This window comes from Candidatus Marivariicella sp. (genome assembly GCF_983056325.1).
Genome location: NZ_CEZOWA010000010.1, coordinates 1 through 57,671 on the forward strand (window position 1 = coordinate 1; position 57,671 = coordinate 57,671).

Genomic DNA, 57,671 nt, shown 5'->3' on the forward strand with positions numbered 1-57,671 from the left:
TCTTCAGTACGAGAGGACCGAGATGGACTGACCTCTAGTGTACCGGTTGTTCCGCCAGGAGCATTGCCGGGTAGCTACGTCGGGAAAGGATAAGCACTGAAAGCATATAAGTGCGAAACCAACCACAAGATGAGATTTCTTTTAAGGGTCGTAGGAGACGACTACGTTGATAGGTCACAGGTGTAAAGGCAGTAATGTCATAGCCGAGTGATACTAATTACCCGTAAGCCTATCGTCAAGCTTTTTCTTTAAAATTTAATTTAATTGCTTGTAATACTTGTTATTTTTTATTTCAATATGTTAACTTATTATAGGAGTCAATGACTTCTGAAAATTAAGGTGGTTATAGCAATGGGGCTCACCTCTTCCCTTTCCGAACAGAGAAGTTAAGTCCATTAGCGCAGATGGTACTGCCATTTGGTGGGAGAGTATGTCGCCGCCTTCTTTAAAACCCTTCACTTTTAGTGGAGGGTTTTTTTTAATTAGTCACTAAATCTCCCTCCATATTTTTTTTAGGTAAATCCGATGATCCAGATAGATATTTATCAATGTTATATGCAGCTTCTCTTCCTTCTGAAATAGCCCATACAATTAGAGATTGTCCTCTACGACTATCTCCTGCTACATAAATATTCTTTTTATTTGTTTGATAGTCTCCACCCCCTTTAATATTCCCTTTGTCATCAAAATTTAGATTAAATTGTTGAGGAAGTGTTTTTTCAGGACCATTAAACCCTAATGCTAATAGGGCTAATTCGCATGGCCAAATTTTTTCTGATCCTTTTTTTTCTTTTAATTTTGGTTTTTGATCAGGTTCTTTTTCCCATCTAACCTCAACTGTTTTTAATGATATTAAATTTCCATTTTTGTCTCCTATAAATTCTTTGGTTAAAATACTCCATTCTCTGTGACTTCCTTCTTTATGTGATGAACTTGTTTTTAATTTAAATGGCCAATATGGCCATGGATTTTCTTCTGTTCTGTATTCTGAAGGTTTTGCCATTAGTTCAAAGTTTGTGACACTTTTAGCACCCTGTCGATTAGACGTGCCGATGCAGTCAGACCCAGTATCCCCACCCCCAATAACTATAACATTTTTATTTTTTGCTAGGTATTTTTTTTCACGCTTTAATTGTCCATCAACAGCCTTATTATTATGAGGTAAAAAGTCCATTGCTTGTATTATTCCATTTAGATTTGATCCTGGAATTGGTAAATCTCTTTTAATTGAAGCTCCGGTTGAAATTAAAATAACATCAAAGTTGTTTTCTAACTCATTTGTAGTTAAATCTTTTCCAATTTCTACATTACATTTGAATTTTATTCCTTCATCAATTAATACCTTTATTCTTCTATCAATTATTTTTTTCTCCATTTTAAAATCAGGAATTCCATAACGAAGGAGTCCTCCAATTTTATTTTCACGCTCGTAAACTGTTATGTTGTGTCCAGCCCTATTTAATTGTTGTGATGCAGCTAAACCAGCTGGTCCTGATCCAATTATTGCTATTTTTTTATTTGTTCTTTTCTTTGGAGGATTTGCGATTATCCATCCCTCCATGAAGCCTCTTTCAACAATATATTTTTCTATTAATTCAATTGAGACAGGGGGATTAACAATTCCTAACACACAAGATTCTTCGCAGGGAGCTGGACAAAGTCTTCCGGTAAATTCCGGGAAATTATTGGTACTGTGGAGTATGTCTAAAGCTCGTCTCCATTCATTTTGATAAACAGCATCATTAAAGTCAGGAATCATATTTCCTAAAGGACATCCACTATGGCAAAAGGGAACTCCACAGTCCATGCAACGAGCCCCTTCTTCCTGTAGTTTCTTTTCATCAGGAGCTAACGTGAATTCTTTATAATTTTTAATTCTTTTTTTTGGAGCCGTAACGTTTTCTTTTAGTCTATCAAACTCGACAAATCCTCTTATTTTACCCATAACTTATATAGTTTTTTCGGTCAATTCATTTGACATAATTTCCAATGCACGCTTATAGTCGGTGGGCATTACTTTAATAAAGTTAAATTTTGATTTTGACCAGTTTCTTAATATTTCTTCAGCTTTAGGACTCTTTGTATATTCAAAATGATTTTTTAATAAATTGAGTACTTCTTTATTATCATCTTTAGTCATGTTTTCTAATTCGATCATTTCTAAATTGAATTTTTTTTCATCAAAAAAATTATCTTTATTATATAGATATGCTATTCCTCCACTCATACCTGCTGCAAAATTTCTCCCAAAATCCCCTAAAATTACAGCAATACCCCCTGTCATATATTCACACCCATGATCCCCAATTCCTTCTACAACTGCTTTCGCTCCTGAATTTCGGACACAAAAACGTTCTCCAGCTATTCCATTTATGTATGCTTCCCCATTTGTTGCTCCATATAAAGAAACATTCCCTACAATTACATTTTCATGAGGAATAAATGTTGCTTCCTTTGGAACTTTAGCAACTAAGGTGGCTCCAGAAAGCCCCTTTCCAAAATAGTCATTTGCTGTTCCAACTATTTTCATGAAAAGACCTGATACCGAAAATGCTCCAAAACTTTGTCCAGCCGTTCCATTAAAATTAATTTTCAAAGTATCTTTTGGAAGCCCTTTTGCTCCATAAAGTTTTGAAATTTCATTGCTTAGTATAGTTCCTACTGTTCGATTTGTGTTCGTGATTGGGAATTTTAAATTCTGATTTATTTTTTTGGTTATGGCATCTTTAGCCTGACTTAGAATCTTAAAATCTAAAACATTTTCTAGATTATGATCTTGTGGAATAGTATTTCGTTCTCTGTATCCAGAAGGAACACTCGGTTTGTATAGGATACTTGAGAGATCAATTCCTTTGACTTTATAATGATTAATAGCCTTATTCATGTTTAGTTTTTGTGATTGGCCAACCATTTCATTAATCGTTCTAAAACCTAATTCTGACATAATTTCTCTTAATTCTTCCGCAACAAAGTGCATGTAGTTTATCACGTGCTCTGGTTTACCTTTAAAGTTTTTTCTTAATTCAGGATCTTGAGTTGCAATACCGACTGGACAGGTATTTAAATGACATGCTCGCATCATTATACATCCTGAAGCTATTAATGGTGCTGTTGAAAACCCAAATTCTTCTGCGCCTAGTAAACATGCGATAGCTACATCTCTTCCGGTTTTCATTTGACCATCACATTCAAGTACAATCCTACTTCTTAAATCGTTCATTACTAAAGTCTGTTGTGCCTCAGCTATCCCAAGCTCCCAAGGAAGGCCAGCATGTTTTAATGATGTAAGAGGCGAGGCACCTGTCCCTCCGTCAAAACCAGAAATAAGTATTACATCTGCCTTAGCTTTTGCAACACCAGCTGCAATAGTTCCAACTCCGACTTCTGAAACTAACTTTACATTTATCCTAGCAAAACGGTTGGCGTTTTTCAAATCATATATTAACTGAGAAAGATCTTCTATAGAATATATGTCATGATGTGGAGGTGGAGAAATTAATCCAACGTATGGAGTTGAATTTCTTACAGATGCAATGTAAGGGTTGACCTTTTGTCCTGGAAGCTGGCCACCTTCTCCAGGCTTTGCTCCTTGAGCCATTTTTATTTGGATTTCTTGGGCTGAACTTAAGAAATGACTGGATACACCAAACCTGCCAGAAGCAACTTGTTTTATGGCAGAGTTTTTAAGGTTTCCATTTCTATCAGGTTTAAATCGTTTAGAGTCCTCACCGCCTTCACCAGAATTACTCTTCCCTCCAATTTTATTCATTGCAATTGCCAAGTTTTCGTGTGCTTCTTGACTTATTGATCCAAGTGACATTGCTCCAGTTTTGAAACGTTTCACTATTTCGGTCCAAGATTCAACTTGGTCGATAGGTATTGGGTCAAAACTTGAAAACTCAAATAGACCCCTTATGGTCATTAATCTTTCGTTTTGATTATTAATCATTTTTGAGAAAGATTTATAACTTTTCGGATCTTCTTGTCGTACTGCTTTTTGAAGACTTGAAATAGTTAAAGGGTTTACGGAATGTGCCTCCCCATCTCTTCTCCATCTATAATCCCCCCCGATTTCCAAAGGGAGTCCAGTTTTTAATTGATGATTGTATGCTTTATAATGTTTTGATCTTATTTCTTTTTCAATTTCATAGAGCCCTATTCCTTGAATTCTGGTAGCAGTATTACAAAAAAATCGATCTATAAACTTTTCAGATAAACCTAATGCTTCAAAAATCTGAGCTCCCCTATATGAATGAAGAGTAGATATTCCTATTTTGTTCATAATTTTTACAATTCCAGTCGCAATAGCTTTATTAAAATTAATTATAGCTTTTTCAGGTTTAATACTAATAGCCCCTTTAGAAGTTTGGTTAATGATAATTTCATTTACCATAAAAGGATTAATTGCACTAGCACCATACCCAAATAATAAAGCAAAATGATGGGGTTCTCTTGGTTCAGCAGATTCGATAATTATCCCAAATTTAGAACGTTTTTTTAATCTTTTAAAAGCGTTATGAACGTGAGCTGTGGCTAGCAAAACAGGTATTGGAGCTAATTTTTTTGAGACTCCTCTATCAGAGAGAATAATAATATTTACACCCTTATTCAATTCATTTTCTATATTTTTTACAATTAAACCTAAAGCATCTTCTAGACCATTTAATCCTGAAATAATATCATATAATATTGACACTGTAAAACTTTTAAAATGAACATTTTTAATAAACTTTATTTTATCCAAATCTTCATTTGAAATAATGGGATTTTGAATCCTAAGTTTTTTTGAATGATTAGATGTAATATTAAATAAGTTGAATTCATTACCTATTGTTAAACTGGTATCTGTGACTATTTCTTCTCTTATTCCGTCTAATGGTGGGTTAGTTACTTGAGCAAATAATTGTTTAAAGTAGTTGAAAAGTAATTGTGGTTTTTCAGACAGAACAGCAAGTGGAGTGTCAGTCCCCATGGACCCAATAGCTTCTTTTGCCAACTTACTCATAGGTATTATTATAGTCTTAATGTCTTCAAGTGTATAACCAAACATTCTCATTCTGGTTTCAAAACACTCATTTTCTTTTGGAGTTTTATTACCAGTGTATGGAATATTTTTTAAGGTTAGTAGGTTTTCATTAAGCCATTTTTGGTATGGATGCTTTTTTGATATTTCTTTTTTAATTTCTTCATCTTTAATTATGCGTCCTGAATCCATATCTACTAAAAACATTTTTCCAGGCTCTAGTCTTCCATGGTGTTCAACATTTTTTGGAGGAATATCAAGAACTCCAGTTTCAGATGACATAACTACATAGCCATCTTTTGTAACAGAGTATCGAGAGGGTCTTAATCCGTTTCTGTCTAAAACAGCTCCAATAAACTTTCCGTCAGTAAATGGAATAGAAGCTGGACCATCCCATGGCTCCATTATACAAGAATTGTATTTGTAAAAAGCCTTTTTTTCTTTATCCATTGATAGATGTTTTTCCCAAGCTTCAGGAACTAGAATCATCATCACTTCAGGTAATGATCTACCTGTTGCTAACAGGAGTTCAACTACCATATCCATTGATGCAGAATCAGATTTTCCAGGTAGAATAATTGGTATAATTTTCTTTATCTCAGAACCAAAAAGAGGACTATCTAGAAGCTCTTCTCTTGTTTGCATTCGACTATAATTTCCTTTAAATGTATTTATTTCTCCATTATGACACATATATCTAAATGGCTGAGCTAAATCCCAAGTAGGGAATGTGTTTGTTGAGAATCGCTGGTGAACCAAAGCTAGTCTAGTTATAAAGCTTGATTCAGATAAATCTGTGAAATAAGCTTTTATATCCTCAGGAATCAATAATCCTTTATAAATTATTGTATGTAATGATAAACTTGAAACATAAAAATATTTAGCCTGTGAAAGTTTTGAGTTCAAAATTGTATGTTCAGATATTTTTCTAGCAATAAATAGTTTTATATTAAACTCATGTTCAGATATTTCTAATCTATTTTTTCCAATAAATACCTGCATTATATAAGGTTCAGTCTGAGCTGCTATTTTCCCAATAATATTTCTATTAACAGGAACCTTCCTCCATCCTAAAATTTTTAATTTTTGTTTTTTTATTTCTGATTCTAGTACACCAATACAATAGGTTCTTTGGTTTTCTTTTTGAGGTAAAAAAACCATACCAACGGCATATTCTTTTTCATTAGGCAATTCAAAACTGCATTTAGTATTAAAAAAATCATGTGGAATTTCAATTAATATTCCAGCTCCATCTCCAGTTTTTCCATCTGAACTAACTGCTCCACGATGTTCAAGTTTACATAGGATATTAAGAGCTTTGTGGATTATATTATTTGTTTTTTTTCCTTGAAGACTACAAATAAATCCGGCACCACAGTTGTCATGTTCAAATTCAGGATTGTACAGTCCTTGTTTTTTGGGAAACATATATTTATTTACTTGGTTTTTACTAAATTAGTGTTTGGTAGGCCTTAATCTTCGAAAAGCTAACAAACATTGTTACTTAATAATAATAATAATAATTTTATCCTTTATAAATATTAATTTAGCATTATAGTGTACGACTTTTTAAATACTTGATAATTCAATGATTATGAAAAAAGACAGATTTAGAATTATAGGAGTGATGTCAGGAACTTCTCTAGATGGTATTGATCTTGCACTAATCGATTTTAATACTAAATCTTGGGACTATAATATAATAGAATCAACAACCATACCTTATTCAGAAAAGTGGATTAAAACTTTATTAAATATTTATAATTTAGATATTGAAAATATTTATAAAATTGATAAGAACTATACTCGGTATTTGGGTGAAATAATTAATGATTTTATTAAAAAAAATAAGATTACAAATATTGATTTAGTTAGTTCACATGGTCATACTGCAAAGCATGTTCCAGAAGATAAGGTCACCTACCAATTGGGGAACCTCTCATCCATAAACTATCTATTTAACCTTAAAACAATATGTGATTTTCGAACACAGGACGTTAAATTAAACGGTCAAGGTGCTCCACTTGTTCCAATAGGAGATAAAATATTATTTTCAGACTACGATGTGTGTTTAAACCTTGGAGGTTTTGCAAATATATCGAGAGAATTTAAAGGAAAGAGAATAGCTTTTGATGTTTGCTCAGTCAATCTAGTCTTTAATTATTTGGCACAAATGAAGTTTATGCAATATGATAAAAACGGAGAATTAGCAAGGTCAGGTGTCTTAATAAAAAGTATGTATAATAAACTCAATCAAATTGATTTTTATAATTTATCATTTCCTAAATCTTTGGGTGTAGAGTGGAATGTTAACGAGATTTATCCAATAATTGACGAAGAGCTAAAAATAAGTAGTTTAGAAGATGTGACTCATACTTATTTAATGCACGTTGTATTAAAAATAAGTGATTGTTTGAAATTTGATGATAAGGTTTTAGTAACCGGGGGGGGAGCTCTTAATAAATTTCTAATTAAAACTTTAAAATCTAAAACTAAGGCTCAAATAGTAATTCCATCAGTGGATTTAATAAATTACAAGGAAGCTTTGATTTTTGGACTTATTGGTTTACTTAGATTTTTAAAAATAAATAATTGTCTGTCATCAGTTACAGGTGCTTATAGAGACCATTGTTCGGGAAAGATAATTGAGGCTAAATAAAGACACCATTGTTATATTTTATACATTAGTGGACTCTAAGTTTAAAATATTTTGTGTTGTAGTTTAAATTAAAAACAGGTATGGAAAGTATTGTAGTAATTATTTTTATTCTTGGCTACTTATTGATAACACTTGAGCATAATCTAAAAATTGACAAGTTAATCCCAGCTCTAGCAATGATGGCCTTTTTGTGGGCAATTATATCTTTATGGCATCTGCCGGTTTTTGATGTTAACACAAATTTAAGGCAGTTAGAACCAACGCATATTGATGAGGCTTTATTACATCATCTTGGTAAAACAGCTGAGATAATTATTTTTCTTCTTGGAGCTATGACTATTGTTGAGATAATTGATTATTTCAATGGTTTTTTCACAATTAAAACTTTTATCAAAACAAAAAGTAAAAAAAAGCTTTTATGGATTTTTGCATTTTTAGCTTTTGTTTTATCTGCCATAATTGATAATCTAACAGCAACCATAGTTTTAATAACCATACTTCAAAAAATTGTTCATGATCGTAATTCAAGACTTTGGTTTGCGGGATTAATAATTATTGCTGCCAATGCCGGTGGAGCTTGGTCTCCAATTGGAGATGTTACAACAACAATGCTATGGATTGGAAATAAGGTTACAACACTTAAACTTGTGGGGTATTTATTAATTCCTTCTCTAGTTTGTATTTTAGTCCCCGTGATAATAGCTTCGATGCTCCCTGCTTTTAAGGGCAAAAATATAGTTAATGATGATGACAAAGAGGTTATTTCCCATCCAAAAGGAGCTATTATGCTTTATATAGGTCTTGCTGCAATTGTCTTTGTTCCTGTTTTTAAAACTATTACACAACTACCCCCCTATGTCGGTATGATGCTTTCTCTAGCTGTAGTTGCAACATTTGCCGAAATATTTAGTAATGCAAAAATCAATATTACTTCAATTGATGAGGAAAGTGACGCAAATTCAAGTCACAGCCCAGTTCATAGCTCCTTATCAAAAATTGAATTACCAAGTATCCTTTTTTTCTTAGGAATATTGTTGTCTGTTGCTGCACTTGAATCTTTAGGTATTTTATTTGAATTTGCAGGAACACTAAACACTCTAATTCCAAATACAGATATTGTTGTAATTTTATTTGGTTTTGGTTCAGCTGTTATTGATAATGTTCCTTTAGTAGCTGCAAGTATGGGGATGTTTTCAGAGCCAATAGATAATCCGCTGTGGCATTTTATTGCATTTTCAGCTGGAACAGGAGGAAGTATGTTGATAATTGGTTCTGCAGCTGGAGTAGTTGCAATGGGGATGGAAAAAATTGATTTTTTCTGGTATTTAAAAAATATTTCATGGCTGGCTTTATTAGGTTTTTTATCTGGATCATTCACTTTTATTTTATTACGTAATTTTGTAGCTTAAAAAAATTTTAAATCATTTTTTAGTTATTAATAATATTCAAAACACACATGCTTATTTTTCAAGAGTCTCCTGCTTTACAAACTGAAAAAACAATTTCAATAATTGAACTAATTGAAAATGGTGGAATAGGTGGAATGCTAATAATAGGTATTCTTTTTGTACTACTGACAATTGTTATTTATATCTACTTTGAAAGGTTGTTTGCTATTAGAGCTGCAACAATAGTTGAGAAAAAATTTATGCCTGAAATTAGAACTCATGTTTTAGGTGGGGAAATTGAAAAAGCAAAAATTTTATGTCAATCTTATGATAATCCAGTCGCAAGATTATTGGAAAAAGGTGTATCTAGAATAGGTCGTCCACTTGAAGATATTAATTCTGCACTAGAAAATGCTGGAAGAATTGAGGTTTATAAACTTGAAAAAAACGTCAGTATATTGGCGACAATTGCAGGAGTTGCCCCAATGATTGGTTTTTTAGGTACTGTGATTGGAATGATACTTTCTATTTTTGAAATATCAACAGCAGGAGGAAATATTGACATGCAACTTCTTTCAAATGGACTTTATACAGCAATGACGACAACAGTTGCCGGATTGATTGTTGGGATTATAAGTTACATATCGTATAATCACCTTGTTGTAAAAACAAACAAAGTTGTATATCAAATGGAAACCACGTCATTGGATTTCTTTGATTTATTAAATGAGCCAACATAACTAATGAATTTTAAAGGAAGAAATAAGATTAGCCCCGAGTTCAATATGTCTTCAATGACTGATATAGTTTTTTTACTTTTAATCTTCTTCATGATTGCATCAACCTTGTCTAAACAGCTAGATACAATAAGTGTAGAGCTTCCAAAAGCAAAGGGAAAAACCGAAAATAGAAAATCAGTTGCGGTTACTATTTCTTCTTCAAGTATTTTTTATGTTGATGATCAAATTGTGAATAAAAATAATTTAAAAGAAAATATCATAAAACAAATGGATGGAATTAAACCTCCATCTATTGTCTTAAGAACAGCAAAAAATGTTCCTATAGATGAAGTTGTTCATGTTATGAATATTGCCAATCAAAATAGTATAAAAGTTATTTTGGCTGTTGACGCCAATTAAGTAGAATGAATTTTTTAAAGACACGACACGAACAAAAATCTTTTTTAATTACCATTCTCATGGTAGTACTAATATTATTTTTATTTTCTTTTGTTGGTCTTAAATACATTGATCCTCCAATTGAATACGGAATGGAGATTAATTTTGGTTCTAGTGACCTAGGTAAAGGATTGAGTTTGAAGAGTGAAAAAGATAATGATTCCATGACTGATGAGGTTGATATTTCAGAAGAAGTCATCAGTCCAAATGAGCCAACTTTATCAGAAACTCTTCCTACAAAAGTTATAACACAAAAAAATAGTAATTCTGAGGTTGTTGATAAGATAAATGCAGATTCATTAATTACAATTGATAAAAAAACTGAAAATAAAATTTCACAAAATAATATAGAGATTGTAAAACCAAAAGTTAGTGATGTAACAAAGTCAATTATTTCGAACTTAACAAATTCTAAAAGTGATTCAGAAAATCCACAAGGGCAAGGAGAAACTAAGGGTTTGTCTGACCAAGGAAAATCAGAAGGGGATCCATATTCAACTATTTACTATGGACAGGAGGGGCGAGGTGGTCAAGGCGTTGGTTATGGTTTAAGCGGAAGAAGTCTTCAGGTAAATGGAAAGGAAACACAGGATTGTAATGAATCAGGAGTTGTTGTAGTTAGAATAGTAGTAAATAAACTAGGTGAAGTAACTTCTGCGGAACCTGGAGTAAAAGGAACTACAAATAATGATCCTTGCCTTATAATTCCTGCAAAAAATACGGCATTAATGCACAAATGGTATCCTGATGAAAATGCGCCTGAAAAGCAAATTGGTTTTGTTGTTATTGAATTTAAACTGGTTGAGTAATTAATGGATTCATATTCACAAGTATTAAGGTTTTTGTTTAGCCAACTTCCAAATTATCAAAAACAGGGTGGGACTGCATTAAAGCTAAATCTTTTGAATATTGAGTCTTTTATAAAAAGGTTAAAAAATCCTCATGAAAAGATTAAAACAATTCATGTTGCTGGAACTAATGGAAAAGGTAGCGTGTCTCATATAATAGCATCAATATTACAATCTAAAGGATTAAAAGTTGGGATTTATTCCTCTCCACATCTCGTTGATTTTAGGGAAAGAATTAAAATCAATGGAGAGTATATTAACCAAAAATATATTTTAGATTTTGTTAATTTTCATTATGATTTTATGACTTCTAAAGCACTTTCTTTTTTTGAAATGACCGTAGGTCTTGCTTTTGACTATTTCAGCAACCAGAAAGTAGATATAGCTATTATAGAAGTAGGTATGGGTGGAAGACTTGATGCAACTAATATTATAAAACCTGAGATCTCTGTCATAACCAATATAGGAATTGATCATACAGAGTTTTTAGGAAATAGTATTTCTAAAATAGCTAAAGAAAAAGCGGGAATTATAAAAAAAGGTATTCCCGTTTTAATTGGAGAGCATAACGATGAAACCGCCCCAATTTTTTTCAAAAAGGCTGAAAGTCTTGGATCTAAAATAATATTTATTGAAGATTCAATTAATAAATTTAAAAGTGATTTATCTTCTCTATATCAACAAAAAAATATAAATACTGCCATCAATGCCGTCAAGCTACTTCCAGATTTTAAAATATCTAATATTGAAATTGAATCAGCTATTTTAGAAGTTAAAAAATCTACAAGATTTATTGGAAGATGGGATATGATTGCAGTAAGTCCAAAAATATTTGCAGATGTAACTCATAACACCGACGGATTTAAATTTATGATAAAGCAATTGAAAGAGGAAAGTTATAATAAACTTCATTTAGTTTTAGGTTTTGTAAAAGAAAAAGATGTAAAAACAATTTTAAAACTGTTACCGTTTGATGCTAATTATTACTTATGCTCTCCTTCAATTGATCGTGCTATGTCGTTATCGAAATTATCAAATGTAGCCAAGGGTTTGGGGATTAGTTACACATCTCATACTTCAGTTAAAAATGCCTTATTTGCAGCCAAACAAAGTTCAAATCCGGAAGATTTAATTGTAGTATCAGGAAGCACGTTTGTTGTTGCAGAGATAATGTAAAATAAATCTTTGTCAAACCAAAAATCTCTTCTATATTTGCGAATTAGCGGGCGCTTAGCTCAGTTGGTTCAGAGCATTTGGTTTACACCCAAAGGGTCGGGGGTTCGAATCCCTCAGCGCCCACCAAAGCGGAATCCATCTCATTATGAGTTAAGATTCCGCTTTTTTTCTCTTAAATAATTCACTAAATAAAATAACTAAAACCATGAAAAATAAAACTTTATTGCTTGTTGTCATACTAATAACTTCATTTGTTAAGGGTCAGAGTTTTACTCTCAATAACTCTGAAAGTAAATTGAAGTGGACCGGAAAAGAAATAACAACAAAAGAGCACTATGGTTCAATTGATTTTAAATCAGGAACAATTACTCTTAAGGATAACCAACCAGTATATGGTAAGTTTATAGTTGACATGATAACTTTAAAAAATGAAGATTTACCCGAAGACTATCGAGGAAGACTTGAAGGTCATTTGAAATCAGATGATTTTTTCTCAGTAGATAAATTTTCAGAAGCTATTTTAGAATTTACTACTTCATCATTTAAAAACTCAGAAGAATATAATATCAAAGGTAATTTAACAATTAAAGGCACTACTCATCCTGTAGATTTTACTATGAATTTTATTGATAATCACTGGAAGGCTAATCTTGTTTTTGATAGATCAAAGTATGATGTAAAATTTCGTTCCGGTAGCTTCTTTGAAAATTTAGGTGATAAATTGATTTACGATGACATAATTATCGAAACAGAACTAAAATTTAATAGATAATTCTTAGTTTGAGCTTTACCCCCAAAAAATAATGAATTTAAATATTTAAACTTTTTTTAGATTTAGATATCTAAATAATATTCAATATTTTTATTTGACATGAATAAATACACCGATGAAGAACTATTGGTAATGTTTAAAAATCCTGAAAAGATTAATTACGTGTTTAATTACATAATTAATCTTTATCAGAAAAGAATTTATTGGCATATTAGAAAGATACTTATTTCTCACGATGACACTAACGATGTAACTCAAAATACTTTTATAAAAGTATTTAAAAATTTAAAAGGTTTTAAAGGTGAGTCATCAATTTTTACCTGGATATATAGAATTGCAACAAACGAATCCTTAACATTTTTAAAAAAAAATAAAAAACATTATTTTGAATCATTAGACAATGTTTCCTCAAGTTTATCTATAAAACTTACGTCTGACATTTATTTTGATGGTGACAAAGCTCAAATTATGCTTCAAGAAGCAATTTTGAAATTACCAACTAAGCAAAGAATAGTTTTTAATATGAGATATTTTGATAATATGAAATTCGAGCAAATTTCTCAAGTTTTAGGGACATCAGTGGGTGCGTTAAAAGCAAATTATCACCATGCAAAAAATAAAATTGAACTTTATTTAAAAATAAATTAAACCTTTAGATAAATAATTAATCTATAATATATGAAACAAAATACTGATGCTGAGATGTTTAAAAATAAATCTCCTTTTAATGTTCCAGAGAATTACTTTTTTGATTTAAAAAATGACATACAGTTAAAGACTGAAAATTTAAACTCTGGTATTGAATTAAAAAACTTTTTTAATATAAATGCTGGATTTTCAGCACTGGTTTGTGTTTCCATACTACTTATAATATTTAACTACTTTATTAGTTCACAAAAAAAAAGTTTTATTATGTCAAGTAATGAAATTTATACACAATTTGAGAATTCTGAACTGTTAAACATTGACGAAGAATTTTTATTTGAATTTGTTCCTGAAGACGATTATGTTTTTTCTGATGAAATTGAATATCTAATTGATAATAATGCCGATTATAATTTAATAATTGAATAATAAATAAACTTTTGACATGAATAAATTCAAGTATTTTCTGATATTTTTTTTACCACTTTTAATCTTCTCTCAAGACAAGAATAATATCGACATAAAAGAAAAGAGGAGAAATATTCAAGCCTGGAAAATTGCCTTTATTTCTGATAAATTAAAATTCTCCCCAGAACAAGCTCAGATTTTTTGGCCGGTGTATAATAAATATAGTTCTGAAGTTGATGAAGTGCGTGACAGTGCTAAAAGTATAATGAGAAATTATAAAAAGAATAAATCTTTAATGAGTGAGACTGAATTAGGCGGTATGATAGATAATAAACTTAAAACAGATCAGCTATATTTAGAATTAAAAATAAAATATGTTAAGGACTTTAATGAAATTATTTCAAACAGTCAGTTAATTGAATTGTATAATGCTGAAGAGGGTTTTAAGAGAGAGGTACTAAGAGAGATTAGAAAAGGAGGAAAAAGAAAATATTATGACCCACCACCTCCTCCAATCAATAATTGATTAAATTTTATTTTCTTGACTTTTTAAAGATAGAGGACATTTTATCTTTTTCTTCTTCTGCAAGTTTTTCGTCAACTAGAATCCTCCCACTGTGTTCGTCCCTAATTATTTTGTCACGAGAAGCAATTTCCATTTGAGTTTGAGGAGGTATTTTAAAATAAGAACCTCCAGCTGAACCTCTTTCAACAGAAACAATTGCCAATCCATTTCTCACACTTGATCTAATCTTATTGTAAGAGTGCATTAAGTGTTCTTCAATGTTTTCAGAAAATTCTTTTGATTTTTTTAATAGTACTTTTTCTTCTTTTTCAGTTTCACTCATAATTGAGCTAAGTTCTTCATTCTTTGCTACTAAATGAGCGGACCTTTCATCTAGTTTAACCTGAAATTCCTCAACACTTATTGTTTTTTGTTCGGATTTCGCATTAAACTCTCTAATTTTTTTTTCAGCTAATTCAATTTCTAATTTCTGGAACTCTTGTTCTTTTTGGATAGAATTGTATTCTCTATTATTTCTAACATTTTTAAGATTTATCTCATATTTTTTATCTGCTTCTTTTGCGACTTCGATATTATTTTTTTGAAGTGCAACTTCATCTTGGAAATCTTTAAGTTCTAACTTCAAACTATCTAACCTAGTTGTAAGACCTGCTATTTCATTCTCTAAATCCTCAACTTCTAAGGGTAATTCCCCTCTAACACTTCTGATTTCATCTATTCGAGAATCTATTAGTTGAAGATCAAATAGAGATCTAAGTTTTTTTTCTACTGAAATTTCATTTTTCTTGGTCATACTAAAAATATTTAACTGGATTAGTGTTTGTGTTTGCTAAAACGATCGCAAAATTAGGGAATTTTTTCCGAAGATAATCATGTATTAAATTTTTTGTAAACTGTTCGCTTTCATAGTGTCCAATATCAATTAAAACTATCTCGTCGTTGGCTTCAAAAAAATTATGATATTTAAGATCTGCTGTTAAAAACACCTCTGCATGTTGTTCTATTGCGTCTTGTATAGCAAATGATCCGGATCCACCTAGTACGGCAACTTTTCTTATTTTTTTATTAAGTAATTTGCTATGCCTCAGGAAGCCTGATTTCATTCTATTTTTTATAAATTCTAAAAACTTGTTCTCTTCCATTGGTGTTTTTAATTCTCCTATTCTTCCCATTCCTAGGAGTTTATTTTCTTTTTTGGGTATAAGTATTTGAGATTTTTCTAAACCAATTTTTTCTGAAATTTTATAATTAACTCCTTTTTCATGGTTGTCTAATGAAGTATGAATGGAGTAGATTGAAATTTTATTTAGTATTGATTTAATGACTATTTTTTCAACATAACTATTTGCTGTTATCTTTTTTAATCCTTTAAAAATTATAGGATGGAAGCTTATAATTAGATTGCAGTTTTTAGCTATTGCTTCATTTAAAACTTCTTCTGTTGTGTCAAGGGATATAATGACTCCTTTTAAATCCACACTAGAGTCTCCCACTAAAAGCCCAACGTTATCAAAATCCTCAGCTTGGGAGGGTGGTGACCACTTTTCGATAGTATCAATAAAATCTTGGATTTTCATTTACATACTTATTTTACAAATATAGTATTATCTTTCAGGAGATGAAATTGATTCGATTATTACTAGCTCCTTTTGCAATTTTATACGGCTTAATATCGTTAATCCGAAATGAATTGTTTAATGTAAAATTTTTTAAAAGTTATTCTACTTCTATTTCATCAATTGGGGTTGGAAATTTATCTATTGGAGGTACCGGTAAATCGATAGTCGTAGATTATTTAATTTTTTTATTTCAGTCAAATTATTCTATTGCAGTTTTAAGCAGAGGCTATGGTAGAAAATCATCTGGATTTAAAATAGCTAATTCTTCGAGTTTAGCAATTGAAATTGGTGACGAACCCTATCAATATTATAAAAAATATCCAAATATTAAAGTAACTGTTGGAGAAGATAGGGTTAGAGCTGTAAAAGAAATATTAAAGTTTGATCCTAAAATCAATTTACTTCTACTTGACGATATTATGCAACATAGGTGGATATCAACAACTCACCTCATACTTACTACAACTTATTCAAGCCCTTTTTTTAATGACAGGATTATGCCCTTAGGGATGTTAAGAGAGCATCCAGTCGGAAAAAAAAGAGCCCAGACTATACTAGTAACTAAATGTCCCAAAAATCTTTCAGAGGCTAACAAACTAAGTTTTATTAAAAAATGTGATCTTTTGACTAGTCAAGAAATTTTTTTCACTAAAATAGGTTACTCTAATTCAATACAGAATAATCTGAACAAATTAAATTTCGATATTCTTAAAAAAGAGAAAATTGTATTAGTTACAGGAATAGCTGATTCTAAACCGTTGGTAGAATTTCTTAATTCAAAAAATATATTGTTCACACACATGAAATATAAAGATCATTTTAATTATGATTTAAATGCTGTAAGTAAAATAAAAAGAGAGGCAAATCATTCATTAATTCTTACAACCGAAAAAGACTTTGGAAGACTTTCTCCTATATTAAAGTCAAAAAAACTTTTTTATATAAGTGTTAGTTTAGAGTTCTTTTCTTTTAACGATAAAAAAGATTTTAATGAAAGAATAATGACTTCTGTTGGCAAAAAAGAGTCTTAGTTTATATGTTTGTGTGCTTTATAAGAAGATCTAACTAACGGACCACTCTCAACATGTCGAAAACCAAGATTTAATGCATAGTCCTCGTATTTCTTGAACATTTCCGGAGTTACAAATGAAGTGACAGGAAGATGTTTTTTACTTGGCTGCAAGTATTGCCCCATGGTTACCACATCTACATTAGCTTTAATCAAATCATCTAGTGTTTCATAAACTTCATTTTCATTTTCACCCAACCCAAGCATTATTCCTGATTTGGTTCTTTTGACTCCTTTTTTCTTTAAATAAGATAGGACTTCAAGACTTCTATCATATTTAGCCTGAATTCTAACGTGACGGGTTAATCTTCTGACTGTTTCAACATTATGAGAAACAACCTCAGGAGAAACACTAACTATTCTATTTATAATATTATGTTTTCCTTGAAAATCGGGAATTAAGGTTTCTAGGGTGGTTTCTGGATTTAATCTTCTAATTGCATTAACTGTTTCGGCCCAAATAATTGAACCCATATCCTTGAGGTCATCTCGGTCCACTGAGGTTATTACGGCGTGCTTAATTTGCATCTTCTTAATGGATTGAGCTACCTTTTCAGGTTCCTCCCAATCTACTTGGGATGGCCTACCAGTTTTGACACCACAAAAACCACAGGATCTTGTACAGATATTACCCAAAATCATGAAAGTTGCAGTTCCTTCTGCCCAGCATTCTCCCATATTCGGACAACTTCCTGAGGTACAAATAGTATTAAGTTTGTACTTGTCAACTAAAGTTCTTAAATCATTATATTTTTTACCTGTTGGAAGTTTAACTCTTATCCATTTTGGCTTTGATATTCTATTTTGATTTTCAGAAGGAGTTTTATTTGTGTTTTTATTGGGAAGAGAAATTTTATTCCATTTTATTTCTTTTACTTCAGCATTTTTTTTCTCTAAGATATCCAATTTCAATTTTTTTCAAATATACAAAACTTCTCTATATAGTAAGTAAATATCCTACCGTGAAACTTGTCAGAAAAAGAAGACCTAACCAGCTAAATAAAACAAAATGTTTATTTGGTTGAAACTTTTTAGGCATATAATCACTAGTTACTAACCTTAAATTAGCCCAAGCAAAGAAAGGGGTAGTCAAAAAAGATAAAACTGTAGCTATTTGTACTAAAACCCCCATTTCAGATTGAAAAAAAACAAAGATTGCTATAGTTCCAAATGCTAGTAGAAACAGAAAATGCAAATAGAAATCTCTTTTCTGATTAAATAAAATCTGCAAAGTTTTTGAAAACGCTCTTGGTGAAGCGTCTAGAGTTGTAATTGTTGTACTAAACATAGTTGTTAATGCTGCTAGCGAGATAATACTAGCTGAAGAAACACCTAGGTTTTTAGTGTACAACTCAATTAATTGACTTGCAAATGGTAAACCTTGATTTGAAAATGTAATATTTGAATTATACATAACTAAAGCTCCTAAACCCATAAAGCAAATCCCTAAGAATATTGTTGTACCATATCCTACATTGAAATCAAATAAACTTTCTTCGAGATTTATGTTAGTTGAATTTTTTTGTTTTTCAACTGACCAAATTGAATGCCAAATCGAAATATCCATAGGTGCTGGCATCCATCCCATAAAAGCAATTAAAAACAACAAACCTGTTCCTTCTGGTAAAATTTGTTTAAATGGAGGAAATGTATTTGATTTGGTGAATGCAATTGTGAAAGCTAATATTGTGCATATGGAAAGAATGATGATGATAAACTTCATTAGATTATCCAATAACTGGTATTTACCAATAACTAATAAAACAGAACAAATTATTATTATTATCGAAGCCCAAATAATGGGGTTCAAAGCGATACCAAAAAAATGTGAAGCGAGACCTGCAGTTACTATTGTCACCGCTGCTTGAATAGTAAACATGTTTGCAATATTTAATATTGCATAGCCCCATAAATATCCTTTACCAAGCTTAGCGTATCCATCTAGAAGTGTTTCACCAGTTGCAACTGCATATCTTGGGCCAAATTCAAAAAAAGGATATTTGAAAATATTTATAAGGATAAATGCCCAAAGTAAACTCCACCCATAATCAGCTCCGGCTCTAGTGGAGTATACAAGATGAGAAACTCCAATTGCTGCGCCGGCAAAAAGAAGGCCAGGACCTAATTTTTTTAAATTATTCATTTTCATCTAATTTTTCTCCTAAAAGTTTTTTTGCTCTTAGAATTTTAACTTTAATAGTATTAAGTGGTTGATTAAGTTCTTTACTTATTTCTTTATAGCTGTAATCTTCGAAAAATCGAAGCTGTAAAATTTTCCTATATTCCTTTCTCAAACTTTTAATTGTATTTAGAATTTTATTGAGATTTTGATTATTTATCATTCCCTGTTCAGGGCTAGGAGTATCGTCAGCGATTAGATTAGTTTTAGAATCATCCATATTGCCATACTGAATATTCTTTAAAGATTTTTCTTTTCTAATCTGATCTACATGTAAGTTTTTGGATATTGTGATTAGCCATGTTTTGAAACTAAATTTTGGATCAAACGACTCTAGCTTATCAAAGGCTTTTGTAAATGTTTGGATTGATATTTCTTCGGCTATTTGTGTATTACCGCAACGTTTGAGTTGAAAGTTATATATGTATTCCCAATTTAAATCAAACAAAACTTGAAATGCCTTTTGATCATTTTTTTTTGCTTGAAAAATCAGTTCTTTTTCCATATAATTTTTCCGAAACGAACTCTAATTAACTTGAGGATCGATATTTTTACAGTCTTGATCTTTTGGAAGTTTGCCACACATACCGCATGGTTCATCATTTTTATTCAGAAAAGGACTTTGACTAGCACAGGTTCCAGCAAACTCACCATTTTTTTTTGCCCAAATTTTTATTGCTATTCCAGCAAAACAAAGACCTAAAAAAAAGAACGTTAATAAAAATAGTTTCATTTTGTAAAGATATAAAAATCAGCTAATGCTAACATGCTTAATTAATTACATTAAATAATTAAATATTTATAGTTCCATATTTCGAAAAAGTATATTAAAATAAACATACATGTTATTGAAAATTTTAAAAAAAATCCACCTATCATACTAATAATTGTATGCATTGAAGCTTTAATTGCGGATATTATATCCCCACCATTACTAAATAACTCACCAATAAACGCTCCTAAAAATGGTCCAATTATCAATCCGAAAGGACCTAAAAAGATAATTCCAATTGCTAATCCAATAATGGTTCCAAGAATTCCATTTTTAGATCCGCCAAACACTTTTGCTCCTATTATTGGGATAAAATAATCAATCACAAAAACTATTACAGATACTATAAAAGTTGTAATCAGGATTGTTTTATTTAAAGTAACACCCTCATGTTGGTATAAAAATAAAAACCCAAACCAGGATGATAATGGTCCAGGTATTAACGGAATGAAACATCCAATAAGTCCCAAAAACATCATTATAAAACTTAAAATTAAATAAAGAAGATCCATTATTATTTTTTATAAAACTAAACTATAAAAAATAGAGTTCAAGTAAAAGTTGTAATTTAGAATTCATAAATTTTTTTAAAAAAATGCAAATTTTCAAAAGAATTAGCATTGCCTATATAATTATTTTTATGTTTGGCTGTAGTTTGTTTGATACTAAAAAGGTTTCTGATGAAGAAATTAGAATTGCTTCCTCTTGGACAAATAACGATCAGCCACCATCCTTTGAAGAGTGTAATGAATTGGATCCAAGTAATCAAAAAGAGTGTTTTGAAGAGTTGTTGTTAAAAGCTATTCATTCTAGTCTTAAATCACTTAGCTTTGAGTCTTCGGAGCCAATAAGTTCAATAATTGATGTTGAAATTAAAATTGATGAAAATGGATTATTTAGTTTAGTAAATTTTAGTGATCCAGATCATGTTTTTAAAAAAATAGTAAACTTAAAAGATGAAATAATCACAATTGTAAATAGTTTACCCAATGCACTCCCGGCTATTAAAACTAATACAGGATTTTATGTTAATGTTAAGTTCACTATTCCTGTTGAAATTGAAGCTAGTTTGACCAAATGATAAATAAAGAAACGATTATACTTGGAGTTGATCCTGGAACAACGATAATGGGCTTTGGAGTTATTAAGGTTGAAGGTCAAAAAATGAAATTATTGGAATTAAACGAGCTTCAATTAAAAAAAGAGAAAGATCATTATACAAAATTGAAATTAATTTTTGAAAGAACGATTCATTTAATTGACAAATATCATCCTGATGAATTAGCAATTGAGGCTCCTTTTTTCGGAAAGAATGTACAATCCATGTTGAAGTTGGGGAGGGCACAAGGCGTTGCTATGGCTGCTGGTTTATCTAGAGAATTAATAATCAGGGAATATTCTCCTAAAAAAATTAAAATGTCAATTACTGGAAGTGGAAATGCATCTAAGGAACAAGTTGCTAAAATGTTACAAAATATTTTTAAAATAAAGGAGTTGCCTAAAAATTTAGATTCAACTGATGGTTTAGCTGCAGCAGTTTGTCATTTTTACAATAGAAATTCTCCTACTTCTCAAAAAAAATATTCAGGATGGTCTGCATATATTAGTCAAAATCCTTTAACAATAAAAAACAAGGTGACTAAAGGTTAATTATGGCTGGAATATATATTCATTACCCTTTTTGTAAACAAGCTTGTACTTATTGTAATTTTCATTTTTCGACATCATTGAAAAAGCAGAATGTTATGATTGAGGCAATGCTTAAAGAAATTGAATTAAGAAATAGATTTTTTGATAATGAAATTATAAATAGTATTTATTTTGGAGGAGGCTCACCTTCTTTATTAACTACAAAATCAATTGAAAATTTTATACTTCGAATCAAAAAGACATTTAATGTTTCGAGCCTAGTTGAAGTAACTGTAGAATTAAACCCAGATGATTCATCAAATGAATACTTAAACGGACTAAAAGACATAGGAGTAAACAGAATAAGTGTTGGTATTCAATCTTTCATTGAAGAGGATTTAAATTTAATGAAGCGAGCCCATTCTTCTGATCAAGCATTCGGTTCAATTGAAGATGTGAAATCACTTTTTGAAAACTTTTCAATTGATTTAATATATGGATTACCAAATAGTAATGTTGATAGATGGATGTACAATTTAAAAACAACTTTATCATATTCTCCCCCGCATATTTCGTGTTATGCACTAACGGTAGAACCTAAAACTTTATTGCAAAAACAGATTGCTTCTGGAGAAGTATTAGTAATTGATGAAAATATAGTTGAAAAACAGTATTTAAATATGCTTGATTATTTAGATGAAAATAATTATGATAATTATGAGTTTTCCAGTTTCGCTAAATCTGGAAAATATTCAGTAAATAATTCTGGATATTGGGAAGGTATGCCATATATGGGTATTGGACCTTCGGCTCATAGTTATAACGGAATTGACAAAAGAAGTTGGAATATTAACAAAAATAGTATTTATATAAAATCAATTAATGAAAATAAGCTTCCGCTAAAGGAAGAATATTTAAGTTTAAAAGATAAGTTTAATGAAATGATAATGATAGGCTTAAGAACATCAGCTGGAGTTTCATTAGAGAAAATAAAGAGTAAGGTTGGGAATAAATTCGCTTATTATTTAGAGGAAAATTCTAAAAAGAGAATCCTTTCAAATGATTTATACTGGGATGGAGATCATCTACATGTTTCGAAAAAATCTAAATTCTTATCGGATGGAATTGCTTCTGATCTTTTTATAATAGATCTATAAACTACTTTTTATTAAATAATTCCGAAAAATTTTTGTAGAAGTATGGAATTGTTTCAATGCCCTTAAAGAAGTTAAATAATCCAAAGTGTTCGTTGGGAGAATGAATAGCATCGCTATTTAGACCAAAACCCATTAAAATTGTTTTGCATTTAAGAATCTCCTCAAACATTGGTACAATCGGTATACTTCCACCATCTCTTACGGAATAAGGAGCCTTTCCAAAACTTTTTTCGTAAGCTAAATGAGCTGCTCTATAGGCGATATTGTTTGTTGGAGTGACATACGCCTGTCCTCCATGATGAGTAGTGACACTCACTTTTACTGAAGAAGGAGCAATTTTTTTAAAATGATTTTCAAAAAGTAAACTTATTTTCTCCCAATTTTGGTTAGGCACCAGTCTCATGGATATTTTAGCATAAGCTTCACTAGGAATCACAGTTTTAGCCCCTTCACCTGTGTATCCACCCCATATTCCATTTACATCTAGGGTAGGGCGGATGGATTTTCTCTCTTGAGTAGTAAAACCTTGTTCACCTGATGTTGAATTGATATTAAGAGAATCTTTAAATGACTTTTCGTTGAACGGTATTTTTGCCATTTCTTTTCGTTCTTCTTCGCTTAAATCAACAACATCATCATAAAACCCGGGTATATTAATTTTTCCTCCATTGTCTTTAAGACTACTTATCATATCACAAAGAGTATTTATAGGATTGGCCACGGTCCCTCCATATAAGCCAGAATGCAAGTCACGATTTGGCCCTGTAACTTTAACTTCCATATAGCTAAGACCTCTAAGACCTGTAGTAATTGAAGGTTGAGAGTTGTTTAAAATCCCAGTATCTGAAATTAAAATAACATCAGACTTTAAACGATTAGAATTTTCACGAATAAAAATCTCTAAATTATCACTTCCTACTTCCTCTTCTCCTTCGATCATAAATTTCACATTACATGGGAGGTCTTTATTGCTTATCATTAACTCAAGCGCCTTAACATGCATAAACATTTGTCCTTTGTCATCACAAGAACCTCTGGCAAAAACTGCCCCTTCAGGATGTATATCAGTCTTTTTTATTATTGGTTCAAAAGGTGGATTTTTCCAAAGATCAACTGGGTCAGGTGGTTGAACATCGTAATGACCGTAAACTAAAATAGTTGGAAGATTCGGGTTTAATATTTTTTCTCCGTAAACAATTGGGTGTCCTTTAGTTGAAATGATTTCAATATTTTCACAACCTGCTAAAGAGATTGAATTGGCTAGCCATATTGCAGCATCATTCACATATTTTTTATACTTAGGATCTGCACTAATAGAGGGGATTTTAAGAAAATCAATTAATTCATTTATATATTGATCTTTTTTATTCTGTGATAGTTTGTACATGAATAATTTATTGATTTGTAAAAATAAGAAAAGCTAGGAATCAAATTAGTAAGATCTAATAATTTTATAAAAACTTGTTTATATTTGTCTCCTAATTTTAAGAGTAGCGGGTGTGGTGAAATTGGTAGACACGCTAGACTTAGGATCTAGTGCTTCACGGCTTGGGGGTTCGAGTCCCTTCACCCGCACAAAAAAAACCTCACTTACAAGTGAGGTTTTTTTATTATGAATTATCTTTTAAATTTAAATTTTTGTAATTGGATATCATCCAAACCGTTATCATCAAACGGGTATTCCATCTGATCTTGTATGTTATAGAGTGAAATAAGTATGAACTCACTTAAAATAACCACGAAAGAAGTTAAAAGAATTGCTCCTGGCTCATTTCCCATTTTATGAATTATAGTTGGAGTATAAACTAAAGGGAAAAGATATATAAATATTAAACAATAGGCTTTAAGGCTAATTGGAGTCCTGTGAAGGTGAATTGCAATTAAGTTGTCTTGACCATCACTTACATCTCTTAAAAAGCGAACTGCTTTCCCTCGTATTCCACTTGAAATATATTCATTGTTGTTATTTATAAAACTAAAAAGCTCTTCTGTGTTATTGTCTATCTTTTTTAAATTAATATCCGGTTTGGATAGTTCTTTTAGAAACTCACTTTCAAGTTTGTTCATTAGTAAAGAAAACTCGTTAAACATATCATCAGTAAGCTTGCTCATCTTAAGATAGTGTTCAACAGTCCTTAAATTACTTCTAAATTGACTTAAATGTTCCAAAGCTTTTTCTCGTCTTCGAAAAGCAGATCGAATACAAAATACTAATGGAAAAATAATAGCAATACTTATTAGCGTCAGATCTATTTCATAATCTATTTTGTTTTTTTCGGCAAAATAGAGAACTCCAATAGAAATTAAAACAGCTATTAATGTTTTATAATTGATAATTACAAGATATCGGTTTAGCATCTGAATAAATTTTTTTATATTCCCTAAAAATAAACACTATATCATGAATAAACAAGTAAACTTATTATTGTTATTATTTATTGGTCTTTTTTCCTTTGGACAAAATTCTGATGGATATACTCTTCTTTTTCAAAATGAAGAGCCATTAAAAATAAAATTAAAATACTCTAACAAAGAGATGAATAAAAAAACTAATGACTCTACTTTCATTGAAACTCAACTTTCATTCGAACAAGATGGAGTATGGAGTGACATTGATGTTAGACTTAGAGCTAGAGGAAACTTTCGAAGAAACACCTGTTACTGGCCTCCTGTAAGAGTTAAAATTAAAAAATCAGCAGCAAAAGGAACTATTTTTCAGGGCAACAAGAGCTTAAAGCTTGTTTTGCCATGTATGAAAGAATCAGACAACAATGACAATATAATGAAGGAGTACATGGCATATAAACTCTATGAGCAGATTTCACCTTATCATTTTAATGCAAGAAGAGTAGATATTGAGTTTACTGAAGTTTATGGGAGAAAAGGTAAAGAAAGAAAAATGATTCAATTAAAGGGTTTTTTAATAGAGGATGATGATATAGTAGCAAAACGATTTGAAGGAAAAGTAGTTGATAGATTTATTCACCCTCTAGCCATGGACGCTGAAACTTCAGTTCAAAATGCATTTTTTAATTTTTTAATTGGAAACACAGATATTTCTGTTGCTTACCAGCACAATGCAAAATTGCTTTACATTGGAAAAAGACTTATTCCACTATCTTATGATTTTGACATGACAGGATTCGTAAATCCTAGCTATGCAACTGTAAATGAAACCTTAGGTATAAAATCTGTCAGAGACAGGAAATATAGAGGTTTTAAAAGAGACGGGAAGATTATTGAGTCAGTTAGACAACTTTACATAAGTAAAAAAACGGATTTAATGGCAATAATTGAATCACATGCTTCTCAATTCGACAGTGAAAAAGAGTATAAGGAGACATACAAGTTTCTAAATAGTTTTTATGAAGTTATAGAGAACGATAAAGAGTTTAACTCTCAAATTGTTAGTACAGCAAGAACAAAATAGATAACCCTTGAATTAAAATTAATCTACCGCAGTTTTTAGCTTGCTAAATATTGCGGTATTTTCATAAATACCCTTGAATAAATCTGAAGATGGACCAAAACTAAAAACAGGCACCATAGTCCCACTATGGCCAATAGTTGTAAAATCTCCAACAACAGTACCTTTTTTCACATTCCCTTTTTTTAAAGCAAGGCCCCCTGTTTCATGGTCTGCTGTAACAACTATGAGAGTATTTTTGTCGTTTTTAGCGAATTTTAAGGCACTTGAAATCGCATTATTAAAATCTTTAAATTCTGATAAGATGTAAGCTAACTCATTTGCATGTCCTCCCCAGTCAATTTGAGATCCCTCAACCATTAAAAAAAATGGTTTTCCATCGTCTTTTAATTTGTTAAGAGTAGATTCAACAAGTGATGCTAAGTCAGGTTTTCTTCCTGAATTTATAGGTGGAGGCTCGTCAGAATAAGTAAAAAATCCTAATTTATTTCTAGTTGATTTAATATAACTATCCAGGTTATTGACAATTTCATATCCTTCACTTTCCATTTCTTCAATTAAATTTTTTTTATCAGCCCTTCTGTTAAAGTGTTTTCGGCCTCCTCCTATGAAATAATTTACGCTGTTATATCTCAGTTGTAGGGCAATGTCATCGTATTGTCTTCTTGAGTTGACATTAGCATAAAACGATGCAGGTGTTGCATGAACGATACTGGAAGTTGCTATTAGTGCAGTAGAAAAGTCAATTGAATTACAATATTCAAGAATAGATTCAAGCTTTTTATTTTTTGGATTTATTCCAACTACTCCGTTATATGTTTTTTCTCCACATGCCATTGCTGTTCCACTCGCCGCAGAATCAGTTACTAGCTGATTATAAGAATGTGTTTTAGAAAGACCGATATATTCCATTTCTTCTAATGAACTGGTGTTTTTATTTGAATACATTCCAGCTGATATTTGAGATAAACCCATTCCATCTCCAATCATGAAAATTATATTTGGTTTTTCATTAGTTTTTAATAAAGTAAAGGATTTAGGGTATTCTTGCTCTTGAGAGAAAACAATGGATGAAATTGTTAGAGACAACAGAACAAAAAGTAGATATTTTTTGTTATTAGAAATCATTTATTTTAAATTTTGAAATTCAAAGTTAATACAATGTTGTTCTCCTACAAATATTTTTTTAGATCCCAAAAAATCTTGTCAGTTGCACCCTTATTACGCTCTATGTATTTGAAATTAATCATTCTTCCAAATTTTAAATTTTTAATTATTTTCGATGAAATTTTATTGAACTCATGGTTTGAGGAGACTGAAAAGCATCCTCCTATTTTTATTAAATCATTTGCTTCTGGAAATTTTTTATAATTTTCACCAATTATGATGGGGATATCATACACTGCGGCTTCAAGAATATTATGTAAACCCGAGTGACCCATTCCTCCCCCTACATAGCACCAATTTGCATATCTGTATGCGTATTTCAATACTCCAATTTGATCGAGAATAAGCACTTTCTTTGATTTATCGTTTTTACTAGAATATTTACTCCAAAGGGCAAAAGGAATATTTAATTTTGAAGTCAATGATGAAATTGATTTTTTACTACAATCGTGAGGAGCAATTATCACTTTTAAACTTTCACTAAAATGAATAGAATCAATAAACAGAGTGTAATCTTCATCCCATGTACTTCCAGCCACCCAACATGGGATATTTTTTGTAAAATCATCAAGTATTTTAAAATCTTTTTTTTCATTTAAAACATCAAGAACTCTATCCATTCGAAGATCTCCTAAAGTGGTTGTATTTGTAATTCCGTTATGATTTAATATCTTTTGAGAATTAAAATTTGCAGGATAAAAATGAGTGATAGTTCTTAAAGCATCTTTAAACCAAAATGCCCATGGTTTCCAAAATATATTATCCCTTTTAAATTCACTTGATATAGATAAGACAGGAACTTCAACTTTTTTTAAAGAGTAAAGCATATTTGGCCAAAATTCATTTTTTGATAAAACAACAATCTTTGGGTTTATAAAATTAATTATTAAGTCAATATGTCTCGTTATGTCAAGAGGGATATATCCAACCCAATCGACCAAAGAATATTTTTTTACAGCACTATATCCAGATGGAGAAAAAAATGTGAGTGCAATTTTGTGTGTTGTAAATCTAGCTTTTATTTTTTCAATTAAAGGTCTGCATTGTTCAAACTCACCTAATGAAGAGCAATGAAACCATATTACTGAAGATGTTAAAGAACGAAAAATTTCAAAATTATTATTTTCGATAAGTTCTTTATTTTTTTTTCTGCCTAAATAAAATTCTTTATATTTTTCATTAAATAGATTTTTACCACAAATCTTTATGGAAAAAATTGGGAGACAAAAATTCAGAAATCTGATTATTGAAGAGTAAATAAAAGAAGTCATTTTTGAGCACAAAAATTTCAAAACAAATATTTTTTATAAAATTAAACTAAATAAATGGTTTGATATATTCAAAATGCTTTGATGTCTGTTTTTAGAAGAATGTTTTTCTTATTTTTGAACCAAATTTTTTATATGAAAAAAATTAATATGGTTGATTTAGCCGGTCAATTCAAACCGATTTCTAATGATGTTAATCTCGCAATTAACAAGGTTATTGAAAACACATCATTTATAAATGGTCCAGCAGTAAATAGTTTTCAAAAAAATCTAGAAAATTATCTTGATGTGAAACATGTGGTTCCTTGTGCAAACGGAACTGATGCTCTTCAAATTGCTTTGATGTCTTTAGATCTCAATCCAGGGGATGAAATAATTACTGTTGATTTCACTTTTGCTTCCACTGTTGAGGTAATAGCACTTTTAAAATTGACTCCGGTCTTAGTAGATGTTGATTCTGAAACTTTTAATATAAACTTAGATTCCTTAGAGTCAGCTATAAATGAAAAATCTAGAGTAATAGTACCAGTTCACCTATTTGGTCAAGTGGCAAATATGGATGAAATAAATCGGATAGCTAAAAAACACAATCTGGATATTATTGAAGATGCAGCCCAAGCTATTGGTGCAAATTATAAATTTTTGGATGGTACCAAGAAAAAAGCTGGAACAATAGGATTAATTGGTACAACCTCCTTTTTTCCATCTAAAAACCTTGGAGCTTATGGTGATGGAGGAGCAATTTTCACAAATGATGACAAGTTAGCTTACAAAATAAGAGGAATTGTGAATCATGGAATGTATGAGAGATATCATCATGATGTTGTTGGGGTAAACTCTCGGTTAGACTCAATTCAAGCAGCAATTTTAGATATTAAACTCAAATCTCTTGATAATTATAATAATTCTCGCAAAAATTCAGCATCAAAATATACTGAGTTACTGAAAGATCATGATAAAATTATAACTCCTAAGATTGTAGGCGATCCCGATTCCCATGTATTTCATCAATATACTTTAATTATATTAGATGCGAACAGAGATGACCTTGTAAAATTTTTAAATCAAAATGATATTCCATGTGGAGTATACTACCCCATTCCACTTCACAAACAAAAAGCTTATGGAGATAAGAAATATGATGAAAAAGATTTTAAAACAACCAATAGTTTATCAAAATCAGTAGTTTCCCTTCCTATGCACACTGAGCTTGAGGATGATCAAATTGAGTTTATTTGTAAAAAAATAATTGAATATTTAGATTAAATAATTGATGCAGATTGTGTTTCTAAATTTGAATTAATTTTTTTACACAACCCTTGAAGAACATTTCCGGGGCCAACTTCAATAAAGTTTTTCGCTCCGTCTTTTGTCATGTTTTTAATTATTGAGGTCCATTTCACTGGTGCTGTTAATTGTGAAAGGAGATTAGATTTAATTATTTCTGGATCGATTGTAGGTAGAGAAGAAACATTTTGATAAATAGGACAGGAAGGACGGTTAAATATCAAATCATTTACACTCTTAGCTAGTTGATCTCTTGCAGGCTCCATTAATGGTGAGTGAAATGCTCCGCCAACAGGAAGTATTATAGCTCTTTTAGCACCTTTTGATTTTAGATAAACACATGCTTTTTCAATAGCTTTTTTTTCTCCTGAAATCACAACTTGCCCTGGACAATTATAATTTGCAGCGACAACAGTTCCTGAAATTTTTAAACAAATTTCTTCAACTAGATTTTCATCTATACCTAAAATTGCTGCCATAGTTCCCGGATTTTTTTCACATGCATTTTGCATGGACTCAGCTCGAATTCTAACTAAATTTAATCCATCTTCAAAAGAAATTGAACCTATAGACGCTAATGCTGAAAACTCTCCCAGAGAATGACCCGCAACCATTTTAGGGTTAAACGAATCACCAAGAAGTTTACTCAATATAAAAGAATTGATGAAAATAGCAGGTTGGGTTACATTTGTCTGTTTTAAATCCTCCTTTGAGCCATCAAACATGATTTTAGTAATATCAAAATTTAAAATTTCATTTGACCTTTTAAATAAAATATTTCCTTCATTAGTATTATACAATTCTCTACCCATTCCTGGAAATTGAGAACCTTGGCCTGGGAATAAATATGCTTTCATCTTTCTCTTCTTTTGTAGGTTAAATATGAAAAACTAATTTTATGAATTTCGGATGTTGATTTGTTGGTTTCACTAAGAAGTTTCCATGTTGTTTTTGGAATATTTGGAAAAAAAGTATCAGCATCAAATTTCTCATGTACCCTGGTTAACTCAATTCTATCTGCTAAAGCCATACTTTGTCTATATATTTCTCCTCCTCCAATTATAAATGGTTGTTTATCATCTTTAACAAGGGATAATGCATCTTCAATACTTGAAGAAACTTCAGCTCCATTTGCTACATATTTTTTATTTCGTGTAACAATTATATTTCTTCTGTTTGGAAGAGCCTTAGGCATTGATTCAAAAGTTTTTCTACCCATTATAATAGCATGTCCAGAAGTTAGTTTCTTAAACCTTTGAAGATCTTCAGGAATATGCCAAATAAGTTTATTTTCTTTCCCTAAAGCATCGTTTTCTGCAGCTGCTGCAATAATAGTGACGCCTTTTATTGAGTTTTGAAAGTTAATAGAATCTGGTTTTTCTTCATCTCCCATTAATATTTTATTATTAAGTGTTTTTGTATCCAATTATATTAATTTTATACTGCAAAACTAAAATTAATTGATGAAAAAAACTATCCGTTCTTTTTTTCCAGTATTAAATACCTGCACTTATTTAAATACTGCATATGTAGGCCCCTTATCAACTGAATTATTTGAGTTTAGAAATAATTTAGAAAAGGAGTATTTGAAACAAGGTGATAAGATAAAATTTGACAGTGAGGAAAAAATTAATAATTTCAGAGAAACAGTTTCAAAATTTATCAATTCTTCAAAAAAAAATACATTTTGTACCTCAAATTTTTCTACAGGTTACAGATATATTTTAGATTTTTTACCAAAAAAAATTAATGTCTTAGCTTTAAAAAATGATTATAATTCACTAATAAGTGGCCTTAGGGAAAGAGATCTTTCTGTAGATTATATTTCAATAACATCTGATTTTGAACTTCAAATTGAAAATCGATTAGATGAAAAAAAATACAGTGTGTTAGTATTATCAATTGTACAATTTTTATCTGGAATCAAAGTTGACTTTAGCGCATTAAGGGAGATAAAAAAAAAATATCCCAGATTAATTATTATTGGGGATTCTACTCAATTTATAGGTTCAGATTTTTTTGATTTTAATAGTTCCCCTTTTGATGTTGTAATTGGAAGTGGCTATAAGTGGATTTTAGCAGGTTTTGGAAATGCCTATTTAGCTGTTTCTGATAGATTTTTAAAAATTACTGAGTGTTCCTCAAACGAAATATATGAAAAAGTTTATGCAGGTCACTTAAATTTATTAGCCTCTGCATCTTTAGATTTTGCAATTAAATTTCTACAAAATAATGACTATGACAATCTAATTAAAATTAAAAGAGATTTAGGTCTTTTTCTTAAACAGGAGTTGAAACAATTAAATCTTTTAGATCCATTAGTTGAAATAAGGAAAAACCATTCAAGTATCTATACTATTCATGGTAATGAAAAGTTATTTAAATATTTACAAAATAATGGAATAAGGTGCGCGTTAAGAGGGGGGGGGGTAAGGGTAGCTGTTCATTTCTATAATGAGGAGTCAGATATTGATAAATTAATTAAAATTTTGAAAAGATTAAATTGATACTGCACCTTTTATAAGAGGATAAGGGTCGTAGTCAATTATTTCAATGTCCTCGTATGTAAAATCAAACAGGCTTGTAATTTTCGGATTTAACTTTACTCTTGGAAGTTTTTTTGGATTTCTTAAAAGTTGTTCCTCAATTTGTTTTTTATGGTTAGAATAGATGTGAGCATCTCCAAAAGTGTGAATAAATTCACCTGGTATGTATCCTGTAACTTGGGCTAACATTATTGTTAGTAATGCATAAGAAGCAATATTAAACGGGACTCCTAAAAAAACATCTGCACTTCTCTGATAAAGTTGAACTGAAAGTTTACCATTTGCAATATAACATTGGAAAAAGGCATGACAAGGAGGGAGAGCTGCTTTGTTATTTGAAACATTTTCTGAGAATGATTTTGAGGAATCAGGCATAACGCTTGGGTTCCAGGCACTCACAATAATTCTTCGACTATCAGGATCTGTTTTGATAGTTTTAATCATTTCTTTTATTTGGTCTATACCCTCACTATTCCAATTTCTCCATTGGTGACCATATACAGGACCTAAGTTGCCTTTATCATCAGCCCATTCATTCCATATTCTTACATTGTTTTCTTGCAAATAACTTATATTAGTATCTCCTTTAAGAAACCATAATAGTTCATGAACTACAGATTTAATATGAATCTTTTTGGTGGTTAAAAGAGGAAATCCTTTGCTAAGGTCAAACCTCATCTGGTATCCAAAAACACTTTTAGTTCCTGTTCCAGTTCTGTCGGTTTTTTCAACACCATTCTTTTGTATATGGCTTATTAAATCAAGATACTGCTTCATTAATTGTAATATATTTTCAAATATAAACTGAATTGATATCTATTTCAAAAAATCAGATAAACATTTATCAAGATAAAATCAACGTAGAATTATTTAAACATCCTTTTTGGATATAAGGTCACGGATTTTAACAGCCTTTTCGTATTCCTCATTATCTACAAATTTTTTTAGAAGAACTTTAAGTTTATTTATGGAATAGGTTTCATAATTTTTAGGGAGTTTATTTTCTGAAGGATCAGTTTGCATATTTTCAGTCAAGACCTCCTCTAAATCTCCCTTTTTAAAATCGGTTTTTATTGATGCAGTAAACCCTGCTGACTTTAAGATTGAATCGTAGATGTAAATTCGAGCCTTAAATCTTAAAGCCATGGCAATAGCATCGGAGGTTCTCGCATCTATAACTTTTTCAATTCCTTTTCTTTGACAGGTTAAATTTGAAAAAAAAACTCCATCAGTCAACTTATGAATTATTATTTGTTTAATATTAATTTCAAATGAATTTGCAAAATCTTTAAATAAATCATGTGTTAAAGGTCTTAAAGGTTTAATTTCTTTTTCCAATGCAATCGCAATTGCTTGTGCTTCAAATCCTCCAATTATAACTGGAAGTTTCCTGTTACCTTTAGTCTCACTAAGTATTAATGCATAGGCTCCAGATTGAGTCTCACTGTAAGAAATTCCTTTAACATCAAGTTCTATTAATTTCATTTTTTAAAAGTTTCAAAATATATAATACTAAACTAAATTTAATATAGTATATAATAAAACAAAATCATGTTTTGTTTTATTAAAATCTGTAATAAACAAAGAGTTTTAATAAAATGAAATGTTTAAATTTACAATCTTAATAATTAGCTTAAATGAAGACCATACAATTTAGACAAGCAATTGCCGAAGCAATGACAGAAGAAATGCGTAGGGATGAAACAATATTTCTAATGGGTGAAGAAGTTGCTGAATACAACGGAGCTTACAAAGCTTCGAAAGGAATGTTAGATGAGTTTGGTGATAAAAGGGTTATTGATACACCTATCTCTGAAGCAGGGTTTTCTGGAATTGGAGTTGGCTCTACAATGACTGGTGCTAGACCTATTATAGAATACATGACATTTAATTTTGCTTTGGTTGGGATTGATCAAATTATAAATAATGCGGCAAAAATTAGACAAATGTCCGGTGGACAATTTCCATGTCCAATTGTTTTTAGGGGACCAACAGGATCTGCTGGTCAGTTAGGAGCAACACACTCCCAGGCTTTTGACAATTGGTATGCTAACACACCTGGCTTAAAAGTTATAGTGCCTTCAAACCCCTATGATGCGAAAGGATTATTAAAGGCTGCAATAAGAGATAATGATCCAGTTATATTTATGGAATCTGAGCAAATGTATGGAGATAAAGGAGAGGTTCCTGAAGGTGAATATATTCTTCCAATAGGTGTTGCTGATATTAAACGTTCTGGTAAGGATGTGACAATTGTTTCTTACGGTAAAATAATCAAAGAAGCATATAAAGCGGCGGATATACTTGCTAAAGAAGGTATAGATTCTGAAATTATTGATCTAAGAACAATTAGACCTATGGATCATAAAATGATTTTTGAATCTGTTAAGAAAACAAATAGATTAGTCATCTTAGAAGAGTCATGGCCTTTTGGAAATATTTCAACTGAAATCACATATCAAGTTCAGAATCAAATATTTGACTACTTAGATGCTCCAATTGAAAAAATAAATACTGCCGATACTCCTGCTCCATTTTCACCTGTTCTTTTGGAAGAATGGCTTCCAAATCATGAAGATGTGATAAAAGCAGTTAAAAAAGTAATTTATCATAATACCTAATTCCTTATACCTAATTCACAGGTAATTAGTATTTTTACGCGCGAAAACAAAAACTTAAATTGATTTTATGGAAGCTAATATTATTTATATACCCTTATTTTTCTCACTATTAGGCTTAGTTTATATGTTTATTAGAGCTACATGGGTGAGAAAACAAAATCCAGGAAGTGAAAGAATGCAAGAAATATCTGCTGCAATTAAAGATGGTGCATTAGCTTTTTTACATGCCGAATATCGATTGCTTTTAATTTTTGTAGTAATTGCCTCCATAGCTTTATATAGCATCTCTCTTTTAGTTATTTCAACTAGTTGGATGATTGTCCCAGCATTTATTATTGGTGCAGTTTTTTCTGCACTTGCTGGAAATATAGGTATGCGTATTGCAACTGAAGCGAATGCTAGAACAGCTGAAGCAGCTAGGACGAGTTTACCAAAAGCCCTTCAAGTTTCTTTTGGAGGAGGAACTGTTATGGGTCTTGGGGTAGCTGGTTTAGCGGTATTTGGATTAACAATTCTATTCTTGTTTTTTATGTCTCAATTTATGAATGGAACGGATTCTTTTTATAACGAAATGACTGTAGTATTAGAAACTTTAGCTGGTTTTTCACTTGGAGCTGAGTCTATTGCTTTGTTTGCTCGTGTAGGAGGTGGGATATACACTAAAGCAGCTGATGTGGGTGCAGACCTTGTAGGTAAAGTAGAAGCTGGAATACCCGAAGATGACCCACGTAATCCAGCTACGATTGCTGATAACGTAGGGGACAATGTTGGTGATGTTGCTGGAATGGGAGCAGACTTATTTGGATCTTATGTTGCTACAGTATTAGCAGCTATGGTTTTAGGTAATTATCTAATAAGAGATATGTCGGTGGATACTCAATTTACAGATAACTTTAATAATATGGGACCTATTTTACTTCCAATAGTAATCGCAGGAGTTGGAATTTTGGCATCTATAATAGGTACTTTTTTTGTAAAAATTTCTGACAATAATGCAAAAGAATCTAAGGTTCAAGCAGCATTAGATTTAGGTAATTGGGCCTCAATAGTAATAACACTTATTGCTAGTTATTTTTTAATTGACTGGATGTTACCCAAAACGATGAGTATGATGTTTTTTGGTGAAGGATATAAAGATATTTCTTCAATGAATGTTTTTGGATCTGCTTGTATTGGATTAGCAGTTGGAGCTTTAATATCAATTGTAACTGCATATTACACAAGTCTTGGTAAAAAACCAGTTTTAGATATTGTGAAAAATAGTTCAACAGGAGCTGCAACCAATATTATTGCAGGTTTAGCCGTTGGGATGAAATCAACTTTTTTATCCGTAATTCTTTTTGCATCAGCAATCTATGGTTCGTATACTCTTGCTGGTTTTTATGGAGTAGCCCTAGCCGCTTCTGCAATGATGGCAACAACTGCCATGCAATTAGCAATTGATGCTTTTGGACCAATAGCTGATAATGCTGGAGGAGTAGCAGAAATGAGTGATCTTCCAAAAGAAGTTAGGGAAAGAACAGATATTTTAGATTCTGTTGGTAACACCACTGCCGCTGTTGGTAAAGGTTTTGCTATTGCTTCTGCAGCTTTAACTGCACTAGCTTTATTTGCCGCTTATGTAACTTTTACGGGAATTGATGGTATAAATATTTTTAAAGCGGATGTATTAGCAATGTTGTTTGTTGGAGCAATGATTCCGGTTGTTTTTTCTGCTTTAGCTATGCAGTCTGTTGGAAAAGCAGCTATGGAAATGGTAGAAGAAGTTAGAAGACAATTTAGAGAAATTCCGGGTATTATGGAGGGTACAGGTGTTCCTGAATATGCAAAATGTGTTGATATTTCAACTAAAGCAGCATTAAAAGAAATGTTACTTCCTGGTTTAATAACCATTATCACTCCAATTTTTATTGGATTAGTTTTTGGAGCAGAGCCATTGGGAGGATATATGGCCGGAGTTTGTGTAAGTGGAGTAATGTGGGCTATTTTTCAAAATAATGCCGGGGGAGCTTGGGATAACGCAAAAAAATCATTTGAAGCAGGAGTTGAAATTAATGGTGAAATGACATATAAAGGGTCAGATGCACACAAAGCGGCAGTTACTGGAGATACAGTTGGTGATCCTTTTAAAGACACCTCCGGACCCTCTATGAATATTTTAATTAAATTAACATGTTTAGTTGGATTGGTAATTGCACCTCTTTTGGGAGATCATGGTGATTCTAAATCTATTTCTCAAGCCGGAAATTTTGAAAATCACGATATTATAATCAATAAAAATGATATTGATAACAAAGAAGAGTTTTCAGTAAAAATTTCTTCTACTAACGATGATCAATTATCAAGCGTAAAATCAATTGAAGTAAGTGTTTCTGGAACAGAAGATGAAGTCTGGAAGGTTGTTGAGAAAATCACTCCAGAAATAGATGAAATACTTAATCGTTAACAATTTGACAATTAAAATCAATCAGTTTTAGGTAATTTTTTATCAATTTCTCGAATTATATTTTTCAAGTCTTCTGGGTTGTTTACAAAGTCAATATCATCAACATCAATAATTAATAACTCACCTTTATCATAGGTTGAGATCCAAGCCTCATATCTTTCATTTAGTCTGCTTAGATATTCTATACTTATAGAATTTTCATACTCTCTTCCTCTTTTGTGAATCTTACTAACCAGATTTTGAATTGAGCTTCTTACATAAATTAATAGTTGGGGAGGATTAACTGTATTTTCCATAAGTTCAAAAAGTGATATATAATTTTGAAAATCTCTTTGATTCATTAATCCCATGGAATGAAGATTGGGTGCGAAGATAAAAGCATCTTCATAAATAGTTCTGTCTTGAATTACAGTTTTTTTTAAACTCTCATTTTGTAATAATTGACTAAATCTACTTTTTAAAAAATAGATCTGAAGATTAAACGACCATCTTTCCATGTGATTATAGAAATCATCCAGATAAGGGTTGTCAATGACATCTTCAAAATTTGCCTCCCAATTATAGTGTTTGGCAAGAAGCTCAGTAAGGCTTGTTTTACCAGCACCAATATTTCCAGCTACAGATATTTGCATTCGCTTGTTGTATTATTTATAAGAATTCTTTAAAATGCAAAATACAGATATTTTTATTTAATAATTAATTTTATAATTAATTTTTCGCTTTTTATAAATTTTAATGTAATTTTACACTAATAACGAGGAAGGATTTGACTGATTGCAACCTCTATAAAAAATTGCTAAAGCGTTGTTGTTGCTTTTCGTGTGTGTGTTCAAATCCTTCAGAAAAGCAAATTATATGTCATATTTTTTTACATCAGAATCTGTAAGTGAGGGTCATCCTGACAAAGTTGCAGATCAAATTTCAGACTCTCTTTTAGATAACTTTCTTGCTTTTGATCATGAAAGTAAAGTAGCTTGTGAAACTCTTGTCACCACAGGTCAAGTAGTTTTAGCTGGTGAGGTTAAGAGTAATACTTACATAGACGTTCAAGACATAGCTAGAAAAACAATTAATAAAATTGGATATACCAAAGGAGAATATCAATTTAGTGGGGACTCCTGTGGAGTAATATCACTTATTCATGAACAGTCTGAGGATATAAATCAAGGAGTTCAAAGAAAAAATAAACAAAATCAAGGTGCGGGTGATCAAGGAATAATGTTTGGATATGCATCTAATGAGACTGAAAATTACATACCTCTGGCTTTAGATTTATCTCATCAAATTTTAAAAACCTTAGCCGACTTTCGAAGAGAAAATAAAATTATTAATTACTTAAGACCCGATTCTAAATCCCAAGTTACTATTGAATATGATATTAATAATAGACCAATTAAAATTGATACCATTGTCGTTTCAACTCAACATGATGATTTTGACACAGATGACGATATAATGTTATCTAAAATTAAATCAGATATTATTAATATTATAATTCCAAAAGTATTTGATAACCAACCGAATTATATTAAATCTTTATTAGGTGATTCAGTAAAATATCATGTCAACCCAACTGGTAAATTTGTTATTGGAGGACCACATGGAGATACCGGATTGACTGGTCGAAAAATTATAGTCGACACCTATGGAGGTAAAGGTGGTCATGGAGGAGGAGCTTTCAGTGGAAAAGATCCAAGTAAAGTAGACAGGTCAGCAGCATATGCAGCAAGACATATGGCTAAAAATATTGTGGCTGCAGGGGTTTCAGATGAAGTTTTGATTCAGTTGAGCTATGCTATTGGTGTATCTTTTCCAACATCAATTTTAGTAGATACTTATGGTAAGTCAAAGGTTGATTTTTCTGATTCAGAAATTTCAAAAAAACTTTCAAATATTTTTGATTTAACACCCTATGGTATTGAAAAAAGATTGAAATTAAGAAATCCTATTTATTCCGAAACAGCTGCTTACGGTCATATGGGACGACAACCTCAAACAGTTATCAAAACCTTTGATTCTCCATACAGTGGGAGAATTACAAAAGAAGTGGAACTATTTACTTGGGAAAAACTAGATTATATAAATAAAATTAAAAAAGCTTTAAAATTATGAGTTTAAATATAGAAACAAATGCTCTTCATTCAGGGCACGACACAAATAATACACAAGGAACAAGAGCTGTTCCAATATACCAATCAACATCATATAAATTCCGGAATTCAGATCACGCAGCAAAATTATTTTCATTGGCTGAACCAGGATATATTTATACAAGGTTAAATAATCCTACAAACGATATTCTTGAAAAAAGGTTAGCTGACTTAGAAGGTGGAATTGCAGCAGTTTCCACTGCTTCTGGAACTTCTGCTATTTCAACAGCACTTCTTACCCTTCTTAAGTCAGGAGATCATATTGTTGCATCCAATAGTCTTTATGGAGGCACATACAATATGCTGAGTAATATGCTTCCTAGATTTGGCATAACTACTACTTTTGTAGATCCAGATAATCCGTTAAATTTTAAATCTGCTACAAAAAAAAACACAAGAGTTTATTACTCTGAGTCACTTGGGAATCCAAAGCTAGATGTAATTGATTTAAGTGCAATTTCTAAACTAGCTAAACAGGTTAAGGTTCCATTTTTTGTTGATAATACAGTAGCAACTCCTTATTTACTGAATCCAATTAAATATGGAGCAAATATTGTAATACATTCTACCACAAAATATATAAATGGAAACGGAACTGCATTAGGCGGAATAATAATTGATGCTGGTACTTTTGACTACGGAAATGGATTATTCCCAGAACTTAATCAACCTTCCCCTAGTTATCATGGGTTAAATTATCATGAGACACTTGGTCCAGCAGCTTACATAGCCAGGGTTAGGACTGAGGGATTAAGAGATATAGGTGCTTCGGCTAGCCCATTTAATAGCTTTCAAATTATACAAGGTCTAGAAACTTTAGCAATAAGAATGCAACAACATTCTAAGAGTGCTCTTACTATTGCTAAATGGCTTCAAAATGAAGAAAAAGTTTCTTGGGTAAATTATCCTGGATTATCAACAAGTAAATATAATAAATTAGCCATGAAATATTTACCTAAGGGACAAAGTGGAATTCTCACTTTTGGCCTTAAAGCTGGTTTTGATGCAAGCAAAAAAGTTGCTGATAACACAAAAATATTTTCTTTACTAGCAAATATTGGTGATTCAAAATCTTTGATTATTCATCCAGCAAGTACAACTCATTCTCAACTTTCGTCAGAGGAACAGAAAAGTACAGGAGTAACTGATGATTTAGTTCGATTATCAATTGGTTTAGAAAATGTAGAAGATTTGATTTTGGATTTAAAACAGGCAATTTCTTAAATACACAAATATTGCCAACAAATCAATTAAATTCATTAGATGTAGAAATTTTAGAGGAACAAATGAAGGTTTCTTTAACATACTTTATTAGGGGTCCAGATATTGGCAAATCACCCATTATTTTAATTAATCATCCTTTAACAGCGAATGCTAAATTTTCTGGAGCTGATGGTTGGTGGAACGAAATAGTTGGATCAAATAAAGTAATTGATACAAATATTTATACTGTAATCTCATTTAATATTCCGGGAAATGGAATCGATTCACATAAATGGAAGTCCATTGAAAAAATTCATACTGGACATATTGCCAAATTATTTATTAGTGGATTAAATAAATTAGGAATTAATCGTCTTTTCGCTTTAATTGGAGGATCAATAGGTGGAGGTATTTTATGGGAAATGGCAGTACTTGCCCCTAATTTATCAAAATACTTAATTCCAATTGCTTCAGATTGGAAATCAACAGACTGGATAATAGCAAATACTTTTATTCAAAAACAAATATTAAAAAATTCAAAAAATCCTATCGTAGATGCAAGAATGCATGCTATGCTTTTATACAGGACACCAGAATCATTTAGTCTTCGATTTGCTCGAAGTCAAAATGAACATAAAAAAATATTTAATATTGAAAGTTGGTTGTTACATCATGGTCAAGTTCTTAAAGATAGATTTACTTTAAAGGGATACCTTACTGTGAATCATTTGCTAGGTAGTATCAATATCCTAAGAGATAATCAGAATTTTGATGTTTTAACTGAATTAATATCTTCAGAAATCCACTTAATCTCTATTAATTCTGATTTATTATTTCTTGCTAGTGAAGATAAACAAACTTTTAAAAGACTCAATAAACTTAAAAAAAAGTGTTTTTACTATGAAATAAATTCAGTTCACGGTCATGATGCATTTTTAATTGAAAACAAACAGGTTATAAATATTTTAAGTACTATTTTTAAAAAATAAATTTATTGGTAATGGAGGTATTTTTAGAAAGAATAAACAATGATTATTTATTTGAGGTTTCAAACTCAAAAGGTCGGAGAGTTCTGTTGGATAACAACTCAAAAAAAGAAGGTAGCGTTAAAGGTATTAGTCCAATGGAGCTATTACTAATGGGTTTGGCTGGCTGCAGCAGTATCGACGTTGTTGCGATTTTGAACAAACAAAAAATTAACCCAACTTCAATTAAGATGGAAGTAAAGGGACAAAGATTACCTGATGCAGTTCCTGCACTATTTCACACAATCAATGTTGATGTAATTTTAGAGGGAGATTTTTCTCCTGAAAAGGCAAAACGAGCTGTAGACCTGTCTTTTGAAAAATATTGTTCAGTTTCCAAAACTCTTGAGCCTACTGCGAAAATTATCTACAAGATATTTTTGAATGGAAATAAAATACATTAATTGACCGTTAGATTTTTAAATACTTCTTCAAGTGTTTGATTTTTGGTCTCTAGATTTAATATTTTTAGTTTATTATCATGAGCAAAATCAAATACTTTACTTCTTTGATCCATACTGGTTTTAAATAGAATTTCATATTCAAAATCAAAAGTATTCTTAACGCTTTCAACAAACTCAAGTTTTGCTAGTGCTTCAGTTTCAACTCTATAATCAAATGTGACTTTAATAATTTGTTCGTTAATATTTTTTAGTTTTTTTATTGGTGAATCTAAAATGATTTCTCCTTTATGGAGTAGAATGATTCTATCACAGAAAGCCTCAGCTTCCTGTAAAATATGTGTTGAAAAAAATACTATTTTTTCTTTTCCTAATTTTTTGATTAGCCCACGAACTTCTATTAATTGATTGGGATCAAGTCCTGTTGTTGGTTCATCAAGAATAATGAGTTCAGGATTATGAATTATTGCTGCAGCAATTCCAACTCTTTGTTTATATCCTTTTGAAAGTTTTTCAATTTTATAATTTTTATATTCCTCTAAACCTGTAACTGAAAGTATATTATTAAGGTTTGGATTTCTTACTTTATAAAGTCCAGCAATAAACAATAAATACTCCGAAACTAGTAGTTCACCGTAAAGAGGGTTGTTTTCCGGGAGATATCCCGTCATTTTTTGAATTTCAATGAGTTTTTGTTTCAAGTCTAAACCATTCATTGAGATATTTCCGTCCCATTTAAGATTTATACCAGTAAGTATTTTCATTAATGTGGTTTTTCCTGCACCGTTCATGCCAAGGAGCCCAATGATTTCACCCTTTTTACAATTCAAAGAAAGATTTGATAAAACCCTTTTTGTTCCGTAATATTTATTTAAGTTTTGAATTAAAAGTCCCATTATTTCGTTGTAAAAATATATGATTTTAATTAAATTGTGGGAGTAATCTTTTGTTATATATTGATTTAATTATAAATTTCTTATAAAAACTTGTTTATTTCAAAAGTGATTTTAAATTTGTATTAATTATAATTTCAATGACTTCTACATTTTTTTACTATTATGACTTTTTCTACTTCTTTACAAAAGAGTGAAGGGCATTGTAGTAATTAAATTTATAAATACATACAGTCCTGATTAAATCAGGACTTTTTTTTTATGACTGATAAAAATAAAATAGCGATTCAAGGGATAGAAGGTTCATTTCATCATGCAGTCGCCATGTCCTATTTTGACTCTGGTTTTAGTGTAGACTGCTGTAATTCATTTGATGCCCTAGTTTTTTCTATTTTAAATAATGATTCGAGTCATGGAGTGATGGCAATTGAAAATTCTATAGCAGGCTCTATTATTTCAAATTACGCATTAATAGATCAAAACAACCTCAATATTGTTGGTGAGTGTTATCATCAAATTCAGCATTCTCTTTTGGCGCTACCTAATCAAAGTATTGATGAAATACATGAGGTCCATTCTCATCCTATGGCCCTTTTACAGTGTAAAGAATTTTTTTCTAATTATCCAAATATAAAGCTTGTTGAGTCTGATGATACTGCTAACGCAGCTAAAGAAATCTTCACAAATCAAATACATAAAAGAGCAGCTATTGCCAGTAAGTCTGCTGCTCACTTATACAGTTTAAACATTCTAAAAAACTCAATACAAACCATAAATAATAATGTAACTAGATTTGTGATTATCCAAAAAAAATCTCCCTTGATAAAATTAGATTATAATAAGGCTGCACTTAAATTTATCTTAGATCATAAAAGAGGTAGTTTAGCAGCTGTGTTAAATGTAATGAGTGATTGTAAACTTAATTTAACTAAGATTCAATCTTTACCAATAATTGAAATCCCTGGAAAGTATTCTTTTTTTGTAGACGTAACTTTTGATTCTGAATCTTTCTTTGAAAAAGCATATTCAATTTTAGAAATAATGACGTTAGAACTAAAGGTTTTTGGAAAATATAACAATGAAAAAAAATAATATGCCTGCTAAAAGATTAAATAGTGTTAAAGAATACTATTTTTCCTCAAAATTAAGGGAGGTAGGATCTTTGATAAAATCAGGAAAGGCAATTATAAATTTGGGTATTGGCAGTCCAGACCTATTACCATCAAATGATGTTATATCTTCTTTGGTAGAAAGTGTTAGTGATTCTAATGCCCATCAATATCAATCATATCAAGGTATCCCAGAGTTTAGACAAGCAATTTCTGTTTTTTATAAATCCCATTATAAGGTTGAATTAAACCCCAAAGATGAGGTGTTGCCTTTAATTGGTTCCAAGGAAGGAATTATGCACATAAGCATGGCTTTTTTAAATCCAGGAGATCAAGTTTTAATTCCTAATCCTGGATATCCTACATATTCATCAGTTACAAAATTATTAGAAGCTGAACCAATTTTATACAATCTAAAAGAATTTGATGGTTGGTTGCCAAGTTTAAAATTGTTGGAAAAAATGGATTTATCAAAAGTTAAAATAATGTGGATAAACTATCCACATATGCCTACAGGTTCTGAAGTGAATGATAGTTTTTTTGATGATCTTATTTCTTTTGCTAAAAGAAATAATATTTTAGTGGTAAATGATAATCCATATAGTTTTATTTTAACAAAACATCCAAAAAGTTTTTTATCTCATAATGGTGCAATTGATGTTGGTATGGAGCTTAATTCATTGAGTAAATCGTTTAATATGGCAGGTTGGAGAGTCGGAATGTTGCTTGGAAGCCAATCTAATATTAAATCTGTATTGAAGGTAAAATCTAATATGGACTCAGGCATGTTTTATGGAGTTCAAAAGGGAGCTATAAAAGCATTGAGTCTTGATAAAAAATGGTTTTACGATTTAAATAAGATTTATGAGGAAAGAAGAGAGGTTGCCTGGAAAATTGCAGATAAATTAAAAACAACTTACAATAAAAATGCAGTTGGTCTTTTTATTTGGGCAAGGCTTCCTGATAGTATTGAAAATCCAGATGTATTAATTGATGAATTATTATATAAAAAAAATATTTTTATAACACCAGGTAAAATATTTGGATCTCAAGGAGAAAGATACATTAGGATTTCTTTGTGTTCAAGTACATTAAAACTTAAGGAGGCACTCAATCGTTTATAAATATGAGAGTAGGAATTGCAGGTGTTGGTTTAATCGGAGGATCTTTAGCTATTCAAGTAAGGAAACTTTTTGATAATGTAATAATTTCAGGATATGATTCCTCTAAATTACATTTAAAACAGTCACTTGAAATTGGTTTAATTGATGAAATTATTTCAGAAAAAGATTTTATTAATTTGGATATTCTTTTACTTGCTTATCCAGTTAAACATATAACTAATCAGTTAAATTCGGTCTTAGATATGGTTGGAGTCAATACTCTTGTTATTGATTTTGGTTCAACAAAATCTAAAATATGTAGAAATATTTCTTCTCATTCAAAAAGATCACAATTTCTAGCAACACATCCTATAGCTGGAACAGAATTTTCAGGACCAAATTCTGCTAATAAAGACCTGTTTAAAGGAAAGGTGCAAATTATATGTGAGTCGCACAAGACTAAAAGTGATTTATTGAATTGGGCTCTGAATTTTTTCTCATCTATTGGTATGATTATTAAAAAAATGAACCCTGAAGAACATGATAAACACATAGCGTATGTTTCGCACTTATCACATATTTCCTCTTTTATTTTAGGACAGACAGTTTTAGAAAAAGAAAAAGATGAATCAGCTATTTTTGCAATGGCTGGAAGTGGATTTGCTTCTACAGTTAGATTAGCAAAAAGCTCTCCAAACACATGGAGTTCTATTTTCGAAGAAAACAGAGAAAACATTCTCGAATCTTTAAAACACTATCTTTCAAACTTAGAAGACTTCAAGGATTTTTTAGAGAATGAAAATTATAAAAAAATATATACCACAATTGAGAAAACGAATGCTATTAAAAGAGTTCTAAAAGGTATTAAGAAATAAAATAAATATTAAAATGGTAAATCAAATTAATTTAAAAAAATGGCTTCAAGATTTTAAACTTGATCATCCTTTGGTTATTGGAGGGCCTTGTAGTGCAGAAACTGAAGAACAAGTATTAAAGATAGCTCATCAATTGAAGGATTCTGACGTTACAGTATATAGGGCAGGGATTTGGAAGCCAAGAACACGTCCTGGGAATTTTGAAGGAGTCGGAGCTATTGGTTTAGGATGGTTAAAGAAAGTAAAAGAACAAACAGGTCTTTTAATAGCTACTGAAGTTGCAAACGCAAATCATTGTAAGCTCGCTCTTGAGGCTGACATTGATGTTCTATGGATTGGTGCCAGGTCAACCGTAAGTCCTTTTATAGTTCAAGAAATTGCTGATGCATTAAAGGGGACGGATAAAATTGTTTTGGTGAAAAATCCTGTAAACCCAGATCTTGACTTGTGGCTTGGAGGTGTTGAAAGATTATATAAGTCTGATATTAAAAAACTTGGTGTTATTCATCGTGGTTTTTCAACTTCAAGCAAGTCAAAGTATAGGAATCAACCTGAATGGCAAATTGCAATTGAGCTTCAAAATAAATTTCCAGATTTACCAATTATATGTGATCCTTCTCATATATCAGGAAGAAGAGATCTTATTTTTGATATAAGTCAAAGGGCTTTAGATTTAAATTTTGACGGATTAATGGTAGAGTCACATTATGATCCTGATATAGCCTGGAGCGATGCAAAACAACAAATCACTCCTGAAACCTTGATTCAATATATGAAGGATTGGAAAATAAGAAATATAACTACTACCGAGGAAAGTTACCAGAGTAGCTTAAAAAATTTAAGAGCAAAAATTGATGTGATCGACCAATCACTTCTTGATCTTCTTGGGGAAAGGATGAAAGTTGCTGAGGGCATCGGAGAGTTAAAGAAAACAAAAAATGTTGCAGTTCTTCAAAATAAAAGATGGAATGAGATTTTAGGTAAAATGATTTTAGAAGGAGAAGAAAGAGATTTAAGTGAAGAATTTATTTTAAGAATGTTTAAAGCTATTCATCAAGAATCTATAAATCATCAACAAGCTATTTATAAAAAATAACTACTGCATTAATGAACTCTTAATTTGCTGACAAGCCATTTTAATTTGGTTAGAAGATGCTGCATATGATATTCGAATACAGTTTGGATTTCCAAATGCTTCTCCACTAACAGTTGCAACATGAGCTTTTTGTAAAAGAAATAAAGAAAAATCAGAAGAATTATTTATATTTTTTCCATTGATATTTTTTCCAAAATAAGATGAAATATCTGGAAAAATATAAAAAGCTCCCTCGGGTTTGTTTAAATTAAACCCTTTTATCCCACTCAATAGTCTGGTGATTAAATCTCTTCTTTTTTTGAATTCATTAACCATATATTTAATATTATCTACCGATCCGTCTAGAGCAGCTATTGTAGCTCTTTGGGCTATACAATTAGCTCCACTTGTTATCTGACCTTGCATCTTGTTACATGCTTTTGCGATCCATTCAGGCGCCCCAATATAACCAATTCTCCAACCAGTCATTGCAAATGCTTTAGCAACGCCATTGACAGTTATAGTACGATCGTACATTTTTGTAATGGATGCAAAACTAAATACAGATTTTCCATAATTTATGTGTTCATATATCTCATCTGATATAATATATATATTTGGATATTTTTCTAAAACTTTTGCAAGATTTCTATACTCAGACTCCGAATATATTGATCCGCTGGGATTATTAGGTGAGTTAAAAATAACCATTCTAGTTTTTGGAGTAATTGCACCTTCAAGTTGCTCAGGAGTTATTTTAAAATCAGTTTCAATATTAGAGGGAATAACTACAGATTTCGCTTCTGATAATGTTGCTATTGCTGAATAGCTTACCCAGTAAGGAGCTGGTAAAAGCACTTCATCTCCAGGATTCAGTAGAACCATACAAACATTAGCAATTGATTGTTTAGCTCCTGTGGAGACAACAATTTGGTTCAACTCATAATTTAAATTATTGTCACGTTTAAATTTATTAGAAATAGACTCCTTAAGATCTACATAACCATCTACAGGAGAATAAGAGTTGTAATTATCATTTACTGCTTGGATAGCAGCATTTTTAATAAATTCTGGAGTATTAAAATCGGGTTCTCCAAGACTTAGTCCAATAATATCAACTCCCTTTTCTTTTAACTCTCTTGCTTTTGATGCCATTGCAAGAGTTGCGGAGATTGGTAGACTATTAATCCTGTCAGATAAATTTTTCATAATCATCTAGACTTTTAATGCTATTGGTTGAACCCCCATTTTTCTTAAATATTTAAAATGTGAAAAAAGAGCACTTCCAATGTCTTTATACTCTATGTAAGGTAAATTAAATTCTTTTGCAGTTTCTTTAACAATTTTAGCTATATCACTATAATGTATATGACTAATGTTTGGGAAAATATGATGTTCGATTTGATGATTTAATCCCCCTGTAAACCAATTAATAAAAACATTTTTATTTGCAAAATTAACCGTTGTAAAAAGTTGATGAATTGCCCAAGTATTTTTCATTGTTCCGGTTTCTTTATCTGGAAGAGGCATTTGAGCATCTTCAATTATGTGCGCAAGTTGAAAAACAAGACTAAGGATTAAGCCAGCTGTGTAATGCATAATAAAAAAACCCAATAAAACTTTCCACCATTGAATATCAAGAAAAATAATTGGAAAAATTATCCAGATTCCAAAATACAGAAACTTAGTAATTATAAGAATAATCCATTGTCTGAGAGGTTGAAGTTTTTTTCGATAAGTTAATTTTTGTTTTAAATATTTCCTAGTTTGTTTGATGTCAGTGGTTATAGACCAATTAATGGTTAATAGTCCATAAAGAAATATAGAGTAAATATGCTGAAAACGGTGGAAAGCAGACCATTTACTGTGTTTTGAAAAACGGATTATTCTCCCAGCTTCCAAATCTTCGTCGTGACCATGAATATTTGTATATGTATGATGAAGCATATTATGTTGAACTTTCCAGTTATGAACATTCCCTGCTAATATGTATATACTTGACCCCATTAATTTATTCACCCAATTTTTCTTAGAAAAAGACCCATGATTACCGTCATGCATAACATTCATACCTACTCCTGCCATTCCAATTCCCATAACGACACATAGTCCTATTTTAATCCATGGATTTAATTCAGTAAATAAAATAAAAAAATAAGGTGTTAAAAAAAGTAAAAACATAATTAATGTCTTTAAGTAAAGTTTCCAATTCCCAGTCTTGGATTTATTTAATTCTTTAAAATGATCATTAACACGTTTATTTAGCGTTATAAAAAATTTCTTTGAATCTTTTCTAGAGAAACGTAACGACATATTTTCCATATAATTATAATTTTATTTAAAGTAATTTAAAACACAAGTTATATTTTAGCCAAAAATAATCTATTGAATCTTTTCGAACAATATTTTCCTGGTTTATCTTATGAACAAATTCACAAATATTCACAACTAAATATACTATATAAACAATGGAATTCTAAAATAAATATTATATCAAGAAAAGATATTGATTTTTTAAATGAGAAACATATTATTCATTCATTAGCAATTGCTAAATTTCATAATTTTAAATCTGGAACTGAAGTTCTAGATATCGGGACAGGAGGGGGGTTACCTGGGATTCCTTTGGCTATATTATTTCCAAATGTAAAATTTCATCTAATAGACAGCATTGGAAAAAAAATAAAAGTAGTAAATGATATTTCAGAAAAATTGGGTTTAAAAAATATATATGCATATCATACAAGAGCAGAAGATTTTCAGCATAAGTTTGACTTTATAGTTAGCAGAGCTGTGACAAAAATGATCGATTTTGTTCCTCTTGTTTATAAAAATATTAAATCTAAAAACTTTAATAGTATAGAAAACGGAATTATTTGTCTTAAGGGAGGGGATTTAAAACAAGAGTTAATATCATTTCCTGAAGCAAGGCAGGTAAAATTATCAACTTATTTTAATTCTGAATTCTTTCAAACAAAAAAAATTGTTTATATACCAAAAAATAATATTTATCCTAAGAAAGGATAACGATAATCTGTAACTGGCAAGAAGTTTTCTTTAATCATTCTTGGTGATATCCATCTTAAAAGATTAAACATTGATCCTGCTTTGTCATTAGTTCCTGATGCTCTTGCTCCTCCAAAAGGCTGTTGTCCAACTACAGCTCCTGTAGGTTTATCATTTAAGTAAAAGTTTCCTGCGCAATTTTCTAAAGCAACAATAGCTTGATCAATTGCATATCGATCCTCAGAAAAAACTGCTCCTGTAAGAGCATAAATTGAGGTAGAATCAACTAGTTTTAAGGTTTTCTCCCATTCATTATCAGGGTATGTGTATACCGTAACTAAAGGACCAAAAAGTTCTTGTTCCATCGAAAAGTAATTTGGATTCGATGTAGTTACAACAGTTGGATTTATAAAATAACCAACTGATTTATCGTATGTTCCTCCATGAAAAATTTCAGCATCAGTATCAGATTTCACTTTTTCAATTGAGCTGGCTATTCTGTCAAAAGCTTCTTCATGGATTACTGCAGTAATATAATTTCTAAAATCATTTGGTGGTCCAACCTTAATTGTGTCTAATTGTCTTTTTAACTCTGAGAGAATATTTTTACTTAATGATTTTGGAAGATAGACCCTCGAGGCTGCAGAGCATTTTTGTCCTTGATATTCAAAGGCACCTCTAACAATTGCAGTAGCTACCTCATTTACCTTTGAGCTTGGATGTGCAATTATAAAATCTTTACCCCCAGTTTCTCCTACAATTTTAGGGTATGTTTTATAGTTTGAAATATTTTCTCCTATTTTTCTCCAAATATTTTGAAACACAAAAGTCGAGCCAGTGTAATGTATGCCTGCAAAATCCTTTGAAGCTAAAACAGTATTAGTTATCATTTCAGGATCTCCCATAATCATATTAATAACACCATCTGGTAATCCAGCTTCTTCGAAAACCTCCATCACAACTTGGGCAGAAAAGATTTGATGATCACTAGGTTTCCAAACAATAACATTACCCATTAAGGCAGCACTAGCGGAAAGGTTTCCTGAAATTGCTGTAAAGTTAAAAGGAGAAACAGAATAAACAAAACCTTCTAAAGGGCGATAATGAAGTTGATTCCACATACCTGAACTACTTTTGGGTTGGTTTTGGTATATGTCCTGCATATAAGAAGCGTTAAACCTCAAAAAATCAATATATTCACATGCAGCATCTATTTCTGCCTGATGGACTGTTTTGGATTGAGCAATCATGGTAGCAGCATTAATTTTACTTCTGTAGGGGCCAGCAATTAAGTCTGCAGCTTTTAGAAAGCTTGAAGCTCTCCTTGTCCAATGCATTTGACTCCATTTTTTTCTTGCTTTTAAAGCACTTTTTATGGCTTCATTAACTTGATCTTTATTTGCGGTGTGATATTCTCCCAATACATGTTTATGGTCATGGGGTGGACTCATGATTTTAGTAACATCTCCAATAACTTCCTTACCGTTAATCTTTAAATAAACAGTTGATTTTTTTTTATATAATTTATTGTAAGTTTCGAGAACAGACTCTCTTTCTTTACTTCCGGGCTTATAATCTAAAATTGTTTCGTTTATAGGGTGTGGAATAGATATATTACTGTTATTCATAAAAAAATTATTTTTCAAATGTAATAATAGTGAATGATTTTTTTTAAAAAATCCATAACAACTTTAGTATTTAGAAGTTGTTACTAAATCACTTTAGTTTAAAATCTGTCTTGAATCAGTCTCTCCAAAACCAATTAATTCATCAAAAATCCCACCAGGTGGCTTATAGTAAACCAGAATCTTATAATTATTTTCAGTTTGAAAGAAATTTCCAGAAATAAGATTTGGCTCCCAACCAAATGTTGTGTTAGCGTAATATTTATAATTATAAAACCCTTGTTTAAAAAGAATCCTTGCTTCATATGCTTCGAGAGCTTTATTGTAAGACATTAAATTCTCTTCACTGGATTCATAGTTATTAAAGTTGCTCAAAATAAAAATATCTGTTTCTGGTAATTCTATGCTTGCAGCTAAAGTGAAGTATACCCAACTATAATCTGCTTCAATTCCAGGATCCTGACTACCTATGACAGTTCTTATCTGAAAACCTCCATTAATATCATTATTAAAAGAATATGGAAAATTTTTTCTTGGAATATCAGTGTAAAGATAAGACTCATAGAGCAGTTCTAAGTTAACAAAACTTATGTTTGGGCTTGTAACTCTAAGATCTTTTGTGTCAAAAAAAAGATACTCATTTCCGCCTTCAAAACTTGTCTTAATATCGTATCTGTATTTCAAAACTTTATTATTTTTGAACTGCGGTTTTATGCCTGAAATGGAGTTATTCCAGTGGTCGTTTTGAATTATCATAACATTTAAATTATCTTCAAAGTCCTGAAGAGAACCTAAATTTTTTTGGATTAAATTAAATTTTATGTTTTGGTGAGTCGTAAAATATTTTAAATCCCTTGTTCTATATACCTCTGCCGAAACTGACACTTTAGGGTTTAGATAAACAAACCTTCTTGAGAATTGTAGCTCATCATTTCTATTATATACATGAATTTTGTAATTGCCAGCTAACTTTAAATTGGTTGATGAATTAGGTAATGTTAATTTATAGTGAGTATATCTTTGAAGTGTATTGAAAGAATTTTGAAAATTTGAAATTCTAATATTATCCAACCCATCAATAAATTCATTTTTAAATAAAATAGATTCAGACCAATCATAGTTGTGGTAGGTTATTTTATAATAGTAATCCTCTTCATTAGCATTGAGATCATCAAATGATAATTCCAAGGAGCTTCCTTTTTTTAAAATCGGAAATTGACTTGATTTTTTATCAATTTTAAAAATTACAGTTTTGATATTTTCGGGTTGAGGTATTTTATTAGATTCAATATTATTACTGAAAATATTAATTATAACGGCTGATAATATTGTTTTAAAAATGAAAATTTTCATTGTTCCAAAATTACAAATAATTATTTTAGAGCTTAAAAAACATATTAATTATTTAGAATCTTTATAAATAAAAAATTTCCTCTTTCAAACGCTTTTTCAATCTATGTTTAAAGATTAAATTTGCATGATTTTAGTCTAGAAAAATTATAATATATGTCCAAAGACATAAGCCTAAAAAAAGGAGCAAATCTCAATTTAGCTGGTAAAGCTAAGAAAAGCATTAACGAAAAGTCAAAATCAGACTTTTTTGCAATTCTTCCTGACAACTTTTTTTCATTAACTCCAAAGTTAATTATTAAGGAGGGAGAAGAAGTTTCTAAAGGATCTCCAATTTTTTATGATAAGAAAAACCCATCAATTCAATTTGTTTCTCCTACATCAGGTATAGTTAGTAAAATTATCAGAGTTGCTAAAAGAAAAATTGAATCAATTATTATCGAACAGCAAGGTGATAGAGAGATTACTCATAAAATCCCAAAGGTATTAAGTAGAGAAAATATAATTGACACGCTTACTATTAGTGGATGTTGGCCTTTTATCAGACAAAGACCTTATAATATAATAGCTGATCCAAATGATGTTCCAAAACAGATATTAATTTCTTGTTTTACTTCAGCTCCTTTGGATGTAGATTTTGATTTTATTCTTAAAAATCAACAAGATGATTTTCAGTCAGGAATAAATATATTAAACAATCTAGTTGATAATAAAATTATCTTAACTGTCGCTAAAAATTCAAATAGTTTTTTTGAAAGTATTAATAACGTCGACGTTATTAACATAACTGGTCCTCATCCCTCATCTAATCCAAGCGTCCAAATTCAAAAAATATCCCCAATAAATATGGGTGATAAGATATGGGTGATTAGGCCTGAGGATGTTATTAATATTAGTTTATTATTTAAAACCGGTACTTATCAGGCGCAAAGAACAGTTGCTGTTGCTGGAAGTTCAATAAAGAATCCACAATACTTTAAAACTAAAATTGGTGCTCAAATTGATCCTTTAATAAAAATAGCTGGTATTAAATATAAATCTCAAATGAGATTCATAAATGGAGATGTTTTATCAGGATCTACAACTAATAAAGTAGGATTTTTAGGTTTTTACAATAATTTATTATCTGTAATTCCTGAAGGAAATAAATATAGAATGTTTGGATGGTTGCCTTTTGTAGATAATTCTATCCCTAGTCTCTCAAGAACAAGTTTTTCTTGGCTTTTCTCCAAAAAAGGATATGAAATTGATACAAATCTTAATGGAGAAGAAAGAGCTATAGTTGTTACTGGAGAAATGGAGAAAGTATTTCCAATGGATATATACCCTATGCAACTTCTAAAAGTTTGTATGACGGGAGATATCGAAAAAATGGAAGCTTTTGGTATCTATGAGGTTGTTCCAGAGGATTTTGGATTGATCGATTATGCAAATACCTCTAAAATTGAAGCTCAAGAAATAATTTCTGATGCAATTGAATTAATGATTAAAGAAGCAGGTTAAAAATTTAAAAAATGAATTTTCTAAGAAATAAACTTGATGAAATAAAAAGACCTTTTACCAAGGGTGAAAAATGGGAAAAATTTGCTCCGGCAATAAATGCTTTTGACACATTTTTATTTGTTCCCAATCATACCACCCAAAAAGGGTCACACATTCGAGACGGAATTGATCTAAAAAGAACAATGGTTACCGTGATAATTGCTTTATTACCGGCTTTATTCTATGGAATATACAATACAGGTTTTCAATATTTAAATCAGTTAGGGTCTGAATTCACATTTATGGATGCTCTTATTCATGGATCTTGGAAGATAATCCCAATGATCGTAGTTTCTTATGTTGTTGGTTTAACAATTGAATTTGCCTTTGCTATTTATCGTGGTCATGAGGTAAACGAGGGTTATTTAGTAACAGGAATGCTTGTTCCTATGATAATGCCTGTTGATATTCCTCTATGGATGGTAGCTATTTCAGTGGCCTTTGCTGTTGTTATTGCAAAAGAAGCCTTTGGAGGAACAGGTATGAATATTTTAAATCCTGCCTTAACTGCAAGAGCCTTTGCCTTTTTTGCATATCCAACTTATATGTCTGGAAACAAGGTATGGGTTTCAGAGGCAAGTATGGTTGATGGAGTTTCTGGAGAAACTATTTTAGGCAGTTTAGCTGCAGGACAACAAGTTGGCTACTCAATGCTACAAATGTTTTCAGGATCTATTCCAGGGTCCATTGCTGAAACTTCAACTTTATGGATTTTAGCAGGAGCCTTAATATTAGTTGCTACTGGAGTTGGGAGTTGGAGAATAATGTTAGGAGGAGTTTTAGGTGCATCATTAATGGGATTTTTATTTAATTTATGGGGAGCAAATCCACTTATGAGTTTTAGTTGGATGAGTCACTTAATTGTTGGTGGTTTTGCATTTGGAATTGTTTTTATGGCAACTGATCCTGTTTCGGCGGCTCAGACTCAAAAAGGAAAATGGATTTATGGTATTTTAGTTGGTGTATTTTGTATTATGATTAGGGTTTTTAATCCTGCATATCCTGAAGGTGTAATGTTGGCTATTCTTCTGATGAATGTTTTTGCTCCTACTATTGATCATTACGTTTACAATGCCAACGTGAATAAAAGAAAAAAACGCTGGGAATCAGCTCAAATTAAAGTAGCACAAACAATATGAATAGAGACAGTAACGCATATACATTTTTATTTTCAGCTATAATGGTTTTTATAGTAGCAGCTTCACTTGCAGCAACAGCAACTTCCCTTCAAGATATTCAGGCTGAAAACGTTCGTAAAGAAAAAATGCAAAATATTTTGGCGACTATTGGTGTAATTGTGGAAAGAGAAAAAGCACCAGAGGTTTATACAAAATATATTATCGAAGAACTATCTTTGCTTTCAGATGGCACAATCGATAGAGGAGTTGATGCATTTAAACTAAAATTAAATCTGGAAATAAAGAAGCCAATTAATCAACAAAGATTTCCACTGTATTTAGCAGAGGTTGATTCTTCACAATACTACATTGTTCCATTGAGAGGATCTGGTTTATGGGATGCTATCTGGGGTTATGTAGCTCTTGAAGGAGATAGAAGCACAATAAAAGGAGCTGTTTTTGATCACAAAGGAGAGACTGCTGGGTTAGGAGCTGAAATAACCCAAAAATGGTTTCAAGATAGTTTTACTGGTGAAAAGGTTCTCAATCAGAATGGGGATCTAGTAGGGATTAATGTTTCTAAAACTAACAATGATCCTGATGGAAATGATAAAGATGATAACGAAGTTGATGCTATTTCAGGGGCTACGATAACTGGAGATGGAGTAACAGATATGATCAAAGAACGATTGCAAAATTATTTATCATATTTCAATTCTAAAAAACAAAAAATAGCATACATAAATTAATAAAATGTCTAAGAAAAATTGTAATACAGTAAATAAACCAATAATTCTTTTTTTAAACGAAGATAAGGAGCCACTCTTTTCAAAAAAAAATAGAGCTTTATTGACTGATCCAATGGACGATAACAATCCGATTACGGTTCAAGTTCTTGGAATATGTTCTGCCCTAGCAATTACTGTTCAGCTTAAGCCTGCAATAGTAATGAGCCTCTCAGTTATGGCAGTTATGGCAGCAAGTAATGTTATAATTTCACTTTTAAGAGATTTAATTCCAAATAGAATTAGAATTATTGTTCAATTAGTTGTTGTTGCCTCTATGGTTATTTTAGTTGATCAAATTTTAAGAGCCTATGCTTACGATGTTAGTAAAGAACTTTCAATCTTTATTGGTTTAATTATTACAAATTGTATTGTCATGGGAAGGCTTGAAGCTTTTGCACTTGGTAATGGTGTTTGGAAATCATTTTTAGATGGTATTGGTAATGCAGCAGGCTATGGGTTTATACTTATAATAGTCGCATTTTTCAGAGAGTTATTTGGCTCAGGAAAACTTTTAGGTTTCCAGGTTATCCCAGATTTTATATACGACATGGGGTATGTGAATAATGGTTTGATGCTTTTGTCACCAATGGCCCTTATA

At 30.9% G+C, this 57,671-nt stretch carries 55 protein-coding genes, 2 tRNA genes and 2 rRNA genes (1 of these 59 running past the window's edge); 36 read left to right on the top strand and 23 right to left on the bottom strand.

Features of this window, described 5'->3' with window-relative positions; all coding sequences use genetic code 11:
* A 23S ribosomal RNA gene (locus AC3ATN_RS04500) occupies positions 1–237 on the top strand; the annotation flags it as partial.
* Positions 238–335: 98 nt separating this feature from the next.
* Positions 336–445 (top strand): 5S ribosomal RNA (gene rrf / locus AC3ATN_RS04505).
* Positions 446–478: 33 nt separating this feature from the next.
* On the opposite strand, the gene AC3ATN_RS04510 is transcribed toward rrf, so the two are convergent.
* Together AC3ATN_RS04510 and gltB are read right to left on the bottom strand one after the other, a co-directional pair.
* The gene (locus AC3ATN_RS04510; protein WP_487532040.1) at positions 479–1,945 is read right to left on the bottom strand and encodes a glutamate synthase subunit beta; all 1,467 of its coding nucleotides are present in this window, start codon (positions 1,943–1,945) and stop codon (positions 479–481) included.
* Positions 1,946–1,948: 3 nt separating this feature from the next.
* The gene (gltB, locus tag AC3ATN_RS04515; RefSeq protein WP_487532041.1) at positions 1,949–6,451 is read right to left on the bottom strand and encodes a glutamate synthase large subunit; all 4,503 of its coding nucleotides are present in this window, start codon (positions 6,449–6,451) and stop codon (positions 1,949–1,951) included.
* 166 nt (positions 6,452–6,617) lie between these two features.
* On the opposite strand from gltB, the gene AC3ATN_RS04520 reads away from it, so the two are divergent.
* From AC3ATN_RS04520 to AC3ATN_RS04570, 11 genes are all read left to right on the top strand, one after another.
* Entirely contained in the window at positions 6,618–7,682 is a 1,065-nt protein-coding gene (locus AC3ATN_RS04520) for an anhydro-N-acetylmuramic acid kinase (RefSeq protein WP_487532042.1), read from the top strand.
* 80 nt (positions 7,683–7,762) lie between these two features.
* Positions 7,763–9,091, top strand: coding sequence for a sodium:proton antiporter NhaD (gene nhaD, locus AC3ATN_RS04525; RefSeq protein ID WP_487532043.1), 1,329 nt, complete (start codon positions 7,763–7,765; stop codon positions 9,089–9,091).
* A gap of 47 nt (positions 9,092–9,138) precedes the next feature.
* Positions 9,139–9,810 (top strand): MotA/TolQ/ExbB proton channel family protein, encoded by a 672-nt coding sequence (locus AC3ATN_RS04530; RefSeq protein WP_487532044.1) that lies wholly within the window; start codon positions 9,139–9,141, stop codon positions 9,808–9,810.
* Between the two features lie 3 nt (positions 9,811–9,813).
* Positions 9,814–10,209 carry an ExbD/TolR family protein gene (locus AC3ATN_RS04535; protein ID WP_487532045.1) on the top strand — a complete coding sequence of 132 codons (396 nt, stop codon included), beginning with the start codon at positions 9,814–9,816 and terminating at the stop codon, positions 10,207–10,209.
* Positions 10,210–10,214: 5 nt separating this feature from the next.
* Positions 10,215–11,057, top strand: a complete 843-nt coding sequence (locus AC3ATN_RS04540; RefSeq protein ID WP_487532046.1) for an energy transducer TonB — start codon at positions 10,215–10,217, stop codon at positions 11,055–11,057.
* A 3-nt stretch (positions 11,058–11,060) separates the two neighbouring features.
* Positions 11,061–12,272, top strand: a complete 1,212-nt coding sequence (locus tag AC3ATN_RS04545; protein WP_487532047.1) for a bifunctional folylpolyglutamate synthase/dihydrofolate synthase — start codon at positions 11,061–11,063, stop codon at positions 12,270–12,272.
* A 48-nt stretch (positions 12,273–12,320) separates the two neighbouring features.
* Positions 12,321–12,398, top strand: a tRNA-Val gene (locus tag AC3ATN_RS04550).
* 79 nt (positions 12,399–12,477) lie between these two features.
* Entirely contained in the window at positions 12,478–13,044 is a 567-nt protein-coding gene (locus AC3ATN_RS04555) for a YceI family protein (RefSeq protein WP_487532048.1), read from the top strand.
* Positions 13,045–13,143: 99 nt separating this feature from the next.
* Positions 13,144–13,692 carry an RNA polymerase sigma factor gene (locus tag AC3ATN_RS04560; protein ID WP_487532049.1) on the top strand — a complete coding sequence of 183 codons (549 nt, stop codon included), beginning with the start codon at positions 13,144–13,146 and terminating at the stop codon, positions 13,690–13,692.
* Positions 13,693–13,722: 30 nt separating this feature from the next.
* A complete protein-coding gene (locus AC3ATN_RS04565) occupies positions 13,723–14,118 on the top strand; it encodes a hypothetical protein (protein WP_487532050.1) in 396 nt (131 codons plus the stop codon).
* Positions 14,119–14,134: 16 nt separating this feature from the next.
* Positions 14,135–14,623, top strand: coding sequence for a hypothetical protein (locus AC3ATN_RS04570; protein ID WP_487532051.1), 489 nt, complete (start codon positions 14,135–14,137; stop codon positions 14,621–14,623).
* A gap of 7 nt (positions 14,624–14,630) precedes the next feature.
* Here the strand turns inward: AC3ATN_RS04570 and AC3ATN_RS04575 are convergent, their stop codons facing one another.
* Both AC3ATN_RS04575 and AC3ATN_RS04580 read right to left on the bottom strand, forming a co-directional pair.
* A complete protein-coding gene (locus AC3ATN_RS04575) occupies positions 14,631–15,416 on the bottom strand; it encodes a zinc ribbon domain-containing protein (RefSeq protein WP_487532052.1) in 786 nt (261 codons plus the stop codon).
* Position 15,417: 1 nt separating this feature from the next.
* A complete protein-coding gene (locus AC3ATN_RS04580) occupies positions 15,418–16,200 on the bottom strand; it encodes a Nif3-like dinuclear metal center hexameric protein (protein WP_487532053.1) in 783 nt (260 codons plus the stop codon).
* Positions 16,201–16,247: 47 nt separating this feature from the next.
* On the opposite strand from AC3ATN_RS04580, the gene lpxK reads away from it, so the two are divergent.
* Entirely contained in the window at positions 16,248–17,273 is a 1,026-nt protein-coding gene (lpxK, locus tag AC3ATN_RS04585; protein WP_487532054.1) for a tetraacyldisaccharide 4'-kinase, read from the top strand.
* On the opposite strand, the gene lipA is transcribed toward lpxK, so the two are convergent.
* The 5 genes from lipA to AC3ATN_RS04610 form a co-directional block, all read right to left on the bottom strand.
* Complete coding sequence (lipA, locus tag AC3ATN_RS04590) at positions 17,270–18,163, bottom strand: lipoyl synthase (protein ID WP_487532112.1); 894 nt, start codon at positions 18,161–18,163, stop codon at positions 17,270–17,272. The two genes, lpxK and lipA, sit on opposite strands and share 4 nt — an antisense overlap.
* An 85-nt stretch (positions 18,164–18,248) precedes the next feature.
* On the bottom strand, positions 18,249–19,454 hold the full coding sequence (locus tag AC3ATN_RS04595) for an Nramp family divalent metal transporter (protein WP_487532055.1): 1,206 nt from the start codon (positions 19,452–19,454) through the stop codon (positions 18,249–18,251).
* The gene (locus tag AC3ATN_RS04600) at positions 19,447–19,995 is read right to left on the bottom strand and encodes an RNA polymerase sigma factor (protein WP_487532056.1); all 549 of its coding nucleotides are present in this window, start codon (positions 19,993–19,995) and stop codon (positions 19,447–19,449) included. Before AC3ATN_RS04600 ends, AC3ATN_RS04595 begins: the two co-directional genes overlap by 8 nt.
* Positions 19,996–20,016: 21 nt before the next feature.
* Complete coding sequence (locus AC3ATN_RS04605; RefSeq protein WP_487532057.1) at positions 20,017–20,223, bottom strand: membrane or secreted protein; 207 nt, start codon at positions 20,221–20,223, stop codon at positions 20,017–20,019.
* 50 nt (positions 20,224–20,273) lie between these two features.
* A complete protein-coding gene (locus AC3ATN_RS04610; RefSeq protein WP_487532058.1) occupies positions 20,274–20,774 on the bottom strand; it encodes a DUF456 domain-containing protein in 501 nt (166 codons plus the stop codon).
* Between the two features lie 83 nt (positions 20,775–20,857).
* Here AC3ATN_RS04610 and AC3ATN_RS04615 point away from each other — a divergent pair, with 83 nt between their 5' ends.
* Genes AC3ATN_RS04615 through hemW form a run of 3 tightly spaced genes read left to right on the top strand, consistent with a single transcriptional unit; the run spans position 20,858 to position 23,048 of the window.
* Positions 20,858–21,343 carry a hypothetical protein gene (locus tag AC3ATN_RS04615; protein ID WP_487532059.1) on the top strand — a complete coding sequence of 162 codons (486 nt, stop codon included), beginning with the start codon at positions 20,858–20,860 and terminating at the stop codon, positions 21,341–21,343.
* On the top strand, positions 21,340–21,912 hold the full coding sequence (ruvC, locus tag AC3ATN_RS04620) for a crossover junction endodeoxyribonuclease RuvC (RefSeq protein WP_487532060.1): 573 nt from the start codon (positions 21,340–21,342) through the stop codon (positions 21,910–21,912). The genes AC3ATN_RS04615 and ruvC overlap by 4 nt, the downstream gene beginning before the upstream one ends.
* Positions 21,913–21,914: 2 nt before the next feature.
* Complete coding sequence (gene hemW, locus AC3ATN_RS04625) at positions 21,915–23,048, top strand: radical SAM family heme chaperone HemW (protein ID WP_487532061.1); 1,134 nt, start codon at positions 21,915–21,917, stop codon at positions 23,046–23,048.
* A 1-nt stretch (position 23,049) separates the two neighbouring features.
* Here hemW and AC3ATN_RS04630 read toward each other — a convergent pair whose 3' ends face one another.
* The gene (locus tag AC3ATN_RS04630) at positions 23,050–24,435 is read right to left on the bottom strand and encodes a dipeptidase (protein WP_487532062.1); all 1,386 of its coding nucleotides are present in this window, start codon (positions 24,433–24,435) and stop codon (positions 23,050–23,052) included.
* 106 nt (positions 24,436–24,541) lie between these two features.
* On the opposite strand from AC3ATN_RS04630, the gene AC3ATN_RS04635 reads away from it, so the two are divergent.
* Positions 24,542–24,623: transfer RNA gene (locus AC3ATN_RS04635), tRNA-Leu, on the top strand.
* A gap of 42 nt (positions 24,624–24,665) precedes the next feature.
* Here AC3ATN_RS04635 and AC3ATN_RS04640 read toward each other — a convergent pair.
* Complete coding sequence (locus tag AC3ATN_RS04640) at positions 24,666–25,406, bottom strand: hypothetical protein (protein WP_487532063.1); 741 nt, start codon at positions 25,404–25,406, stop codon at positions 24,666–24,668.
* A 43-nt stretch (positions 25,407–25,449) separates the two neighbouring features.
* Here AC3ATN_RS04640 and AC3ATN_RS04645 point away from each other — a divergent pair, with 43 nt between their 5' ends.
* Entirely contained in the window at positions 25,450–26,478 is a 1,029-nt protein-coding gene (locus AC3ATN_RS04645; RefSeq protein WP_487532064.1) for a hypothetical protein, read from the top strand.
* A gap of 18 nt (positions 26,479–26,496) precedes the next feature.
* Here the strand turns inward: AC3ATN_RS04645 and AC3ATN_RS04650 are convergent, their stop codons facing one another.
* Positions 26,497–27,603 carry an alkaline phosphatase gene (locus tag AC3ATN_RS04650; protein ID WP_487532065.1) on the bottom strand — a complete coding sequence of 369 codons (1,107 nt, stop codon included), beginning with the start codon at positions 27,601–27,603 and terminating at the stop codon, positions 26,497–26,499.
* Between the two features lie 44 nt (positions 27,604–27,647).
* Positions 27,648–28,913 (bottom strand): 3-deoxy-D-manno-octulosonic acid transferase, encoded by a 1,266-nt coding sequence (locus AC3ATN_RS04655; protein WP_487532066.1) that lies wholly within the window; start codon positions 28,911–28,913, stop codon positions 27,648–27,650.
* A 132-nt stretch (positions 28,914–29,045) separates the two neighbouring features.
* Here AC3ATN_RS04655 and AC3ATN_RS04660 point away from each other — a divergent pair, with 132 nt between their 5' ends.
* Positions 29,046–30,176, top strand: coding sequence for a DegT/DnrJ/EryC1/StrS family aminotransferase (locus tag AC3ATN_RS04660; protein WP_487532067.1), 1,131 nt, complete (start codon positions 29,046–29,048; stop codon positions 30,174–30,176).
* Here AC3ATN_RS04660 and fabD read toward each other — a convergent pair.
* Together fabD and AC3ATN_RS04670 are read right to left on the bottom strand one after the other, a co-directional pair.
* A complete protein-coding gene (gene fabD / locus AC3ATN_RS04665) occupies positions 30,173–31,054 on the bottom strand; it encodes an ACP S-malonyltransferase (protein WP_487532068.1) in 882 nt (293 codons plus the stop codon). The genes AC3ATN_RS04660 and fabD overlap by 4 nt on opposite strands.
* Entirely contained in the window at positions 31,051–31,623 is a 573-nt protein-coding gene (locus AC3ATN_RS04670; protein ID WP_487532069.1) for a dihydrofolate reductase, read from the bottom strand. Before AC3ATN_RS04670 ends, fabD begins: the two co-directional genes overlap by 4 nt.
* A 37-nt stretch (positions 31,624–31,660) precedes the next feature.
* Between AC3ATN_RS04670 and AC3ATN_RS04675 the strand changes: the two genes are divergently transcribed.
* The gene (locus AC3ATN_RS04675) at positions 31,661–32,704 is read left to right on the top strand and encodes an aminotransferase class V-fold PLP-dependent enzyme (RefSeq protein ID WP_487532070.1); all 1,044 of its coding nucleotides are present in this window, start codon (positions 31,661–31,663) and stop codon (positions 32,702–32,704) included.
* Here AC3ATN_RS04675 and AC3ATN_RS04680 read toward each other — a convergent pair.
* Together AC3ATN_RS04680 and AC3ATN_RS04685 are read right to left on the bottom strand one after the other, a co-directional pair.
* Complete coding sequence (locus tag AC3ATN_RS04680; protein ID WP_487532071.1) at positions 32,696–33,520, bottom strand: thymidylate synthase; 825 nt, start codon at positions 33,518–33,520, stop codon at positions 32,696–32,698. The genes AC3ATN_RS04675 and AC3ATN_RS04680 overlap by 9 nt on opposite strands.
* 93 nt (positions 33,521–33,613) lie before the next feature.
* On the bottom strand, positions 33,614–34,228 hold the full coding sequence (locus tag AC3ATN_RS04685; RefSeq protein WP_487532072.1) for a bifunctional nuclease family protein: 615 nt from the start codon (positions 34,226–34,228) through the stop codon (positions 33,614–33,616).
* A 152-nt stretch (positions 34,229–34,380) separates the two neighbouring features.
* Between AC3ATN_RS04685 and AC3ATN_RS04690 the strand changes: the two genes are divergently transcribed.
* Positions 34,381–35,364: a pyruvate dehydrogenase complex E1 component subunit beta gene (locus AC3ATN_RS04690; RefSeq protein WP_487532073.1), complete on the top strand. Its 984-nt coding sequence runs from the start codon at positions 34,381–34,383 to the stop codon at positions 35,362–35,364.
* A gap of 67 nt (positions 35,365–35,431) precedes the next feature.
* Positions 35,432–37,810, top strand: a complete 2,379-nt coding sequence (locus AC3ATN_RS04695; RefSeq protein WP_487532074.1) for a sodium-translocating pyrophosphatase — start codon at positions 35,432–35,434, stop codon at positions 37,808–37,810.
* A 17-nt stretch (positions 37,811–37,827) separates the two neighbouring features.
* Here AC3ATN_RS04695 and AC3ATN_RS04700 read toward each other — a convergent pair whose 3' ends face one another.
* A complete protein-coding gene (locus AC3ATN_RS04700) occupies positions 37,828–38,442 on the bottom strand; it encodes a deoxynucleoside kinase (protein WP_487532075.1) in 615 nt (204 codons plus the stop codon).
* Positions 38,443–38,665: 223 nt separating this feature from the next.
* Here AC3ATN_RS04700 and metK point away from each other — a divergent pair, with 223 nt between their 5' ends.
* From metK to AC3ATN_RS04720, 4 genes are read left to right on the top strand one after another with little or no spacing between them, the layout of a single operon-like run.
* Positions 38,666–39,922, top strand: a complete 1,257-nt coding sequence (gene metK, locus AC3ATN_RS04705; RefSeq protein WP_487532076.1) for a methionine adenosyltransferase — start codon at positions 38,666–38,668, stop codon at positions 39,920–39,922.
* Positions 39,919–41,184 carry an O-acetylhomoserine aminocarboxypropyltransferase/cysteine synthase family protein gene (locus AC3ATN_RS04710; protein ID WP_487532077.1) on the top strand — a complete coding sequence of 422 codons (1,266 nt, stop codon included), beginning with the start codon at positions 39,919–39,921 and terminating at the stop codon, positions 41,182–41,184. Before metK ends, AC3ATN_RS04710 begins: the two co-directional genes overlap by 4 nt.
* Before the next feature lie 11 nt (positions 41,185–41,195).
* A complete protein-coding gene (locus AC3ATN_RS04715; RefSeq protein WP_487532078.1) occupies positions 41,196–42,152 on the top strand; it encodes an alpha/beta fold hydrolase in 957 nt (318 codons plus the stop codon).
* A gap of 11 nt (positions 42,153–42,163) precedes the next feature.
* Positions 42,164–42,592, top strand: coding sequence for an OsmC family protein (locus AC3ATN_RS04720; protein ID WP_487532079.1), 429 nt, complete (start codon positions 42,164–42,166; stop codon positions 42,590–42,592).
* Here the strand turns inward: AC3ATN_RS04720 and AC3ATN_RS04725 are convergent.
* Positions 42,589–43,485, bottom strand: a complete 897-nt coding sequence (locus AC3ATN_RS04725; RefSeq protein WP_487532080.1) for an ATP-binding cassette domain-containing protein — start codon at positions 43,483–43,485, stop codon at positions 42,589–42,591. The two genes, AC3ATN_RS04720 and AC3ATN_RS04725, sit on opposite strands and share 4 nt — an antisense overlap.
* A gap of 258 nt (positions 43,486–43,743) precedes the next feature.
* Here AC3ATN_RS04725 and AC3ATN_RS04730 point away from each other — a divergent pair, with 258 nt between their 5' ends.
* Genes AC3ATN_RS04730 through AC3ATN_RS04745 form a run of 4 tightly spaced genes read left to right on the top strand, consistent with a single transcriptional unit; the run spans position 43,744 to position 47,665 of the window.
* Positions 43,744–44,574, top strand: a complete 831-nt coding sequence (locus AC3ATN_RS04730; RefSeq protein ID WP_487532081.1) for a prephenate dehydratase — start codon at positions 43,744–43,746, stop codon at positions 44,572–44,574.
* Positions 44,561–45,715, top strand: coding sequence for a pyridoxal phosphate-dependent aminotransferase (locus AC3ATN_RS04735; RefSeq protein ID WP_487532082.1), 1,155 nt, complete (start codon positions 44,561–44,563; stop codon positions 45,713–45,715). Before AC3ATN_RS04730 ends, AC3ATN_RS04735 begins: the two co-directional genes overlap by 14 nt.
* 2 nt (positions 45,716–45,717) lie before the next feature.
* A complete protein-coding gene (locus tag AC3ATN_RS04740) occupies positions 45,718–46,569 on the top strand; it encodes a prephenate dehydrogenase (RefSeq protein WP_487532083.1) in 852 nt (283 codons plus the stop codon).
* 13 nt (positions 46,570–46,582) lie between these two features.
* On the top strand, positions 46,583–47,665 hold the full coding sequence (locus tag AC3ATN_RS04745) for a chorismate mutase (protein WP_487532084.1): 1,083 nt from the start codon (positions 46,583–46,585) through the stop codon (positions 47,663–47,665).
* Here AC3ATN_RS04745 and AC3ATN_RS04750 read toward each other — a convergent pair whose 3' ends face one another.
* Together AC3ATN_RS04750 and AC3ATN_RS04755 are read right to left on the bottom strand one after the other, a co-directional pair.
* Positions 47,666–48,853: a pyridoxal phosphate-dependent aminotransferase gene (locus tag AC3ATN_RS04750; RefSeq protein ID WP_487532085.1), complete on the bottom strand. Its 1,188-nt coding sequence runs from the start codon at positions 48,851–48,853 to the stop codon at positions 47,666–47,668.
* A gap of 6 nt (positions 48,854–48,859) precedes the next feature.
* Entirely contained in the window at positions 48,860–49,966 is a 1,107-nt protein-coding gene (locus tag AC3ATN_RS04755) for a fatty acid desaturase family protein (RefSeq protein WP_487532086.1), read from the bottom strand.
* A gap of 63 nt (positions 49,967–50,029) precedes the next feature.
* Between AC3ATN_RS04755 and rsmG the strand changes: the two genes are divergently transcribed.
* Complete coding sequence (rsmG, locus tag AC3ATN_RS04760) at positions 50,030–50,671, top strand: 16S rRNA (guanine(527)-N(7))-methyltransferase RsmG (RefSeq protein WP_487532087.1); 642 nt, start codon at positions 50,030–50,032, stop codon at positions 50,669–50,671.
* Here rsmG and pruA read toward each other — a convergent pair.
* Positions 50,653–52,278, bottom strand: a complete 1,626-nt coding sequence (gene pruA / locus AC3ATN_RS04765; RefSeq protein WP_487532088.1) for an L-glutamate gamma-semialdehyde dehydrogenase — start codon at positions 52,276–52,278, stop codon at positions 50,653–50,655. The two genes, rsmG and pruA, sit on opposite strands and share 19 nt — an antisense overlap.
* Positions 52,279–52,371: 93 nt before the next feature.
* Positions 52,372–53,628 (bottom strand): type IX secretion system plug protein, encoded by a 1,257-nt coding sequence (locus tag AC3ATN_RS04770; RefSeq protein WP_487532089.1) that lies wholly within the window; start codon positions 53,626–53,628, stop codon positions 52,372–52,374.
* A gap of 153 nt (positions 53,629–53,781) precedes the next feature.
* Between AC3ATN_RS04770 and AC3ATN_RS04775 the strand changes: the two genes are divergently transcribed.
* The 4 genes in view from AC3ATN_RS04775 to AC3ATN_RS04790 are tightly spaced (at most 11 nt apart) and all read left to right on the top strand, a layout consistent with a single transcriptional unit that may run on beyond the window.
* The gene (locus tag AC3ATN_RS04775) at positions 53,782–55,128 is read left to right on the top strand and encodes a Na(+)-translocating NADH-quinone reductase subunit A (protein WP_487532090.1); all 1,347 of its coding nucleotides are present in this window, start codon (positions 53,782–53,784) and stop codon (positions 55,126–55,128) included.
* Between the two features lie 11 nt (positions 55,129–55,139).
* Positions 55,140–56,306, top strand: coding sequence for an NADH:ubiquinone reductase (Na(+)-transporting) subunit B (locus tag AC3ATN_RS04780; RefSeq protein ID WP_487532091.1), 1,167 nt, complete (start codon positions 55,140–55,142; stop codon positions 56,304–56,306).
* The gene (gene nqrC, locus AC3ATN_RS04785; RefSeq protein WP_487532092.1) at positions 56,303–57,034 is read left to right on the top strand and encodes an NADH:ubiquinone reductase (Na(+)-transporting) subunit C; all 732 of its coding nucleotides are present in this window, start codon (positions 56,303–56,305) and stop codon (positions 57,032–57,034) included. Before AC3ATN_RS04780 ends, nqrC begins: the two co-directional genes overlap by 4 nt.
* 4 nt (positions 57,035–57,038) lie before the next feature.
* Positions 57,039–57,671 carry the 5' portion of an NADH:ubiquinone reductase (Na(+)-transporting) subunit D gene (locus AC3ATN_RS04790; RefSeq protein WP_487532093.1) on the top strand. The gene runs 63 nt beyond the window's last position, so 633 of the gene's 696 nt are visible here — the first part of the coding sequence; its start codon is at positions 57,039–57,041; the stop codon falls past the right edge of the window.

Excerpts from the sequence above, each read along its gene's own strand:
- AC3ATN_RS04510 (WP_487532040.1), bottom strand. The coding sequence starts at position 1,945 with ATGGGTAAAATAAGAGGATTTGTCGAGTTTGATAGACTAAAAGAAAAC.
- gltB (WP_487532041.1), bottom strand. The coding sequence starts at position 6,451 with ATGTTTCCCAAAAAACAAGGACTGTACAATCCTGAATTTGAACATGAC.
- AC3ATN_RS04520 (WP_487532042.1), top strand. The coding sequence starts at position 6,618 with ATGAAAAAAGACAGATTTAGAATTATAGGAGTGATGTCAGGAACTTCT.
- nhaD (WP_487532043.1), top strand. The coding sequence starts at position 7,763 with ATGGAAAGTATTGTAGTAATTATTTTTATTCTTGGCTACTTATTGATA.
- AC3ATN_RS04530 (WP_487532044.1), top strand. The coding sequence starts at position 9,139 with ATGCTTATTTTTCAAGAGTCTCCTGCTTTACAAACTGAAAAAACAATT.
- AC3ATN_RS04535 (WP_487532045.1), top strand. The coding sequence starts at position 9,814 with ATGAATTTTAAAGGAAGAAATAAGATTAGCCCCGAGTTCAATATGTCT.
- AC3ATN_RS04540 (WP_487532046.1), top strand. The coding sequence starts at position 10,215 with ATGAATTTTTTAAAGACACGACACGAACAAAAATCTTTTTTAATTACC.
- AC3ATN_RS04545 (WP_487532047.1), top strand. The coding sequence starts at position 11,061 with ATGGATTCATATTCACAAGTATTAAGGTTTTTGTTTAGCCAACTTCCA.
- AC3ATN_RS04555 (WP_487532048.1), top strand. The coding sequence starts at position 12,478 with ATGAAAAATAAAACTTTATTGCTTGTTGTCATACTAATAACTTCATTT.
- AC3ATN_RS04560 (WP_487532049.1), top strand. The coding sequence starts at position 13,144 with ATGAATAAATACACCGATGAAGAACTATTGGTAATGTTTAAAAATCCT.
- AC3ATN_RS04565 (WP_487532050.1), top strand. The coding sequence starts at position 13,723 with ATGAAACAAAATACTGATGCTGAGATGTTTAAAAATAAATCTCCTTTT.
- AC3ATN_RS04570 (WP_487532051.1), top strand. The coding sequence starts at position 14,135 with ATGAATAAATTCAAGTATTTTCTGATATTTTTTTTACCACTTTTAATC.
- AC3ATN_RS04575 (WP_487532052.1), bottom strand. The coding sequence starts at position 15,416 with ATGACCAAGAAAAATGAAATTTCAGTAGAAAAAAAACTTAGATCTCTA.
- AC3ATN_RS04580 (WP_487532053.1), bottom strand. The coding sequence starts at position 16,200 with ATGAAAATCCAAGATTTTATTGATACTATCGAAAAGTGGTCACCACCC.
- AC3ATN_RS04595 (WP_487532055.1), bottom strand. The coding sequence starts at position 19,454 with ATGAATAATTTAAAAAAATTAGGTCCTGGCCTTCTTTTTGCCGGCGCA.
- AC3ATN_RS04600 (WP_487532056.1), bottom strand. The coding sequence starts at position 19,995 with ATGGAAAAAGAACTGATTTTTCAAGCAAAAAAAAATGATCAAAAGGCA.
- AC3ATN_RS04605 (WP_487532057.1), bottom strand. The coding sequence starts at position 20,223 with ATGAAACTATTTTTATTAACGTTCTTTTTTTTAGGTCTTTGTTTTGCT.
- AC3ATN_RS04610 (WP_487532058.1), bottom strand. The coding sequence starts at position 20,774 with ATGGATCTTCTTTATTTAATTTTAAGTTTTATAATGATGTTTTTGGGA.
- AC3ATN_RS04615 (WP_487532059.1), top strand. The coding sequence starts at position 20,858 with ATGCAAATTTTCAAAAGAATTAGCATTGCCTATATAATTATTTTTATG.
- ruvC (WP_487532060.1), top strand. The coding sequence starts at position 21,340 with ATGATAAATAAAGAAACGATTATACTTGGAGTTGATCCTGGAACAACG.
- hemW (WP_487532061.1), top strand. The coding sequence starts at position 21,915 with ATGGCTGGAATATATATTCATTACCCTTTTTGTAAACAAGCTTGTACT.
- AC3ATN_RS04630 (WP_487532062.1), bottom strand. The coding sequence starts at position 24,435 with ATGTACAAACTATCACAGAATAAAAAAGATCAATATATAAATGAATTA.
- AC3ATN_RS04640 (WP_487532063.1), bottom strand. The coding sequence starts at position 25,406 with ATGCTAAACCGATATCTTGTAATTATCAATTATAAAACATTAATAGCT.
- AC3ATN_RS04645 (WP_487532064.1), top strand. The coding sequence starts at position 25,450 with ATGAATAAACAAGTAAACTTATTATTGTTATTATTTATTGGTCTTTTT.
- AC3ATN_RS04650 (WP_487532065.1), bottom strand. The coding sequence starts at position 27,603 with ATGATTTCTAATAACAAAAAATATCTACTTTTTGTTCTGTTGTCTCTA.
- AC3ATN_RS04655 (WP_487532066.1), bottom strand. The coding sequence starts at position 28,913 with ATGACTTCTTTTATTTACTCTTCAATAATCAGATTTCTGAATTTTTGT.
- AC3ATN_RS04660 (WP_487532067.1), top strand. The coding sequence starts at position 29,046 with ATGAAAAAAATTAATATGGTTGATTTAGCCGGTCAATTCAAACCGATT.
- fabD (WP_487532068.1), bottom strand. The coding sequence starts at position 31,054 with ATGAAAGCATATTTATTCCCAGGCCAAGGTTCTCAATTTCCAGGAATG.
- AC3ATN_RS04675 (WP_487532070.1), top strand. The coding sequence starts at position 31,661 with ATGAAAAAAACTATCCGTTCTTTTTTTCCAGTATTAAATACCTGCACT.
- AC3ATN_RS04680 (WP_487532071.1), bottom strand. The coding sequence starts at position 33,520 with ATGAAGCAGTATCTTGATTTAATAAGCCATATACAAAAGAATGGTGTT.
- AC3ATN_RS04685 (WP_487532072.1), bottom strand. The coding sequence starts at position 34,228 with ATGAAATTAATAGAACTTGATGTTAAAGGAATTTCTTACAGTGAGACT.
- AC3ATN_RS04690 (WP_487532073.1), top strand. The coding sequence starts at position 34,381 with ATGAAGACCATACAATTTAGACAAGCAATTGCCGAAGCAATGACAGAA.
- AC3ATN_RS04695 (WP_487532074.1), top strand. The coding sequence starts at position 35,432 with ATGGAAGCTAATATTATTTATATACCCTTATTTTTCTCACTATTAGGC.
- AC3ATN_RS04700 (WP_487532075.1), bottom strand. The coding sequence starts at position 38,442 with ATGCAAATATCTGTAGCTGGAAATATTGGTGCTGGTAAAACAAGCCTT.
- metK (WP_487532076.1), top strand. The coding sequence starts at position 38,666 with ATGTCATATTTTTTTACATCAGAATCTGTAAGTGAGGGTCATCCTGAC.
- AC3ATN_RS04710 (WP_487532077.1), top strand. The coding sequence starts at position 39,919 with ATGAGTTTAAATATAGAAACAAATGCTCTTCATTCAGGGCACGACACA.
- AC3ATN_RS04720 (WP_487532079.1), top strand. The coding sequence starts at position 42,164 with ATGGAGGTATTTTTAGAAAGAATAAACAATGATTATTTATTTGAGGTT.
- AC3ATN_RS04725 (WP_487532080.1), bottom strand. The coding sequence starts at position 43,485 with ATGGGACTTTTAATTCAAAACTTAAATAAATATTACGGAACAAAAAGG.
- AC3ATN_RS04730 (WP_487532081.1), top strand. The coding sequence starts at position 43,744 with ATGACTGATAAAAATAAAATAGCGATTCAAGGGATAGAAGGTTCATTT.
- AC3ATN_RS04735 (WP_487532082.1), top strand. The coding sequence starts at position 44,561 with ATGAAAAAAAATAATATGCCTGCTAAAAGATTAAATAGTGTTAAAGAA.
- AC3ATN_RS04740 (WP_487532083.1), top strand. The coding sequence starts at position 45,718 with ATGAGAGTAGGAATTGCAGGTGTTGGTTTAATCGGAGGATCTTTAGCT.
- AC3ATN_RS04745 (WP_487532084.1), top strand. The coding sequence starts at position 46,583 with ATGGTAAATCAAATTAATTTAAAAAAATGGCTTCAAGATTTTAAACTT.
- AC3ATN_RS04750 (WP_487532085.1), bottom strand. The coding sequence starts at position 48,853 with ATGAAAAATTTATCTGACAGGATTAATAGTCTACCAATCTCCGCAACT.
- AC3ATN_RS04755 (WP_487532086.1), bottom strand. The coding sequence starts at position 49,966 with ATGGAAAATATGTCGTTACGTTTCTCTAGAAAAGATTCAAAGAAATTT.
- pruA (WP_487532088.1), bottom strand. The coding sequence starts at position 52,278 with ATGAATAACAGTAATATATCTATTCCACACCCTATAAACGAAACAATT.
- AC3ATN_RS04770 (WP_487532089.1), bottom strand. The coding sequence starts at position 53,628 with ATGAAAATTTTCATTTTTAAAACAATATTATCAGCCGTTATAATTAAT.
- AC3ATN_RS04775 (WP_487532090.1), top strand. The coding sequence starts at position 53,782 with ATGTCCAAAGACATAAGCCTAAAAAAAGGAGCAAATCTCAATTTAGCT.
- AC3ATN_RS04780 (WP_487532091.1), top strand. The coding sequence starts at position 55,140 with ATGAATTTTCTAAGAAATAAACTTGATGAAATAAAAAGACCTTTTACC.
- nqrC (WP_487532092.1), top strand. The coding sequence starts at position 56,303 with ATGAATAGAGACAGTAACGCATATACATTTTTATTTTCAGCTATAATG.